Genomic DNA, 57,671 nt, shown 5'->3' with positions numbered 1-57,671 from the left:
GTTCTCTATATCTTCCTGGGAGGAGCGCCGCTCGCGATAGGCGATACGCTCGGCGGCTCGAGCGCCAGGCTCGGCTTTTACATGGGCCTGGTTCCTGCCGGCTTCATTCTCGGCAGCTATCTGGCCGGCCGCTACGCCGCGAAAATCCCACTCGGCATGATCCTTGTCATCGCGCGGCTTCTAACCTGCATCGGCCTGTCGATCGGTCTGGCCCTGTCGCTATCAGGCGCGACGCAGGCTCTGGCGCTGTTCGGCCCCTGCATATTCATCGGCCTCGGCAACGGCCTGACCATGCCGGCGGCCAATAGCGGCGCAATGTCGGTGCGGGCGGATGTGCTCGGGACGGCTGCGGGGCTGGCGGCCGCCATGCGGATCGCGGGCGGCGCGCTCATCGGTTCCATTGGCGGGCTGTTCCTCGCGCAATCGGCAACGATCCACACGCTGTTTGCGCTGATGCTGATATCCGCGCTGCTCGCGCTATTGGCGGCACTTTGGGCGGCTCTCGTGGAGCGGCATGCCCGCAAGCCGGGATAAGGGCACCTCTGCCGCAAAGCCGGTTGCAACAGTCAGGCTTTGCGGCAGAAGACGGTCTGCATTTCAGTCAGCGGCCAGCTTCGAAAGCGGCCCCCTTTGCCAATTACGCACCATAGACGACGAGCAGATCCTTGGCGTCGATCTGGTCGCCGGCGCGCACGAGCACCTCGGAAACCGTGCCGTCCTTTTCGGCGTGCAGCGCCGTCTCCATCTTCATGGCTTCGATCGAAAGCAGCACGTCGCCGGCCTTGATCGCCTGGCCGGGCGCGACGAAGACCGTGGAGATGACGCCCGGCATCGGCGCGCCGACATGGGCGGCGTTGCCGGTCTCGACCTTGCGGCGGATAGCGCTGCCGGAAGCGCCATGGGCACGATCCGGCACCTTGATACGGCGCGGCTGACCGTTGAGTTCGAAAAAGACAGTCACCATGCCCTTCTCGTCGGTCGCCGTCATCGCCTGGTTGACGATGACGAGCGTCTTGCCCTTCTCAATCTCGGCAAACAGCTCGTCGCCTTCCTTCAGGCCGTAGAAATAGGCCGGCGTCGGCAGCACCGAAACCGGGCCGTAGGTGTCGGCCGCCAGCGCGTAATCGGTGAAGACCTTCGGATACATCAGGTAGGAGGCGAATTCGAAATCGTCGACCTTGCGCTCCAGCTTGGTCTCAATCGCCTTGCGCTCCACATCGAGATCGGCTTCGGCCAGCAGCGAGCCGGGGCGGACGGTATAAGGCTTGTCGCCCTTCAGCGCCTTCTTCTGCAAGGCCTCCGGCCATCCGGCCGGCGGCTGACCGAGATCGCCCTTGAGCATGGAGACGACCGAATCCGGAAAGGCGATATCCTTGGCCGGGTTCTCGACATCGGCGACCGTCAGGTCCTGGCTCACCATCATCAGCGCCATGTCGCCGACCACCTTCGAGGACGGCGTCACCTTGACGATGTCGCCGAACATCTGGTTGGCATCGGCATAGGCCTGCGCCACCTGGTGCCAGCGGGTCTCGAGCCCGAGCGAGCGGGCCTGTTCCTTGAGGTTGGTGAACTGACCACCGGGCATTTCGTGCAGATAGACTTCCGACGCCGGTCCCTTGAGATCGCTTTCGAAGGCGGCGTACTGGTGGCGCACGGCTTCCCAATAGAAGGAGATGCGGCGGATCCATTCGGGATCGAGGCCCGGATCGCGCTCGGACCCTTTGAGGGCTTCGACGATCGAGCCGAGGCAGGGCTGAGACGTATTGCCCGACAGCGCATCCATCGCCGCGTCAACGGCATCGACGCCGGCGTCCACGGCAGCCAAGACCGTTGCAGCTGCAATGCCCGAGGTATCATGCGTGTGGAAGTGGATCGGCAGCCCGGTCGCCTCGCGCAGCGCCTTGAACAGCACCTTGGCCGCAGCCGGCTTCAGGAGGCCGGCCATGTCCTTCAGCGCGATGATGTGGGCACCGGCCTTTTCCAGCTCGACGGCAAGATCCGTATAATACTTCAGATCGTATTTCGGGCGGGCGGAATTGAGGATATCGCCCGTGTAGCAGATCGCCGCCTCGCAGAGCTTGTTCTCCTCGGCCACGGCATCCATCGACACACGCATGTTCTCGACCCAGTTCAGGCAGTCGAAGACGCGGAAGAGATCGATGCCGCCCTTGGCCGCCTGGCGGACGAAATATTTGACGACATTATCGGGATAGTTGGTGTAGCCGACGCCGTTGGCGCCGCGCAGCAGCATCTGGAGAAGCAGGTTCGGCGCGCCCTCGCGGATCAGCGACAGGCGCTCCCAGGGGTCTTCGGTCAGGAAGCGCATGGAAACGTCGAAGGTGGCGCCGCCCCAGCACTCCAGCGACAGCAGCTGCGGCAGGGCGCGCGCATAGGTGCCGGCGACGCTGACGATATCATGGGTGCGCATGCGGGTCGCAAGCAGCGATTGATGGCCGTCGCGCATGGTCGTGTCGGTCATCAGCACGCGCTTCTCGCCGCGCATCCATTCGGCGAATTTCTGCGGGCCGAGCCTGTCGAGCAGCTGCTTGGTGCCGTCGGGCACCTTACCGTCGATATAGGGCAATACCGGCTCGGCCGCCTTCGGCGAAGGTGCCGGGCGACCGCGCGTTTCGGGATGGCCGTTGACCGTGACGTCGGCGAGATAGGTCAGGAGCTTGGTGGCGCGGTCCTGGCGCTTGACCTGCTGGAACAGCTCCGGCGTCGTGTCGATGAAGCGCGTCGTATAGCTGTTGTCGCGGAATTTCGGATGGGTGATGATCGCTTCGAGGAAGGTGAGGTTCGTCGCCACGCCGCGAATGCGGAATTCGCGCAGTGCGCGGTCCATGCGGGCGATCGCCTCCTGCGGGTTCGGCGCCCAGGCCGTCACCTTCACCAGTAGGGGATCGTAATAGCGGGTGATGATCGCGCCGGTATAGGAGGTGCCGCCGTCGAGACGGATGCCGAAGCCGGAGGCCGAACGATAGGCGGTGATGCGGCCGTAATCCGGAATGAAATTGTGCTCCGGATCTTCAGTCGTCACACGGCATTGCAGGGCATGGCCGTTGAGGCGAATGTCCGCCTGCTTCGGAACGCCCGATTCCGGCGTGCCGATGGCGAAGCCATCGAGGATATGGATCTGCGCCTTGACGATATCGATGCCGGTGACGACTTCCGTCACCGTATGCTCGACCTGGATGCGCGGATTGACTTCGATGAAGTAGAATTTGCCGGTATCGGCATCCATCAGATATTCGACGGTGCCGGCCCCGACATAATTCGTCGCCTCGGCGATCTTCAGCGAATAGGCGGCCAGTTCCTGGCGCTGCGCATCGCTGAGATAAGGCGCCGGCGCACGCTCGACGACCTTCTGGTTGCGGCGCTGGACCGAACAGTCGCGCTCGAACAGGTGCACGACATTACCATGCGTGTCGCCGAGGATCTGGCTTTCGACGTGACGGGCGCGCTCGACGAGCTTTTCGAGATAGACTTCGTCCTTGCCGAAGGCGGCCTTCGCCTCGCGCTTGGCTTCCGTCACTTCCTTGGCGAGATCGGCCTTGGAGCGGATGACGCGCATGCCGCGGCCACCGCCGCCCCACGAGGCCTTGAGCATGACCGGATAGCCGATCTCTTCGGCCATCTTGGCGACTTCGGCCATATCTTCCGGCAGCGGCTCGGTTGCCGGCACGACGGGCACGCCGACCGAGATCGCCAGATTGCGCGCCGCGACCTTGTTGCCGAGCTGGCGCATCGTATCGGCCCGAGGGCCGATGAAGATGATGCCGGCGGCATCGCAGGCATCCACGAATTCGGGACTTTCCGACAGCAGGCCGTAGCCCGGATGAATGGCATCGGCGCCGGAAAGCTTGGCGACGCGGATGATCTCATCGATCGACAGATAGCTCTCGATCGGCCCGAGATCGCGGGCAAGATGCGGGCCGCGCCCGACCTGATAGCTCTCGTCCGCCTTGAAGCGATGCAGCGCGAGCTTATCTTCCTCGGCCCAGATAGCGACCGTTTTTATGCCAAGCTCGTTAGCGGCGCGGAAGACGCGGATGGCGATTTCGGAACGGTTGGCGACCAGGATCTTGGAAATGGGCAATGCGCTCTCCTCACGGCATCGAAACGGGCAATGCTGCACCCGCGAAGAAAATTCTTAACTTCTTGTCACAGGAAGTTCAATTTCTCCTGCGACATCCGACAGCAAAATAGTTGCCATTACGGAATAAGTCCGCTTCTGAACGCGATGGCAACGATATGCTGCCTGTTCTTGGCATCCAGCTTGTCCTGGATGCTGTTCATGTACCAATCGACGGTGTGGTTGGAGATCGTCAGCAGCCGGCTGATCTCGATCGACGTCATGCCGTCGGCCAGGTGATTCAGCACTTCCATTTCGCGTTTGGTCAGCTTCAGCTCGGTCTTTCCCAGGTCTTCCAGCGATTGCGCTTCGCCATTCAGCTCCAGAAGCCGCCAGAAGGCCTTTTTGGCGACCGCATCGAAGAGCGAAAGCTCCGTCGGAGACAGATCGACCGCCTCACCGCCGACCGTCAGGCATCCAAGCAAGCCGCTCCGCCCGTGGATCGGGAAAACATAGCCGTCGACAAGGCCTTTGGCGCGGGCATCCGCCATCATCTGCTCCATCCGGCGCCGCAGCGGGTCCGCCTTCAGGGCAATGACGGCTTCGCGCCAGCGGAAAGGACGCTGCGCCCGGCCAAGATAGCGCGCGACCGGATCGACGAGCATGTAGCGCTTGCGAACATAGATCAGCGGCCATTGATCGGGCCAGCGCCCTGCGAGCATGAAGTTCGTGACATCGACATTCGGCCGCGTCTGTTTCAGCAGGCCGTAGAATTCGAACTTGTAGGAACGGAGCACGAGTTCGAGCTCGGTCACGACGTCCTTGGCAAGCTTGCACTCTTCGATGACCACAAGCAATTGTAACAGCGAATGGATATTCACATCTACCCCTCGGCTTTGCAGCCTGAATTACCGGCGGACGCAGGCATTGCCACCATGCCCGTCTGGTCCCACGGCGCGCTCAAATCGCCGGCAACATACTCATGCCGGCGCAAAATTGAACGCCCTTAGCGATTTTTTTGCCGTTCAACCCTGAATGGCGATCTTTGCTGTGCTTGAGGATGCGCGACACTGTCGCGTCCAAGTCTCCTCAAATTGTCATATTTCTGCGGCGACCGATAGCACCCTCATTATGCCATCGCGCGCGTTGCGCGAAAATTCCCTGAAAAAACAGCTGCAGATTCCGTTAATCGCCGGTTCAGGTAGCAATTTGTAGCATCCGAGCATTCCAAGTTTTGCTGATGCACAGAGGTGCCGGACCGTGTCACTGTTCAAAGTCTACGCAAGAGCCCTGAAGTATCTTGGCGCGTATCGATACCGCGTATGGATGGTCGTGATCGCAAACATCGCGCTTGCGATGACCACCATCTACGAACCGGTATTGTTCGGCCGCATCTTCGATGCCATTGCCAAGAAGGACGCAGTCGCTCCAACCATGATGTTGTGGGCCGGCTTTGCCGTCTTCAGTGCTGTCGCCTTCATCGTAGTGTCCCGCGAGGCGGATCGTCTCGCGCATGGCCGCCGCGCATCCCTGCTGACCGAAGCGTTCGGCCGCATCATCTCGATGCCGCTCTCCTGGCATAGTCAGCGCGGCACGGCGAGCGCCCTGAACACGCTGCTGCGCGCCTGCGAAGCGCTGTTCGGCCTGTGGCTCGAATTCATGCGTAACCACCTGACGACCGCCGTTGCGCTTGTCGTCATGATCCCGACCGCCATGGCCATGGACCTGCGTCTCTCGGCCGTACTGATCCTGCTCGGCGTCTTCTACTGGATCATCGGCCGTCTGGTGATGAACCGTACGAAGGATGGCCAGACCTCGGTCGAAAGCCACTACAATACCGTCTTCTCGCATGTCAGCGACTCGATCAGCAACGTTTCGGTGCTGCACAGCTACAACCGCATCGAAGCCGAGACCAAGGCGCTGAAGTCGTTCACCGAGCGGCTGCTAGCCGCGCAGTATCCGGTTCTCGACTGGTGGGCCCTTGCCGGTGCCCTGAACCGCACGGCATCGACCGTCGCGATGATGGCGATCCTGATGATCGGCACCGTCCTCGTCCAGGGTGGCAGCTTGAGCCTCGGTGCCCTGATCACCTTCATCGCCTTTGCGAACGTGCTGATCGGCCGCCTGGAGCAGCTGCGCAACTTCGCCAACCAGATTTTCGAGGCCCGCGCCAAGCTCGAAGACTTCTACACGCTGGAAGATTCGGTCCGTGACCGCGAAGAGCCGGCTGGCCTTGCCGAGATCAAGGATGTCAAGGGCGAGGTCGAATTCCGCGACGTCTCCTTCGGCTTCGCCAACTCGTCGCAGGGTCTGCACGACATCTCCTTCAAGGTGAAGGCTGGCCAGACCGTCGCCATCGTCGGCCCGACCGGTGCCGGCAAGACGACGCTTGTCAACCTGCTGCAGCGTGTCTTCGATCCGCATAAGGGCCAGATCCTCGTCGATGGTCACGACATCACCAAGGTGACGCGCAGGTCGCTGCGCCGCTTCATCGCCACCGTCTTCCAGGATGCCGGCCTGCTGAACCGTTCGATCAGCGACAACATCCGCCTCGGCCGCGAAGGTGCGACGGAGGAGGAAATGGTCCGCGCCGCGCAGGCCGCCGCCGCCAACGACTTCATCGAAAACCGCGAAAGCGGTTACGAGACCCGCGTCGGCGAGCGTGGCAACAAGCTTTCCGGTGGCGAACGCCAGCGTATCGCGATTGCCCGCGCCATCCTGAAGGACGCTCCGATCCTCGTGCTCGACGAAGCCACAAGCGCGCTCGACGTCGAAACCGAAAACCGGGTCAAGACGGCGATCGACAACCTGCGTCAGAACCGTACGACCTTCATCATCGCGCACCGCCTGTCGACGGTACGCGAGGCCGACATGGTCCTCTTCCTCGACAATGGCCGCATCATCGAGAACGGCAGCTTCAACGAGCTCAGCCAGAGCAACGGCCGCTTCGCCGCCCTGCTGCGCGCCAGCGGCATCCTGACGGACGAGGAAGTTCGCAAGGCACATACAACAGAAACCGAAGCCGCCTGATCTTCGCAAGGGGCCTCAAGATCGAAGCCGAGAGAGCGATGCTCTCTCGGCTTTTTTGTTGCCGAAGCTTCCGACCTGGCGGCGTTCGTCAGGCAAGCGCAATGCCATTGGCAAACCTGCGCCTGGCCCCTCACCCCAGCCCTCTCCCCGCAGGCGAGGAAGCTTACCGAACAAGATCGGCACCTTTATCCGCAGGTGTGGCATACACGGAACGGGTCCCCTCTCCCCGTTTCAACGGGGAGAGGGTTAGGGTGAGGGGCAATACCCAGAAGGAATGTGCCCGGAACACACACCAACCAAAAACAAGAAAGGCCCGGCGGGAAAACCGGGCCTTTCCGTTTTCTGATCGGAGGTCAATTTGGCCGGGCGCACCAGGAGTCGGCATCGGCGCCCGACCGGTATCAGATCAGAACTTGCGCTCGAAGCGGAGTACGCCGGCCCACTGATCGGCGTTGGCGGCATCCCAGTTCGTGTAGGAGACTTCCGGCTCGACGAGCAGATCCTTGACCGGGCGCCAGGCGACATTGGCGGTGGCGGCGAAGATCTTCGAGTCGGTGTAGGCAACCTGGGCGTTGGCCTGCAGCTTCGGGGTCAGCTGATAGCTGGCGCCCGTCCAGAAGGCCCAATCGCCCCAGCCGCAATCCGCGCCGTCGGTCGGGCAGGCGGAACGGTTGCTATTCAGGTAGGAGCCGGCATACTTGTTCAGCTTGTCGCCGTCAGTGTTCCAGCCGCCCATCAGGAAGGCCTTGAAGTCACCGAAATCGGCATCGATACGAGCCTTGATCGCGCCTTCTTCGACGATCGAGTCATAGCCGCCGATGACGCGAAGGGTCCAGGCACCCGTCTTGTAGCCGGCGCCGAGAACGACGTCCGGAGCATAATGGTTGCCCTTGCCAGTCTGCCATGCGCCGCCGTAGGACGAGGTATCGCTGGAAGAGTTGGAATCTTCGAGCGAGATGACGGCCGTGAAGCCGTTGCCGGCATCATACTTGTAGGTGAGCTGGTTGAGTTCCTTCGGGCCGTCATAGATGACGTCGTCGTTGATGACGTTGCCGGCGTAACCCATGTAGTTGTTGTACTGCGAATCGGCCTTGCCGACGAGGAAGCCGCCGAGGCTGATATTGGCGAACAGCAGCTTGGTGCTGGTCGTGTTGCCGTCATTCCAGTCCCAACGGACGACCGTATTGGTCTTCAGCGGGCCGTATTCGGTATCGGTGGCGGTGTCGACGCTCAGTTCCGCACGGGTGTGCCAGAGCGTACCGTTCTTGCTGCGGGCGTTATAGGCATCATACCATTCGCCTTCGGTGCGGACGCGACCGCCCACCTTCAGGCAGGTCTCGGTGCCCGGAATGAAAAAGTAGCCCGGGCCGTAAGCATCGCAAATGCGAACGTACTGGAGCGGTTCCGGCTCGGCAGCCACGATGGCGTCAGCCGCCTGCGCCCCCGATGCAGCTGCCAGGGCGGAGACCGAACCGAGAAGAAGACTTCTGATATTCATTAGATTACTCCAATTCAGTATCGATTGGACATGAGCTGCCGCGCCGAGAATTCGACGTCCCTACTCATTCCCGATTTTGACAATCCCCACGAAAGCGCGGCCATCCCCTTGGACAATGCCGGCGACGCGATGGCGGCACTCCCGAGCGCCGTCACATCGACCATATAACAATTAAATTTTGCACAACAAGATTTTGGGCACTCGAAATTCTACCGCGACGCAGCGCAATCATGCCGCGTTGCAGAAAAATCACGTCATACTTCCTTCGTGAAAGTGTCACAAACAAAAATATTGAAGAAAATCATGACATTGAGCTGCGCGTCGCTGCGCAGCTCAAGGAAGTCAGCGACGCTTCCCGATATGGGCGGGCACCGTGATCGCCCTTGCAGGCACCATCGCCGTATGCGGGCCTGCGAGTTGCAGCCGCTTGTGTTCCAGATGATAGGCATAGAGGAACTGGAGGGCGATGCCGATGACGACATAGATCGCACCGACGATGGGACCCTGGTTGCTCACATAGAGGATCACCTGACCGGCCATGGCGAGGATCGTGCCCGCCACGAAGATGCTGAGCGAATGCCGGCCGAGAATCGTCAGCGGATGATTGGCGGAGCGGCGCAGCAGCTGCGAGAGGGAGGGTATGCTGACGATCAGATAGGCCAGCGCCAGCACGTGCAGCAAGCGCGGCAGCGACAGGAACGTCTTGTCGAAGCCGGTGATGACGGTGGGCAGGCCGAGCGTGGCGAGATAATCGCCGAGGATCCAGAGCTTGTCGGTCACCCAGATGAAGGACAGGAGCACATAGGCGGAAGCCAGCGCGATCAGCACTGGATGGACGGGGATGCGCCCGCCGCGCTTGACATGCATGGTGGCCATAAAGCCGATGACGAAAAGGAGCTGCCAGGACAGCGGATTGAGGAACCAGAATCCATCGAGCAGCGTCGTATGCGGCGCGATATAATAGATGCCCGACACCAGCCAGACGCCGATCGAAATCAGCAGCAGGAGCAGCGGGTTTTTCGCCTCCAGCAGCATGATCAGCGGCAGCATCAGGAACAGGGCGCCATACATCGGCAGGATATTGTTGTAGCCGATCTGGTGCCCGAGCGTCAGCAGCGCAGGAATGCCCCGCGCCGGATCCATCAGCAAAGCCAGGATGTTCACTTCGCAGAGCAGGCCCTTCTGGTGAAAAATCCATGCCCCCGAGATGAACAGTACCAGTGTCACGAAAGTCGTGATCATATGGGCGGTATAGAGCGTGAATGCCCGCTTGATCGCCTTCCACGCCATTTTCAGCCGATTGCCGGATGAGAACTTCGTTCCATAGGCAAGACCGACGGAGATACCGGAGATCAGCACGAAAGCTTCCGCACCATCGGAGAAGCCGAAATTTTTCGAGGTCAGATCCTCGAAAAACTGCCCTGGCACGTGGTTGATGAAAATCATGATCAGAGCCAGGGCCCTGAGAACATCCAGTCGGGTATCCCTCTGAGAAACCGGCCTCGGCAAGCTTATGCGTTGCACCGCCACGGAGCCGATATTCGCCCTTGGATTCATAAAACTCTCCTGTTCCGACAACCAAATGCAATCGGGGCCAAAGAGTTCCCCCTTTGGCCCCGATCGTCGAAGCGAAACAGTGCAGGAAACGCTACTGTCCGATCGGATGACCCTCTTCGGGATGGGCGATCGCCCTATCATTGATGGTGACCGAGTATCCGGTCGCATCGGGCGCTTTTGAGACGGAAATGCGGTAATTTCCGCCCGGCAGCTCGAGATCCGCCGCAAAGCCGTCCCAGTTCGAAGGCAGCGCCGGCTTGACGAAAAGTCGGCCGTTTTTCACGCGGATACCGAGAATGCCTTCGACAGCGACGCGATACAGCCAGCCGGCGGATCCTGTGTACCAGGTCCAGCCGCCACGGCCGGTCAATTGTCCTTCACCGTAGATATCAGCCGCGACTACATAGGGCTCTACACGATAGGTATCGGCCTGATCACGATCGCGTGCATGATTGACGGGGTTGAGCATATCGAAGCAATGCCAGGCATCGTCGCCGCGGTTCATCTCCGCCAGCGCCATGACGACCCAGGTCGCGGCATGGGTATACTGGCCGCCGTTTTCGCGCACGCCAGGCGGATAGGACTTGATGTAGCCCGGATCGCGCGCCGACTTGGCAAAGGGCGGCGTGAACAGCCGGATGATGCGGTTTTCATCGTCCACCAGCTTGTCGAGGACAGCATTCATCGCCTTCTCGCCGCGCGCCCTGTCGCCTTCACCGGAGAGAATGTTCCAGGACTGCGCGATCGAATCGATCTGGCACTCGAAATTCTCGGCAGAGCCGAGCGGGCTGCCGTCGTCGAAATAGCCGCGGCGGTAATGACCGCCGTCCCAGCCGGCCGTCTCCAGCGCCTTGCGCAGTTCCGGCAGGTGATCGGACCAGCGCTTGACGCGTTCCTTGTCGCCGCGTGCTTCGGCATAGGGCAGGAAGGCGGTGAGCATGCCGGCCAGGAACCAGCCAAGCCACACGCTCTCGCCGCGGCCCTGGATGCCGACGCGGTTCATGCCGTCGTTCCAGTCGCCGCCGAGGATCAGCGGCAGGCCGTTGCCGCCCTTGCGCTTGATCGCGAGGTCGAGAGCGAGAGCCGCATGTTCGTAGACGCTGACTTTGTCCTGCGACACGGTCGGTTGATAGAAGACGTCGTGCGTTCCGGGCATCAGCGCCGCACCTTCGACGAAGGCAAGCTCCTCATCGAGGATCGATTTGTCGCCCGTCACGGTGCAGTACTGGTCGATGGCATAGGCAAGCCAGACGACGTCGTCGGAGATATGCGTGCGCACGCCGGCGCCGCTGCCCGGCAGCCACCAATGCTGCACGTCGCCCTCGCGGAACTGACGCTGGGCCGCATTCAGGATCTGGTTGCGGGCAAGCTCCGGTCTATGAACCAGGAATGCCAGCGTATCCTGCAGCTGGTCGCGGAAGCCGAAGGCGCCCGACGACTGGTAGAAGGCGGTGCGCGACATGATGCGGCAGCCGAGGCTCTGATAGGGTAGCCAGGCGTTGATCATGTTGTTCATCGCCTTGTCCGGCGTCGAGATCTTTACATGGCCGGTGAAGCCATCCCAGAACGCGCGGCCTTCAGAAAGCACGGCCTCGAAATCGGCCTTGCGGATTTCCGAAACCAGCGCGCGGGCCTCTTCGACGGTCGCCGTATCGCCCATATAGAAGCAGATTTCCTTCTGCTCGCCGGCCGCGATCGTCACATCGAAGGCCAGAGCGCCGCAGGGATCGCCATCGAGATCCGTCGAATTCGAGAGGGCGGCAGCCGTCACGACGGCTTCCGGCATCTGGATCGTGCCATGGCGGCCGATGAACTCGCGGCGGCTCGCCGAGAAGCTTGAATGCGTCTCGCTCGCCGCCATGAAGGCGGTCCGCTTGAAGTAATCGATGCTGTAAGGATTGTTGGCAAACAGCGCACCCGTCTCTTCATCCAGCGTCGACAGGATGAAGGGCCTGGTCTTGTTCTGATTGATGCCGAGCACCCATTCGGCATAATTGTAGATCCGCAGCCGCCGGCTGCCGGCGCCATTGTTGCTGAGCCGCAGGCGGAAGAGCTTGACCGGGCGCTCGCGATCGACCGTCTGCGTCAGCTCCAGCGCCACGCCATCCTCCTCGCTCGAGAAGACGGAATAGCCGAGACCATGGCGGGTCTCGTAGCGAACCTTCGCATTGCGCGACAGGCCGGCATAGGGCGTCATGACCTTGTTGCTGTCGAGATCGGCCACGTAGAGTGCCTCGCCCGGACGGTTGACGACCATGTCGTTGGTCCAGGGCGTCAGCTGATAGTCGCGCGAATTGTGGCTCCAGGTGAAACCGCCGCCTTCGGCGGGCACATGGAAGCCGAAGCGCTCGTTCGAGATGACGTTGATCCACGGATGCGGCGTCGACTGCCCGCCGGGCAGACGAACCACATATTCGCGGCCGTCCTTGGAGAAGCCGCCATAGCCGTTCCAGAAATCGAGATCGTCCTGCGCCTCCAGGGCGCCGGCGGTAAAGACCGACTCCTGCAGCGCCGCCGGCACGGTAAGGCGGTTGACCGGCGCCGGCCCGTCGGACTGCGCCGAGGCAAACAGCGTCGCCGCGCGGGCGATCTGGTCGACGAGCTTGCCGTTGCGGGCATGGAAGATCACCCGCGATGCGGCAAGGATCTCCTGGTAGGTCTCGTTTTCGATCTGGTCCTTGCGAACCGAGAAGATGTTCTGCCGGAGGCCGTCGCCCTGATTGTGACGCACATGCTCGACGAGCTTGTCCAGCTCGCGCTGCATGTCCTGGGCCTGCTCGGCAGCGCGTTCGTTGACGATGACCAGATCGGCACTGATGCCGCGTGAGCGCAGATATTCCGCCGCCATCAGCGCTTCCCTGGCGATTTCGAGGTCGATATCGTCATTGATGCGCAGGGTGAAGATCGGGAAATCGCCCGAGATCGTCACCGGCCAGAGCGCGGACTGCGAATGCAGGCCGGCCTGCACGGTGGCGCCGTCGGCGCGCAGGTGCATGTCGGGATAGACCAGATAGCGCGCGAGCTTCTGGAAGGCAGCCGCCTGCTGCGAGGTGACGCCGACATGGCGCATCTGCATCTGCGTGCGCGTCCAGGCCTGCGTGAGTTCGATGCCGAACGTATCGGGATTGCGGTAGCGCTCAACGGCCTTGTCGACCTCTTCGCGGTTCGGCGCGGCAACGGTCCAGAAGATCACGCTCACCTTCTTGCCGGCGGGCACGCGCACGACGCGGCGCAGCGACAGGCAGGCATCCATGGTGAAGCCGACGGTGCCGGAAAGGGTCGTGCCTGGATCGAAAGCAGCGGCCTCCGCAAGCGTGCGGCCACGGCCGAGGAACTTGCGGCGATCCGTTTCGAATTCGGTCGGGCGTTCCGATCCGGCATTGTCGACGACCAGATGGGCGATCGACATGTCCGGCTCGTTGTAGTCGCGCTTGTTGCGCTCGGCGCGGATCACGTCGCCGCTATTGCCGATCTCGGTGCGCACGAACATGCGCGCGAAGACCGGGTGACCGGAATCGACGTCGTCGCTGGCAAGCGCCGGCTCGAGATAGGAGGTCACTTCGATGAAGCGGTCCTCCGTGCCCATGTTGAGCAGCGTCACGCGGCGGCCTTCGGCATCGTGCTCGGTCGCGACGATGCATTCGACGTCGCTGGTGAGATCGCCGACCGTCTTGCTGTATTCCGCCTTTTCATCGCTGAACGAGACCTTGGTCTTCTCGCCCTCGATGCTGCGCGGCTCCGCCGTTGCCGACCACCACTGGCCGGAGGCGGTATCGCGCAGGAAGATGAAGGTGCCCCAACGGTCTTCCGTCGGGTCAGCGCGCCAGCGCGAGACCGTCAAGCCGTTCCAGCGCGAATAGCCGGCGCCGGTCGCCGTCAGCATGACCGAATAGTGGCCATTGGAGAGGAAGGCGAGCTCGCGATCCTGCGTCGCCGGATCGGCGATCTTGCGGATTTCCGGACGCAGCATGTCTTCCTGGATATTCGCCGGCTGGTCGCTCTCGTGCTTGGCGGCCATGACCGGAATATCGCGCGGCGCCTTTTCCTGCAGCAGCAGTTCGGCTGCTTCGATCACCGGATCGGCATGGAAGAGTTCGCGCAGGCGACCGTTGAAGGCGACGTTGGCGATCGCGGCGATCGACATGCCGTGATGGTGCGCATAGTAGTTGTAGACAACAGCGCATTTCTTGCCTTCGGGAACGCGCGTCGGCGTGAAATCGACGGCATCGTGGAAGCCGTAGATGCCGAGCGCGCCGACCTTGCGCAGCTTCTGAAGGTTTTCCAGCGCCGCGGCCGGGCGATACTGGCTGGCGAGGATCGAGGCATAGGGCGCGATGACGGCGTTCTGGCCGAGACCGCGCTTCAGGCCGAGCGAAGGCACGCCGAAATTGGTGTACTGGTAGTGCATATAGTGGTCGCGGGCATTGAAGGCCGCTTCCGAAATGCCCCAGGGGATATCGGAGCCAAGGCGCTTGGCGTAGTTCATCTGCTCCTGCACGACCAGATTGTTCGTCTGGTTGAGGATGCCGCCCTGGCGCTCCTGCATGACGAGCGGCGGCATCAGATATTCGAACATCGAGCCGGACCAGGAGACCAGCGCACCGCGCGAGCCGACGGGCACGACCTGGCGGCCGAGGCGATACCAATGCTCCGTCGGCAGATCGCCCTTGGCAATGGCAAAGAGGCTGGTGAGGCGGGCTTCGGAAGCCAGGAGGTCGTAGCAGGCGGCATCGAGCTCGTTGGTTTCGACGCGGAAACCGATGGAGAGCAGGCGCCGCTCCGGGCGATAGAGGAAGGCGTATTCCATGCCGAAGGCGAGTTCGCGCATCTGATCGCGCAATTTCGCCAGGCGCTGGCGCAGCGAATCCACATTGGCGAGATCGAAGATGCTGTCGGCGATATGGCCTTCGCAAACCTTCACCAGCGATTGCGACCAGGTGAGCACCTCGCCGCTCTGGTTCGACTTGACCTCATGGTCGAGATTTGCCGCAAGCTTCTGGATGTCCTGCGCCAGAACCGACAGGTTGATGACGCGGATGGAGGCGAATTCATGCTCGCGCTTGACCGCGGCGAGCGCGTTCTGGAAGCCGACAATGCGCTCTTCCAGGCGGCGGCGCAGCGGGCGCACCGTCTTGCGGTCATCGGGGAGCTCGGCAAGGGTCTCGGCGAGAATGCCGGCGACGTCGCCGATACCGTCAAGATTGCCCTGCATGTGCGCTGATGGCGCTTCCGCCCAGATGCGGCAGGCGGAGGAAACCGCAATCAGGTGGCCTGCGAAATTGCCGCTGTCGACAGCCGAGATGTAGCGCGCGCCCATCGGCTTCAGCGTGTCGGTATGATACCAGTTGCACAGGTGCCCGCGGAACTTTTCGAGCTTCGCCACGGTCGCCATGGTCTTTTCCATGCGATCGATGGTTTCCTCGAAGGACGTCCAGCCGAAGTGACGCGCGGAAATGACCGACAGCAGGTAGACGCCGATATTGGTCGGCGATGTCCGCGATGCCACGACGGCATTCGGGGTCTGCTGCACGTTGTCGGGCGGCAGATGGTTCTGCTGTTCGACGACGAAGGTTTCGAAATAGCGCCAGGTGCGGCGGGCGATCTTGCGCAGCTCGAAGGAAACGCTTTCCGGCACTTCGAGCCTGTCTTCGGTCTCGGCCGACTGGCTGACATACCAGGCAATCGCCGGCGACAGGACCCAGAGCAGCGCAAAGGGAATGCCGACGAAGAAGGCGTTGTCACCGGAGAGCGAAGCAAAAGCCAAAGCCAGCAGCGCCAGCACGGGCGCATGCCACATGACGCGATAGTGGCCGAAGATCGTCGTCTGCGCCGCGGCTTGGGCGCTTGCGGCGGTTCGCCATTGCAGCATCAGCTTACGGCTGACAAAGGCGCGGTAGAGCGAGCGGCCGATGGCGTCGGCCATGATGCAGGCACCGTCGGCGATGAAGACGATACGCAGCGCGACCTGGGCATTGGCGGCGCGGATATCCGACCAGACCGTATAGAGATGGGCGCGTGCCACGATATCGCTGGTGCGCGGAATGATGCCGTTGATGAGCGACAAGGTCGGCGCGACGAACAAGCAGAAGATCAGAAGGATCTGCCAGATCAGCGCCGCCAGCGGCTCCATGAAGTACCAGCCGAGCACGGAGGCGAAGAACCAGGCGATCGGCGTCAGCGAACGACGCAGATTGTCCATCATCTTCCAGCGGCCGAGGCCGGTGACGCCGCGCTTCGGATTGAAGAGATACGGGAGCAGCTGCCAGTCGCCGCGCGCCCAGCGATGCTGGCGCGAGACTTCCACTTCATAGCGGATCGGGAAATCCTCGACGAGTTCGCAGTCGGTAACCAACGCGCAGCGCGCCATCGAGCCTTCGAGCAGATCGTGGCTGAGAACCGCGTTCTCCTCGATCTTGCCCTTCAGCGACGCCTCGAAGGCATCGACATGATAGAGACCCTTGCCGGTGAACGTGCCTTCCTCGACCAGGTCCTGATAGACGTCGGAGACGGCGAAGACGTAAGGGTCGAGACCGCGATTGACGGAGAAGACGCGCTGGAACACCGACGCATCCTTGCCCGTGGTCAACGACGGCGTGACGCGCGGCTGCAGCACGCCGTAGCCGCGCACGACGCGCTTGCTCTCGGGATCGAAGACCGGGCGGTTGATTGGGTGATGCAGCTTGCCGACGAGCTTCGTGACCGTATCGCGCACCAGGCGCGTATCGGAATCGAGCGTCATGACATACTGCACGTCCTTCGGCACGCTATTGGCGCCGGGCAGGAAGGTGGTGTCGCGGTCGCCGCGCAGCAGCATATTCAGCTCGTGCAGCTTGCCGCGCTTGCGCTCCCAGCCCATCCAGGCGCCTTCGGCCGGATTGTAGAGACGGCGGCGATGCAGCAGGTAGAAGCGCTGGATGCCATCTTCGTCGTAGCGAGCCGCCAGACTGGCCACTTCGCGGCGCGCGTAGTCGAGGATTTCCAGATCGCGCTCGCTCTCTTCCTCCTGGCTGTCGGGCCAGTCGCTGAGCAGCGCGTAGTAAACTTCGCCGCGCGGGTTGGCGAGATAATGGACTTCGAGATTGCGCACGAGTTCGTCGACACTGTCGCGATTGCCGATCAGCGTCGGCACGACGACCAGCGTGCGGGCTTCTTCCGGAATGCCTTCCTTGAATTCGTAGCCGACCAGGCGCGCCGGCGTCAGATACATGGTGACGAAGAAATTGAAGAGGCCGGTAGCGCCTTCCGACGCCGGCAGCGAGAACATCAAGAGCAACAGGATGGTCTCGGCCCAGCCCATGCCGGCATGCAGCATGAAGTAGCCGACGATGGCGAGCGCCACCACGGTCAGGAACAGCACCGGCGCCGCGATCGACAGCCAGTTGAGCTTGCGCCACTGGCGCACGAAGCTCACCGACAACGGCGGACGATAGCCGATCGCCTTCTCCAGCTTCTGCGTCTGCTGGCCCATGATGAAATCGCCGATATTCGGCTCATGCGGCTGGACTTCACCCGATACCTTGGCCGCCTCGGTCATCGCCATGGCGACCTGGGCGATCTCCATTTCGGTCTTGTCGGAGCGGCGGGCGAGCTTTTCGATGCGGCGGCGATAGCTGTTGCGCGAGCCCGGATCGAGCTTGGCGTAGTCGGTCTCGTCCCAGAGCAGCTTGTCGACGGCGCTGACTTCTTCGACCCAGACGGACCAGTCGGTGTCGTCGATCAGGCGCAGGCTCTTGATGATGTTGCCCATCGTCACATTGCCCGACGACAGGCGATTGTGCTCGGCCATCATGACGCTTTCGGCGTCGGTGCCGGCCTCTGTCAGCCGCTTCTCAAGCCAAGTGACGGCGAGGCCCGACGTGTGCGAGCCATCGCGCAGGCGATAGAGGAACTGCGTGGCGAAAGTGTTGTCCGAAGTAAGGGGCTCGAGCGTCTTCAGGAATTCGGCGACCTTGGCGTCGTCGTTGAGGCGGATCAGCTCGTCGACGGCGGCATTGGCCTTCTTGCGCGTCATGCGGCTCTGCTCGACGCGGCTCGAAATGCGGCGCAGGTTTTCGACCAGAATATAGCGCACCAGCGAGGGGACGGCCCAGAGCTCGCCGATCTTCAGCATCTCCACCGACTGGAAGCCTTCCACCAGTGCCAGCAGGCCCTGATTGGAAACCGTGCTGTGGGTGTGGGCGACGTAGAGCCAGGCCAGCGCCATGGTGCGCGGCATCACCATGCCGTCGATGGTGATCGTCTGCAGCTGATCGTAGAACTTCTTCGGAAAATCGCGGCGAACTTCCTGGATGGCCTCTTCGATGATGTAGTGGTTGTCGAGCAACCATTCGGCCGCCGGCGTGATCGATTCTCCGGCATCGACATCGGCATTGGCCGAGCGATAGACGCGCAGGATCTCTTTCTCGTTTTCCTTGTGCCGGGCGAAGAAGTCGAAGGCTGCAAAGCCCGGCAGCTTGGTTTTCGCGCCGTTGCGGGCGAAAGCCGCGCCGCATTCCTTTATCTGCTCATTGGAGAAATAGGTCGCGCGGATCGCATCGTTGTGATCGATCTGCTTGGCTTCAGAATCACGTGGCGTAACGGTGGAGAGATTTTGAGATGTCATGGATTCGGGTTCTGGGTCCAAACAGAGTGAGTGGCATTGTCGCCTTTATCGTTTTTGCCCTGCCCGACGCAAGAATTCACGCATTTGGACCCTTTTGCTTCGCTTCCCGGCGGGCGAAGGGGGTGAATTCGAAGTGACGGCTTAGAACAAACATATACAGGCGAAGATTTTCACGGGGTAGTTCTTAAGGAAAACGGCGACTATTCGCCATCATCCCCAAAAGGGTGTCCGTGAAACTGGATACGCGGCCAAATGGTTCCGGCAGCGATCCGCACGGGTCAACGACAATCGATCAAGGTCATGAGGCATTCTCCCTGGGCTGATTCATCCCATTTCGGAAATTCAGCATGGTTCGGCATGGTGAGCCCTCAATATCCCGCAGAAGATGAACTTAAACTGAACCCCATAAAAAGATTCGCAAATTCCTGTCGGGACGCCTCGTTTCCGAAACGGTTCACGAGCCGATCGATTGGCCACCGCTCACCGACTTACGAACAAGCGGAGATCAAACCCTTCAGCCCCAATCGCCGTCCCATGGAAACGGTCCTGCTCGCGAACAGGGGAAATGCACAATGCACAAGAGCCTTTGGTCCCCTCCGCATCGCCGGGCCATGACCGCGCCGACCGCTTTTTATATTTGCGGGAAGCTTACCGTTTCTGCGCGGCATATTCTATCGGCCGGGCAAATTTTCTTTGCCCGGCGAAGTTCTGCCAACGGGAGGAAGGGGGAGCTGCGGTGAAATGAAACTGAGCTTCGGACGGACCGGCCCGCGCATGGCGGCCGACACTCCAGCCTCGCCTGGCCCTTGACGCCGCTACGGGCGCAACAAACAGGACCACGCTGTGCGGGTGGCATGGGCTGCCGCCCCGCAAGACATCGCGCTTAGACGACGATGCCGCAAACGATGGCCGCAACGAACAGGAATGCGGCGGAGAACAGGACGACATGGATCGCCGTCTGTATCTTGTGCCGCGTCCTGGCGGCGCGCTTGGAATCATCGAACTGATTCACATGCGTATTCGAAATACCCAAATTCGCCATGTGTCGCCTCCGTTCGTTTCTTATATGTCTCTCAGATCGAGCCTGGGACGGATATTCATATATTTTCTATCAACTAGGTAGAGATGAATTTCCGTCCAGAACATCAGCTGAGAAAAATTAAACTACTGGATTTCGAGGACCCGAAAGATCGGCAGTGCCAATTCAGCAAAGAATGCGGCGGGCCCAAATCAAGCTGCGCTCGATGGCGCTGGTATCGGCCGCCTGCTCTTCGGCAGATCCGGCCTGGCGGCGGCTGTTTTCATCGGAAAGAGAGGCGGACCGTGCACCTTCCTGCTTCGCCGGAATCGGCGGATGAAGATAGCCCATGGTCATGCCACCCATGAAAAACATGCCTGCCTCCACTTAACGTCTGATCCTTGATCGGGATCACGAAAGTTAACTGCCATTAACGAGATCATGACAGAATTGCGGCAGGTGTCAATAGTCTATACGATTGGTCGTGTTTAACCGGCCCATTCGTTAATGGGACGAAGGCGCAAGTGTCGCCCGCTCAGGCGCGGACGAACCCCTTGCTGGCGACCATCAGATTGCGCGTGTAGTCTTGCCGGACGTCGCCCGCCGCCAATTCCTTCGCCGTTAATCTTTCGACGACAGCGCCATTGCGCATGACGGCTAGACGCTCGCACATATGGGTGACGACGCCGAGATCGTGGCTGACCATGACGAATGTCAGGTGGCGATCCCTGCGCACCTGCTCGAGCAGATTGAGCACCTCGGCCTGCACGGAGGCGTCGAGCGCCGAGGTCGGCTCGTCGAGCAGCAGAATGGACGGCTCGACGATCAGCGCGCGGGCAATGGCAACGCGCTGACGCTGGCCGCCGGAAAGCTGGTGCGGATAGCGGAAGCGGAAACCGGAGCCGAGGCCGACTTCGTCGAGCGCTCTCGCGATGCGCGTTTCACTGTCGCCGATCCCGTGGATCGCCAGCGGCTCCAGGAGCAGCCGGTCGATCGTCTGGCGCGGATGCAGGGAACCGTAAGGGTCCTGAAACACCATCTGCACCTGGCGATAGAAGGTCTTGCTGCGCTTGGCACCCTTCAGCTGCTCATTGCCGACGCGGATCGTGCCATCCGTGACGGGTGCAAGGCCCGCAACGGCGCGCAGCAGCGTCGACTTGCCGGAACCGGACTCGCCGACCAGACCGAAGGATTCGCCCTTGTTCACTTCGATGCCGACGGCATCGAGCGCATAATAGCCGTCATAGACGACGCTGAGGCCATCAACTGCGAGTGCTGTCGTCATGCCGCCCACTCCGGCTTGCGGTCGAGTACCGGCAGCGGATGCCTGTTTTCGCCGATGACGGGCATGCAGTTCAGCAGGCCGCGCGTATAGGGATGCTGGGCATTGTTCAACTCGGAAGCCTTGAGTTCTTCCACGACCTTGCCTGCATACATGACGATCACCCGGTCGCAGAAGGAAGATACCAGCCGCAGGTCGTGCGAGACGAAAATCAGTCCCATGCCGCGCTCCGAAACAAGCTTGTCCATGATCTTGAGCACGTCGAGCTGGACAGTAACGTCGAGCGCGGAGGTCGGCTCGTCGGCAATCAAAAGTTCCGGCCCGGCGATCAGCATCATGGCGATCATGACTCGCTGGCCCATGCCGCCCGATACTTCGTGCGGATGCAGGTCGTAGACACGGCCGGGATCGCGGATCTGTACCGCTTCCAACATGGCCATGGCACGGTCTCGCGCCTCGGCCTTGCTCACCTTCTCATGCGTGCGCAGCGTCTCGGTGATCTGCCGGCCGATGGTCATGACGGGATCAAGCGAGTATTTCGGATCCTGCAGCACCATGGCGATGCGCTTGCCGCGCAGCGACCGACGCTCTTTAGCCGAAGCCGACAGCAGGTCGATGCCACTGAAGTTCAGCCTGTCGGCGCTGATGAGCGCATGCGGCGGCGTCAGCCCCATGATCGCGCGACCGGTCTGCGACTTGCCGGAACCGCTCTCGCCGACAATGCCGAGCCGCTCGCGGCCGAGCGTGAAGGACACGCCGCGCACGGCTTCGATGACGCCCGTACGCGTCGGATAGCGGACCCTGAGGTTCTCCACGGTCAGAAGTGTCGTCATTGCCCGCTCTCCTTCGGATCGAGCGCGTCACGCAGGCCGTCACCGAGCAGGTTGAAGCCGAGGCTGACGATGAGGATCGCAATGCCAGGCATGGCCGCCACCCACCATTGATCGAGATAGTATTTGAAGCCGCTTGCGATCATCACACCCCACTCCGGCAACGGCGGCTGCGCGCCAAGGCCCAGGAAGCCGAGACCGGCGGCGGTCAGGATCACGCCGGCCATGTCGAGCGTGACGCGGACGATCACCGAGGAGACGCAGAGCGGCATGACATGACGGAAGATGATGCGCAGGGGCGAGGCACCCATGAGCTGCACGGCGGCGATATAGTCCGAATGCCGCACCGTCATCGTCTCGGCGCGTGCCAGGCGCGCATAGGGCGGCCAGGAGGTGATGGCGATGGCGATGATGGCATTCTCGATGCCGGCCCCGAGCGCGCCGGCAAAGGCAAGCGCCAGCACCAGCTTCGGAAAGGCGAGAAAGATGTCCGTGATGCGCATCAGGATCACATCGACCCAGCCGCCCATATAGCCGGACACCATGCCGATGATCAGCCCGATCGGCGCCGAGATGATCGCGACAAGCACGACGATGTAGAGCGTCCAGCGCGACCCGTAGATCAGACGGGACAGGATATCGCGCCCGAGGTCGTCGGTGCCGAGAAGATAGCCCGGCGTGCCGGGCGGCTTCAGATAGGCGTTGGTGAGATCGCCGATAACGGGCGAATGCGGGGCGATGACATCGGCAAGGGCGGCGATCAGCACCAGCGCGAGAATGATCAGCAATCCGATGACGGCCAGGCGATTGGCGGAGAACTGCCGCCAGGTGACGTAGGCACGCCCGAGCCTTGCCTGCCGGCGCGACTGCGGCCGGTCCGACAGCAGCCAGTCACGCCAGCTGATTTGCGTGGTCCCAGCCGTCATTTACGTCGCGTCCTTGGATCGAGGGTCCGATAAAGCAGATCGGATAGCAGGTTGATGCCGATGAAAACCGTGCCGATGACAATGGTGCCGCCGAGCACGGCGTTCATGTCGGCATTGCGCAGCGAACTGGTGATGTAAAAGCCGATGCCCGGCCAGGAGAACACGATCTCCGTCAGCACCGATCCCTCCAGCAGCGATGCGTAGGAAAGCGCGATCACCGTGATCAGCGGCACCATGGCGCTGCGCAGGGCATGCCCCCAGATCACCCGCGTCTCCGAAAGTCCCTTGGCGCGGGCAGCGACGATATATTCCTGCCCCAATTCGTTCAGCATGAAGCTGCGCGTCATGCGGCTGATGTAGGCGAGCGCGAAATAACCGAGCAGCGAAGCCGGCAGGATGATGTGCCGGAACACATCCCAGAACACATCCCATTGCCCCTGCATGGCGCTGTCCAGTAGGAAGAAGCCGGTGACCGGCGTGAAGCTATACTCATAGGCGATATCGATGCGGCCGGGATAGGCGACCCAGCCGAGCTTCGCATAGAAGATGACGAGCGCCACCATCGCCAGCCAGAAGACCGGCAGCGAGTAGCCGACGAGACCGATGACGCGCACGACCTGGTCGATAAGACTGTTGCGGCGCACGGCGGCAAGCACGCCGAAGGGAACGCCGAAAACCGAGCCGATGATCGTGCCGACGGTGGCAAGCTCCATCGTCGCGGGGAAGACCCGCTTGATGTCGTCCATGACCGGATTGGTCGTCAGTACCGAAGTGCCGAAATCGCCGCTCAGCGCGCTCAGTAGGTAATAATAGAATTGCAGATAGAGCGGCTGGTCGAGATGCATCTCGCGCCGCAGACGCTCCAGCACCTGCGTCGGCGCATGGTCGCCGGCGATCGCCAGCGCTGGATCGATCGGGATGACGCGCCCGATGAAGAAGGTGACGGCCAGAAGGCCGAGATAGGTCGTGACGGCCACGACGAGGAATCGCAGCAGACCCATGAAGAAGGGAGCGGCACGGCCCTTCCTGGGCCGCACCTGCATTTTTCGTTCGACAATGCTCAAAGAACTAGTCCCGCCGGATCATCACTTCGAGATCGGCCAGACGAAGTTGGTGTCGAAGCTCGGACCGAGCTTGAAGTCCTTCACATCCTTGCGATAACCGGCGACTTCCGTCTGCTGGTAGAGGAAGACGAAGGGGCTGGCCTCCAGATATTTCTTCTGGATCTCCCGGTACATGGCAGCACGCTTGTCGGTATCGACCTCGAACAGCGCCGCCTTCGTTTCCTTGTCGAGCTCCGGTGTCGTCCAAGCATTGCGCCAGGCAAGCGTCTTGTTGGTGCCCGCGTCGGAATTGTCGGGATTGTTCGTGAACGTATCGGCGTTGGAATGGGGGTCCCAATAGTCGTTGCCCCACTGGCCGTAGTAGATGTCGTGATTGCGGGCGCGGTACTTGGTCAGCTTCTGCTTGCCGTCGCCGGGAATGATTTCGACCTTGATGCCGGCCTGGCCGAGCGTCTGCTGGACCGCGGTGGCGATACCGGTATCCGGCTCGATACTGCGCGCATCCATGGTCACGGAGAAGCCATCCGGCAGGCCGGCCTTGGCCAGGAGCTCCTTCGCCTTGGCGACATCGAGCTTGAACGGATTTTCATCCAGCGCGCCGAGCAGGCCCTTCGGCTCGAAGGTCTGATGGACTTCGCCGACGCCCTTGATCAGCGTCTTGCCGATAGCATCATAGTCGACCAGGTACTTGAACGCCTGCTGCACTTCCGGCTTGGCAAGGTTCGGATTCTTCTGATTGAGGCTGATGTAATAGATCGTGCCCTTCGGCGCATTGGTGGAGGCAAGCTGCGGGTTCTTCTCGACCGCGGCGAGATCGGTCGGCGACAGGTTGCGGGCGACGTCGATATCACCGTTCTCCAGCGCCAGACGCTGCGCCGAGCTTTCCTTCATGAAGCGGTAGATGACGCGGGCAAGCTTCGGCTTCTCGCCGTAATAATTGTCGTTGCGCTCCAGCACGACGGCCTCATTGGCGCGCCATTCGCGCAGCTTGAACGGGCCGGAGCCGGCAAAGCCAGTCTTCAGCCAGCTATTGCCGAAGTCGTTGTCGTACTTGTAGTCGGCCGACGGCGTTGCCGGCTTGACGTGCTGCAGGACCAGCTTCTTGTCGACCACTTCGGCAACCGTCGCCGTCAGGCAGTTCAGCACGAAGCTCGGCGCATAGGGCTTGTCGACGGTGAAGGTGAAGGTGTTCGGATCGGTCGCCTTGGCCTTTTCCGTCACATTGTCGCCGGTGAGGCCGAACTGGGTGAGGATGAAGGCCGGGCTCTTGTCGAGCTTGACGACGCGCTCGAAGGACCAGGCGACATCGTCAGCGGTGATCGGGTTGCCGGAGGCGAATTTCAGGCCGGGCTTCAGCTTGAACGTATAGGTGAGATGATCGTCGGAAACCGACCAGCTCTCAGCCAGGTCGCCCTTGATCTTCGAGGTATCGTTGATATCGAGGCGAACGAGCAGGCTGTAGGTGTTGCCGGTGATTTCGGCAGCCGACAGCTCATAGGCCTCGGCCGGATCCATGCTCAGAATATCGTCGAAAGCAAAGCCCTCGACCAGCGTATCCTTGGGCGTCGCAGCATATGCGTTCGGCGCCGCCATCAGCAGAAGCGAGAGAGCCACGCCTGCGGAAAGCGCGCGGAACCCGCTGTTCATCTTGGTAATCATCATTGTTTTCATTCCCCTTTTTTAAACTCTACACAATATTCCGGACGCACTCTAACGGCTGCCTTCCTTCCAGGCGGATGCCAGGACGCGAAGCCAGTTCTCCCTGCACAGCTTTACGAGATCGGCCTCACCATAACCAACGTTCCGAAGAGCGGCAATCAGGTTTTGGTTGCCGGCCGCATCGCCGATCTCGGCTGGAATCGTCGCTCCGTCGAAGTCCGATCCAAGACCGACGCAGTCGATGCCGACGCGGCTGACCAGATGATCCACATGCCGCACCATCGCCTCGAGCGGCGTATCGGCATCCGAGCGCGCATCCTCACGCAGCATCGCCGTCGCATAATTGAGACCGACGATACCGCGGCTCTCCTTGATGGCGTCCAGCTGCTTGTCGGTGAGGTTGCGCGCAACGGGCGTCAGCGCGTGCGCGTTGGAGTGACTGGCGACCAACGGCTGGTCCGAGGTCTTCGCCACATCCCAGAAGCCCTTTTCGGTGATGTGGGCGAGATCGACGAGGATACCGAGCCGGTTGCATGCGCGCACCAGCGCAAAACCGGCATCCGTCAGGCCAGGTCCGGTATCGGGCGAACTCGGATAGGCGAAAGGCACGCCGTGGGCAAAGACATTGTTGCGGCTCCAGACGGGACCGAGCGAGCGCAAGCCGGCGGCGTAAAAGGTTTCGAGTGCCGCAAGATCGGCATCGATGGCTTCGCAGCCTTCCATATGCATCACGGCGGCAAAAACGCCCTTCTCCATGCAATCGCGGATCTCGGCGGTGGAGCGGCAGAGCTTCCAGGCGCCGGCGCGATCGAGCCGCAGAGCGATCGCCGCCATGTCCAGCGCGATGTCGAGCGAAGGCGCGCGCTCCAGCGGCACAGCCAGCGGCGTGGCATAGTGGCCGTTGCCATCCGGCTCGGCAAAGACGAGATCGCCCGACGGAATGTAGATGGCGCAAAGGCCGCCGGCCAGGCCGCCCGCGCGCGCTCGCGGCGCGTCGATATGGCCGCCCGACGTTCCGTCCCTGAATTCGGCGATCGGATCGGCGCCGTCGCGCGTATGATGCCAGAGTCTCAGGAGAACGTCGTTATGACCATCGAATACGGCTTGCATTTTCTATCCCGGATGAAGCGCTCGGGGGGAGCGAATGGAAAGCGGCCAGAATAGAAAAGCTGACAGGATTCGCCATACCCAAATGAAAAAAATTTGCATTTGCATGGAATGGCATATTCAAACGGAAAAGGCGGGGTAAAAACCCCGCCTAAAGGATCGCTGACGATGTTCAGGCGTTTCAGCGCTTGGCCCGCTTCTTCTGGCGGTAGACGTCGATGGCGACAGCAGCGACGATGATGAAGCCCTTGGCGATTTCCTGGTAATAGGCATCGACGTTGAGGAAGGTGAAGCCGGAGATCATGACACCGAGAATGACGGTGCCGATCACGGTACCGGCGATGCGGCCGACACCGCCGGTCAGCGACGTGCCGCCGATGACTGCGGCAGCGATCGCATCCAGCTCGTAGTTCACGCCCATACCGGCCTGCGCCGTTTGCACGCGGGCGGCGGTGATGATGCCGGCGAGACCGGCGAGAAGCCCGGCAATCGCATAGACCTTGACCAGATGCCCCTCGACATTGATGCCCGAAACGCGCGCCGCCTGCAGATTGGCGCCGATCGCATAGGTGAACTTGCCGTAGCGCGTGTAGCGCAGCACGATATGGAAGACGATGGCGATGATCAGGAACACGACGACGGGCCAGATGCCGGAACCGATGAAATTGAACTGGTCGGTCAGGCCCGAGATCGGCTGGCCCTTGGTATAGAGCTTCGACAGGCCGCGGGCCGAAACCATCATGCCGAGGGTGGCGATGAAGGGAGGGATCTTTGTCCGGGTGATCAGCTGGCCGTTGATATAGCCGGCCAAAAGCCCGAGCAGCAGGCCGACGCCGATCGGGACGAAGAAGGGCATGTCGGTCAATGCCGGATAGACGGCCCTCGCCCATGTCGACGACTGGGCGAAGCTCGCGGCGACCATGGCCGTCAGGCCGACCACCGAACCCGATGACAGATCGATGCCGCCTGTTATGATGACCTGCGTCACGCCGACCGAGATGATGCCGATGACGGAGACCTGCAGGATCATGATCTTCAGGCGCTGCAGGTTCATCAGGAAGCTCTGGCCGACGAAGATCCAGCCGAGAACTTCACACAGAAGAGCGATACCGATCAGCACCAGGAAAATGCCGAGTTCGGGCGGCACGCGCCGGCGTCTTGGCCGTGTGACTGCCGGGGCGGTCGCCTCTGCAACTTTGCTAACCATGGTTCAATCCTCCCTTGCGACGATTGGCGGCGTCACTGCGCGGCCAGTTCCATCACCTTCACTTGAGTTGCGTCCGCGCGATCCAGGAATCCGGTGACCCGTCCCTCATGCATCACCATGATGCGGTCGCTCATCCCGAGCACCTCGGGCATTTCCGACGAGATCATGATGACGGCGACGCCGTTGCGCGCCATTTCGGTGACGAGGCGATGGATTTCCGCCTTGGCGCCGACATCGATGCCGCGCGTCGGCTCGTCCAGGATGAGAATGCGCGGATTGGTGAGCATCCATCGGCCGATCAGCGCCTTCTGCTGATTGCCACCCGAGAGATTTTCGATCCGTTCGTCGAGATTCGGCGTCTTGACGCGCAACTTCCTAGCCATCTCCTCGCAGGCCGCTTCGATCGCGCCCTCCTGCACGAAGCCACCCCGCACGAACTTGTCGTGCAGTACGGCCACCTGCATATTTTCAAGCACGCTGAGGATGAGAAGACAGCCCGTATCCTTGCGGTCTTCGGTCAGGAAGGCCATGCCGTGGCGGATCGCCGCCGCCGGCGAGGAAATCTCGGCCTTCTTGCCGAAGAGCTCGATCGTGCCCGATGAAGCGGGTGTGACGCCGAAGATCGTCTCGGCGACATTGGACCGGCCCGATCCCACAAGCCCGGCAACGCCGAGGATTTCGCCAGCCCTGACATCGAAGGACACATTGGAGAAGACACCGTCGAGGCTGAGATCCCTGACGGAGAGCACGGTCTCGCCGATCGGCACCTCCTCCTTCGGGAACATCTGCGTGATCTCGCGGCCGACCATCATGCGGATGATGTCGTCGCGCGTCACATCGGTGGAGGCGTGCGTGCCGATATATTTGCCGTCGCGGAACACCGAAAACTCGTCGGCGATCTCGAACAACTCGTTCATCTTGTGGGTGATGTAGACGATGCCGATGCCCTGGGTGCGCAGATCGCGGATGATCTGGAAGAGATGCGCCACTTCGCGCTCGGTCAAGGCCGAGGTCGGCTCGTCCATGATCAGCACATCGGAATTATAGGACACCGCCTTGGCGATTTCGACCATCTGGCGGCTCGCGACGGAAAGCTCGCGCACCTGGATTTCAGGATCGATGGAAATGTTCAAGCGCTGAAAGAGTTCCTCGGTCTTGCGGCTCATTTCGGCATGGTCGACCAAACCGAAGCGGTTCTTCGGCTCGCGGCGGATCCAGATATTTTCCGCAACCGTCATGAAGGGCATCAGGTTCAGTTCCTGATGAATCATGGCAATACCGTTTTCCAGCGCATCGAGAGGCGATTTCAGCCGGATTTCGACACCCTTCAGGAGCACTTCGCCCTGGTCGGGGATATAGATGCCGGCAAGGATCTTCATCAGCGTCGACTTGCCCGCGCCGTTTTCGCCCATCAACGCATGCACCGTTCCGCGCTTCAGGCGGAAGGAAACGTCGTCGAGGGCCAGCACGCCGGGAAATTCCTTGCGGATGCCTTCCGCGTTTAGCAGATAGGCAGCATTGGGGACAGCACCGCTGGCGCGCACCGCCGCCATGGTGGATGGGCTCACAACCATTTTTCCCTCCCGGGCAGATCGGATTTCAAAGGATGCGGGCTTTAGAGCCCGCATCCGTCGATCACTCTCGTCATCAGTTCTTCTTGACGAAGTCCTTGACGTTGGTCGGCGTGACGAGTTGGAAGGGAATGTAGACCTTCTTCTCGACCTTTTCGCCCTTGGCGAGCTTCAGTGCGACGTCGACCGCACCCTTGCCCTGACCGGCGGCATCCTGGAATACGGTGACCTTCAGGTCGCCGGCCTGCATGGCCGCCAGTGCATCCTGTGTCGCATCGACGCCCGCGACGATGGCCTTGTCCAGCGGCTTGCCGGCAGCCTTCAGCGCCTGGATGGCGCCGATCGCCATTTCGTCATTGTTGGAAATCACGGCATCGAACTCGATGCCGCTGGAGAGCCAGTTGGTCATCAGGTCGGCGCCCTGGGTGCGCTGCCAGTTGGCAGTCTGCTCCTGAACGATCTGGATGCCCTTGCATTCGTCGGTCGCAACCACGTCATGGACATCCTTGGTGCGCATGCGGGCAGCCTGGTTGGAGAGCTCGCCCATCATGATGACGGCCTTGCCCTTGCCACCCAGCAGCCGGCACACTTCCTTGGCTTCCAGCGTGCCGGATTCCTTCTCGTTGGAGGCGACGAAAGCCTGCTTGTCCGGAAGGCTGTCGACGTTTGCCGGCTCGCGGTTGACGTAGACCAGCGGGATATTGGCATCGGCGGCCAGCTTGGAAATGGCAGCCGTCGCATCGGTATCGACCGGGTTCACGATGATGGCATCGACCTTACTGGCGATGAAGTTCTGGATCTGGCTCTGCTGCTTGGCGATATCGTTCTGAGCGTCTTCGACCTGCAGCGTCACGCCCTTCATGCCCTTTGCGTAATCCTGCATGCCGTTGCGCAGGACGGTCAGGAAGTTGTCGTCGAACAGTGCCATGGAAACGCCGATGGTTTCGGCATGGGCAGCGGTCGACAGCATAAGCGCCATCGCGGAGCCAAGGATAAATTTCTTCATGTTTTCCTCCCAGATACGGTGCCCGGCCACACCCCTCCTAAATACCGGGGCCCTCAGTCTCGACCGCAGGGCCTGTCATCAATTCGGCCGTCACTCCCATGACGGCCACATTGAAAAACGGAACAAACAAACCGTAAAATTCTTTATGCGGAATATTCATTCCATTTTTCAAAGCAAAGGTCAACACCAAATTCTGCCCACGCGGCGGGGACCCGCGAAGGCGGATTTTATCGCCGGCGCCAGCTGTAAGACCCGAAGGCCGAACCTACATACGGGCGCCCGGCGTGATGGAACGGTTATTCCATCGGCACGGGAACGGAATAGAATGCCGATGACCAACCGGCCGCACTGCGGCAAGCAACGGAGAACACGCATGCCCTCGATGTACAGTTTCTCGGTCCCTATCTTTCAACGCGGCCTCCAAAACCTCTCCGTCTACCTGGACAAGATCGAGTCTCACGCCGCGGAAAAAGGTATTGCGCCCGCCGAGCTCGTTTCCGCCCGCCTCATCGACGACATGCTGCCGCTCTCCGGCCAGTACCAGCGCGCTTCCGATACGGCGAAGCTTGCCATTTCCCGTCTTGCCGGCATCGATGCGCCGCGCTTCGAAGACAACGAGACGACCGTCGCCGACCTGCGCGAACGTCTGAAAAAGACACAGGATTTCCTGGCGACGATCACGCCGGCCACCATGGAAGGCAGCGACACGCGGGAGGTGACGATCACGCCCGGAGGCAACAAGATCGTCTTCAAGGGCGAGGATTATCTGGCGAAATTCGCGCTGCCGAACTTCTTCTTCCACGTCACGACGGCGCACGACATCCTGCGCAGCCGTGGACTGGCGGTCGGCAAGATGAACTATCTCGGTGCGCTCGGCTAAAATTATTTAGGGCCGGAGCGACACCGGCCCTTTTTCCGTCAGTTCCGTATAGGCAAGCGTCTGATCCAGATGCCGGGCACGAAGGGAGAGGAGCTTTTCGGCATAGGCAAGCCTGATTGCCAGATAGGCGCCGTCTTCGGCGACATTCGACAGTTCCCCCGGATCCTTCGCGAGATCGAAGAGCAGCGGCGGAAGCCCGGCACAATGGACGTATTTGAAGCGCTCGTCGCGGACGACGGCCAGATTGCACGCATTGGGCCGCAAACCGAAATGCCGCTCGGGAATGCCTGCGGCGATATCGCGGAAATCGAACTCCCAGAAAGTCGCATCGCGCCAGCTCCCCGGTTCGCAACCGGAGAGGAACGGCAAAAGGCTCTCACCATCGACATGGTTTGCCGGCGCTATGCCGAGCCGGTCGCACAAGCTCGGGAAAATATCCGCGGCACTGGTGAAATGCTCCATCTGCCGGCCATGCGTGGCAGGCTGGCCGGGATCGCGAATGACGAGCGGAACATGATAGCTGCCGTCGAAGAAGCCACCTTTGCCGAGCATCCAGTGATCGCCCATCATCTCGGCATGGTCCGAGGTGAAGATGATGACGGTATCGTCCCAGGCGTCGGCATCCTGCAATGCCTGCCAGATCCGGCCGAGCTGCGCGTCGACCTCGGCAATCATGCCGTAATAGATGGCGCGGATCGCCGAAAAATCCTGCGACGTCCACTCGCCGATGGAGCCTTTGCCGCCATGCAAGAATCCGCCCTTGTCAATGAGCGGCAGACCGAAGGCGAGCAGCGGATGCGATGCCATTTCCGCTTCGCGGTCGGCGGCACGCGCGAAAGCCGGGCCATCGGCGGGCGAGAACATGCGGTTATATGGCTCCGGCACAGAAAAGGGTGGATGCGGCCTCAGGAAGGAAACATGCGCGAACCAGGGCTGATCCTGCTCGCCGAGCCAGCGGATGAATTCGCCCGCCAGGAAGGCCGTCTGCGTCTCATCTCTGGAATAGGCCGGTGCATTGCTGGAAATCTCGCCAGGTTCGGCACTGAGCGGAATATGAATATCGCGGCTGATGGCATCGGCATGGCCGCGCGACCGCAGCCAGGATAGCCATTGCTTCTCATGCTCCGGCAGAAGCTGCCGTGCCGTGAAGCCGGGCAGCACACCCTCATAGGTCGTCAGATGCGGATCGTGGGGATCACGGCCGCGCGGATCAGGCGCCGTGTCGGTATAGCCGAACAACGTCGGATCATAGCCGGCCCGACGCGCCGCAAGCGCGACATTGTCGAAACGCGCATCCAGCGGCGAGCCGTTGCGGCAGACCCGGTGGTTCATCTGGTAAAGGCCGGTATAGAGCGTCGCACGCGCCGGCGAGCATGGTGCCGCACCGGCATAGTGCCGCCGAAACAACACACCTTCCTGCGCCAGCGCATCGACATTCGGCGTCCGGACGCAGTCGTGACCGACGGCGGAGAGGCAATCTCCCCGCCATTGATCGGCCGAGATCAACAGGACATTCGGGCGCTTGCCCCCAATAGCGACTAAGGAAGAACGCCCTTCAGTGCTGGTTAGACTTGGCATGCCAATTCCAGGCGGATTGGATGATCTCGCTCAGATCATATTGCGGCGCCCAGCCGAGAATATCGCGGGCCTTGTCGTTGTTGGCGACCAGCGTCGTCGAATCACCCTCGCGGCGGCCGACATATTCGACCGGGAACGGCCGGTTCGACACGGTCTCGATCGTTCCAAGCAGCTCCTTCACCGTTGTCCCCGTGCCGGTGCCCAGATTGAGTGCAACGGAATCGCCACCGCGGAGCAGATATTCCACGGCGCGGACATGGGCGTCGGCGAGATCGAGCACATGGATATAATCGCGCACGCAGGTGCCGTCGCGCGTTTCATAATCGCTGCCGAAGACCTTGAAGCCCTGACGCCTTCCGAGCGCCGCATCGATGGCGAGCGGGATGGCATGGGTTTCCGGCGTATGCCACTCACCGATCCGCCCCTCGAAATCGGCGCCGGCGGCGTTGAAATAGCGCAGCACCACGGAGCGCAGACCCTTGTACTGGTCATAATCGGCAAGCGCCTGCTCGACGATATATTTCGTGCGGCCGTAAGGATTGATCGGAACCTGCCGGTGGCTTTCGTCCAGCGGTACGCTCTGCGGCAGGCCATAGGTCGCGCAGGTGGAGGAAAAGACGAAGGCATTGACGCCAGCCGCCTGGGCCGCCGACAGCAGGGTCAGCGTGCCGATGACATTGTTTTCATAGAAGGCGACCGGATCCTTGACCGACTCGCCGACCTCGATCAACGCGGCGAAATGCAGGATCGCGGCAGGCTTGTGCTTGGCAAGAACCTCGTCGAGACGCGCGCGATCGCGGATATCGCCTTCCTCGGCCGGACCCCATTTAACGAATTCGCGATGACCGTTGGAGAAATTATCATAGACGACGGGCTGAAAGCCCTTGTTCGCCAGATCCAGACATGTATGCGAGCCGATATAGCCGGCTCCGCCTACCACAAGCACTGTTTCTCCTGCCATGACCATCCCTTCTCGACTCATAACGATTTGCCACCCCAAGCGCGGCGGACCGGTTCGATCCGACGCGTACACTTAGAGAGCTGTAACCGACTTGCAAGGCTGGAGAAAGGCGCAAGTTCGGCAGATCAGGAATGGACGGAGGTGCTGAGGTTTTCGCACACCTACGCTTCTACTCGCCGCGCTCGCCCTCGAGATTGGCGATTTCGTCCGAGATTTCCGAAATCCTTTGCCGGAGCTCAGACTCAGTGCCGTCGTCCACCTCGCCATCGCCGAAACAATAGCGCGCAATATGCAGCTCAAGCCTGGCTTCGAGCTGCTCGCGCTGGGTGCGGAGTTGTTTGAGATAGCTGTTTCGCATTGCGAACCGCGCTTTCCAAGAAATTAGGTCTCACCCTAGTAAATGGGGTTGAAGCCTGAAAGTTTCGATGGCCGCCCGTGCCCGTTGCAAAGCCATTGGCTGGTCATCACATTCATGCGACCCGCACCTGAAATGATCCTGAAGGCGAATATTCCCGCTGACATCGGCTTCGGATTTGGGCTAATTCAGGTGGATTGTTCGAGGTATGCTGTGTTGAACGAAAAAATTGCCGTCATCGGCCTGGGTTATGTGGGCCTGCCCGTCGCGATCGCGCTCGCCGAAAAATTCCATGATGTGGTCGGTTTCGATATCAAGGCCTCCCGCGTCACGGCACTGAAGGCTGGGGAGGACGATACGCGCGAGGTTTCGGCCGAGCGGCTGAGGTCGAGCGGGCTGCGCATCAGCAGCGACATTGAAGACCTCAAGGATCGGCATATCTTCATCGTCGCCGTACCGACGCCGATCGACGGTAACCGGCAGCCGGACCTGCGGCCGATGATTTCGGCCTCCCGCACGGTGGCCGAGGTTTTGCGCGAAGGTTCGGTCGTCGTCTACGAATCGACCGTTTACCCCGGCGTCACCGAAGAGGTTTGCGGCCCGGTGCTGGCGGAGGTTTCCGGCCTGCGGCAGGGCGAAGACTTCCATCTCGGCTATTCGCCGGAGCGCATCAACCCCGGCGACAAGGAACACACCTTCGAACGCATTGTGAAGGTCGTTGCCGGCGATGACGAGGAAACGCTTGAACGAATCGCCGCCATCTACGGCGCCGTGGTGAAGGCCGGCATCCATCGCGCCCCCAGCATCAAAGTGGCCGAGGCCGCCAAGGTGATCGAGAATACCCAGCGCGACGTCAATATCGCGCTGATGAACGAGCTTTCGATCATTTTCGAGAAGATGGATATCCGCACGGCCGACGTGCTGAAGGCGGCCCGGACGAAATGGAACTTCCTGCCCTTCACCCCCGGCTTGGTGGGCGGCCACTGCATCGGCGTCGATCCCTATTACCTGACGGCCAAGGCGGAAGAGCTCGGCTATCACCCAGAGGTCATTCTTTCCGGCCGCCGCATCAACGACGGCATGGGCGCCTTCATCGCCCAGAAGCTCATCAAGATGCTGGTTAAGGCGAAAAAGCCGATCAATGATGCCCGGATCGGCATCTTCGGCCTGACCTTCAAGGAAAACGTCCCCGACCTGCGCAACAGCCGCGTGCCCGACATTATAAGCGAACTGCACCAGTTCGGTCTCGAGCCGCTGGTGCACGATCCGATGGCGAGCCATGCGGAAGCGGAAGAGGAATATGGCATACGCCTGAGGGAACTGAAGGACTTCGGCGAGCTCGATGCTCTCGTGCTGGCCGTCCCCCACAAATCCTATTTGGCCGACGGCACCTCCGAGATCCTGAACCTGCTGAGCGAAAACGGCGTGGTAGTCGATGTAAAGGCCGCCCTCGATCGGACCAATCCCCGGCTGGCAGGCCATTCGGTCTGGAGCCTTTAAGGCTCCCAAGCCAAATCAGCGTGCCTTCGCTCCGCCAGCCGCGGCCGTTGCCGCCAGCCCCTCTTCGACGGAATAGGGCGGCGACCAGCCGGTGATCGCTCTCGTCTCGCCGATATCGACCTGCAGCGAACCCAGCAGCCGTTGCGCAGCCGCCCTGCGGCCGAGAAGGGCTGCAAGCCCTTCCAGCACGGCCGGTGGCACCGGCAGCATCAGAGCCTTTCGCCCCGAAGCCTCGGACAATCTCTCGATCAGCTGACCGATCGAAAGATCCTCGCCGTCGCTGATGAGAAATACGCGATTGCCGGCGGACGGATGGCGGGCGCAAAGCAGCATGAAATCGACGAGATTACCGACGAAGACGAGAGACCTGCGATTCCGAACCGCGCCGAATGGCCACGGAAACGGCCGCGCGGCCCATGTCATCAGAGTTGCGAAATTCGCCTTGACGCCGGGACCGTAGACGAGCGGCGGCCGGATGATGACGATCTCCATGCCGGTCTCCGCTGATATCGCAAGCAAGGCCTCCTCCGCCTCCAGCTTGGAGCGGCCATAGGCATCCTCCGGATGCGGCGCGTCCGAGGCCTTGAACGGGCTTCCCTCCGCCGTTCCCTCGCCATTGACCTTGACCGAGCTCAGGAAAATGAAGCGCTTGACGCCGGCGCTTGCGGCCTGCCGCGCCAGATTGACCGTCGCATCGACATTGACGGCACGGAATGCGGCCAGCGGATCGGCGGCATTTTCGTTCATCACGTGAACGCGCGCCGCCAGATGCATGACGATATCGACGCCGGTAAGGGCGGCCGACCAATCCGTCTCCCCGCCGATTGTGCCGATAGCGACAAGCCCCGGCCGGGGAGAACGGCTGACCGGCCGATAGTCCATCTGCCGGCGGGAAAGCTCGGCACACAAGGCCTGCCCGACAAAACCCGTCGCACCTGTCACCAGGATCATGCGTCCACCGCCTCTACTTTTCGCGCCATCATTACCGCCGACATGCTTTGCACGGGATATCCACGTGGAACAAGGGCGGGGAATCTTGGCCGAGGCCAGTTGTGCTTAAATTCGCGATATGAGATGCACAGGACAATGACGACCTTCATCGCCGCCCCAACCGGCGTCGATGCAACAGCAAGAGATGATGTTTTACACGATCGCCAAGCGCCTTTTCGATTTTCTCGCCGCTCTTGCCGCGACCATCGTCTTTTTCATTCCGATCCTCATTGTCGCCGTCGCCGTACGGCTGACGTCGCGAGGCCCGATCCTCTATTGGTCGGATCGGGTCGGCCGGAAGAACAGGATCTTCCGCATGCCGAAATTCCGCAGCATGCGCACCGAAACGCCCGCGGTCGCAACCCACCTCCTGAAGGACGCCAATATCTATCTGACGCCGATCGGCTCCTTCCTGCGCAAATCGAGCCTCGACGAGCTGCCGCAGCTCTGGTGCATCCTCAAAGGGGAGATGAGCGTCGTCGGCCCGCGCCCCGCCCTTTTCAATCAACACGACCTCGTCGCCCTGCGCACCGAACGCGGCGTCGACGCGCTTCTGCCGGGTTTGACCGGCTGGGCGCAGATCAACGGCCGCGACGAACTGCCGATCCCCGAAAAGGTGGCGCTGGACGAAGACTATCTGCGCCGGCGCTCCTTTCTTTTCGATCTCAAGATCATTTTCCTGACAGCGTTGAAAGTAGTTCGACGCGACGGAGTTGCCCATTAACAAGCATCCGGCGAAATCGACATCATTGACGCACCGGCATGGGAAAATTGCCGTATTCCTGCCCCTTTGCGACCATAGTGGCCGTCATGGGAGCGAGAAATGCCGGATGATGAACCAATTCTGGACGAAGGCGGACGACCTTGGACGACTCGCGCATGAACAACCCCCATGCTGATCTTGCAGCAGAGCCGATCGGCATCACTAAAGCTGCCAGCAGCATGGCAAAACCGGTAGCGGTCATTGGCGGCCTTCTCTGGCTTCTCGTCGCCTCCCCGACCGTCGTCGAAAGCGATGCCTACCGCTATGCCACCGCGCTCCTGTCCCTGATCGCTCTCTTTTATTACCTGAGAGCGCCGATACGGCCGCGCACGGACTGGATCGGCTGGCTCTGCATGGGCTGGGCCTTCTATGTCATGGCCCGTTTCGCCATTACCTTTTGGCTGACGCCGCAGCACGATATCGGTGCCTCGGATTGGCTCTATGCCTTCCCCTTCTTCTTTCCCATCATGGGCGTCGCCTTCCTGCTCTATGAAGAGCTGATGGAAAAGATCGTCGCGGCTTATTTCGCCATGGTCCTCATCATGCTTGTGGCAACACAGCATCTGCGCGAGGTCTTCGCCGGCGAAACCGTGCGCCCGCTGATCATGAACAATCAGATCCACGGCGCCGTCGCCTGCGGCATGATCGTGATCTTCACGCTGTTCTGGCTGCTGCATTATCTCACGGAAAAATCCAGCGACCGCCGGATCGCGCGCTTTGCCTATATGGTTTCGCCCTTCATCTTCGCGCTTTGTTTCATCGCCATCTACGGTGCCAAATCGAAAGGCGTCTGGCTCGCGCTCGGCGTAACCCTGCCTATCCTGGCGCTCCTTGCGCTGACCTATCTGCGCTTGAAGAGCGGCGTCGTCATTGTCATCGCCGTGGCGGCGCTGTTGGTCGCCGGCATCTACGGCGTGCGGCACAATCTCGACAAGACGGCTGGACCGACCGTGTCGGCCGCCATTTCCATGGTGGAAAATATGGCCGACGGCCATGAAATGAGCGGCGTGGTTTCGAGTGCGATCAGCTCCACCGATACACCCGTATCGATGGACGAGCGCCTGCAGCTCTGGTCCAACAGCTGGGAAGTCTTCTCCTCCGCGCCGTTCTTCGGCTGGGGCAACCGCTGGCTGGAGCGCTGGGCCGAGACGCGCTACTCGCATATCCAGTACACCTTGCTGCACAATGGCTATCTGGAGATCCTGGTGCGCTACGGCCTCTTCGGCGCCGCCGTGATGGCCTTCATGCTCGGTGTCTTCATCCGCGCCGTCTGGCGCGCCCGCAAGGCCGGCATCATCCCGCGCGCCGCATGGCACGCCTATATCGCCTGCCTCTTCTTCTTCTCGCTGACCCTGCTCAGCAACTCCAACAATCGCCTGGCGATCGGCGAAGGCCTCGCCTTCGCCTCCTCGGCCTTTGCCTGCTGGTGCCACATGCGGCTGAAGGGGGAGTATTTGGCGGCGGGGACGGTGGCGGTGCAGCGGAAAGCAGCCGCAGCCGTTTGACCATTCAGCCTTAACGGACACCATGGCGGCGCTTGGCAATCGCGGTTTCGAAAACCTGCTCTAGCCGGTGCGCACTTTCCGTCCAATCAAATCGGCTGGCGTTAGATTTCGCCTCTCCGGCAAGGCGCTCATAAAGCGCATTGTCGGCCGCGAGGCTCTCTAGGCCCCTGCAAATCGATTGCACATCGTCGGGATCGACGAGTACACCCGCTGCCCCGGCAACCTCGGGCATGGAAGACCTGTTTGATGTCAACACAGGTATGCCCATCGCGTTGGCTTCGATAATGGGAAATCCGAAGCCTTCGTAAAGCGACGGCATAGCCAGGAAACGCGCCTGGCCATAGAGCTGCGCCAAATCGGCATCCGACACATAACCGGTCAGCCGAACGGATGACTGAAGATGAAGGCTTGCGATATGCTCATCAAGATCGCCAAGTCTCCAACCTTGGCCACCCGCGAGCACAAGCAGCAATTCCCGTCGTATCGCCTCCGGCAGCAAGGCATAAGCCTCCAGCAGCCGCAACAGATTTTTGCGCGGCTCGAGCGTTCCGACGAAAAGAATATAGGAGCGATCAATCCCAAATGACGCCAGAGGCTTTGGCTGCACCGCTTCCTGGATGACCGTCAAACCGGGATAAATGACATTCAGTTTTTCAGCCCATCCCGGAAATTGGTCCTTTAACACATTGGCCGTCGCCTCGGAAACGGCAACGACCTCGTCCGCAACGGCGATTCCCGGCTTCATCAACCAGCGATCACCCATGCGCGTCTGCCACCGCATCGTTGCCGCCATGTCTTTCCAGACGAGGTCGTGAATCGTGACTACGCGGGCAATTCGGCGATCAAGAAAGGATGGCAGACGATGCGCCGGCCCCCAGAAAACATCGAGACCATCCTGCGCGGCGCAACGCGGAAGCTCGGTCTGAGCCCAGATCATACGCTTTGCGCCGCCGCCCGGGAACCGAGCGACCCGTAGCTGCGCCGGCGGCAGGTCCTTTACATCCCCGTGAGGGGACTGCGGAAAATAAAGGTAAAGCTGGTGGCCACGAAGCGCGAGATGTCGGCTCATTTCCAGCACATAGCGGCCAATTCCGGTCATGCTCGTCGTCAAATTACGCGCATCGATACCGATCTTCATGCGGAGGCTACCCCTCGATCGACGAATGTTTCGATTATTGTCATCACAGCGGAACCCGCAGTGGATTGCTCCACCAGCCAACCGATTCCTGGAACAGGCCTATCTCGGCGAAGGCAGCACCCTTTCGCTTGAACTCTGATGGAATCTCGATCGCAAGATAAAGGCTGTCCCCCGGCGGTAGGACAAATGGAATGCGGGCGCGGTCATTCTCCGGGTAGGTGATACCGCCGTCGGCTGACAAGACACGATAGCTCGCCGCAATCCCAAACGCGTCACCAGCGGTTCCGGTACTGGCCCATGGCTTCGGCGAGAGGTTTGCAACACGGACGATATATTTGAGCGTCCTGTTGTCCGCAGCGATCGGCCCTTCAATCAACTCGATCTTGTGCCGGGTGTCTCCACGAACAAGCGGACCCACCATTTTGATATCGCCCATATCGGTAATCGGCACATAGGCCTTCTTCCCCCCCGGCACATAGATCCGATACCAGTCATCCGTGAGCACTATTCGCTGCAGTTCCTCGGCGCTTTCCTTCCAGCTTATCCCCTGGTTCATGGCCGGCTCGAACGATGCGGGGTCGACATCAAGAAATGAGCGTATCGCCGTAGCGAGAGACTCCGAGGAGCCGCTTATGAAAAACCGGCAATTCTGGCCGCTCGCAGTCACTTCGCGAAAAACAGGAATATCGCTTGCGATCACGGCCTTTCCGAAGTGTGCCGCTTCCACGATCGGAAGACCGAAACCTTCGGCATAGGAGGCCGCAATCAGGGCGTCACTCTCTGTATAGGTCTGCTGGAGCTTTTCGTCCGAGATACCATTGAGCCAAAAGAGACGCTTGCCGTATTCGCGATGTTGCTTGATGCGACGGATCAGATGCTCAACGCCCCATCCCGGCTTCCCCACGATCGTCAGCCCGACATCTCGCCCCTCGTCCCACAATCTTTCAAGCGCATCCAGGGCAAGCGTATATCCCTTGCGCGGCTCGAGCGTTCCAACCATCAGGAAATTGCGCCGCTTATCCTGCGCCCCCTCCTCGGCAATATTTGCGCGGACGATAGCCTGGCCGAAATCTGCGCCAAGATGCCAATAGCCAATCTTCATTTCACGTGGAAAGCGAATGCCTTCCAATATCGTGATCAGCTCGTCGGCAACGGCTTTCGATATACAGATAAATGCGTTCGAGTATGCAAGCGCCGCCTGAAACCATGCCGAGAATGTCGGGGACATTCCGGGATCGCAGAAGCTGGGAAATCTCAGCGGAACCGTGTCATATAGACAAGAGACAATGGTCACGCCCTCTAATCGTGCGGCATGCAATGTTTTATAGTGATGCTTGAAGAACTCCCAGGAGCTATCGAGCATCAGGATGCGGTCTTCTGCGCGAAATTGCAGGCGGGCATCCTCGCTAAATGCATTTGCATCCTTGGCCTTTTCCAGCGTCTTGGGGATGCCGAACCATCCGTCGAGCGAATCGCTATAGGCGACGACGAGCTCCACGTCTTGACCGTCGACCACGCGCTCTGACGGCAGGTTTGCACATATGTTCTTGACGACCCGCTGAATCCCGGTCTTGTGATCGACGCGATATGTCGAAGTCGCATCCACGATAAGGCGAGGTTTTCCTGAGCTCGGAATCTCCGCGCGAGCCAACACTTCCGAGATAAAATCGCGCGGAAGGCTGATGCTTTCCACTTCTTGCAAAACAGCTTTTTCAATCGCCGCCTGCGAGTTTACTCCACCCGAAGCTGCTGTCTTGCCGACAAGATCCTTTAGAGCGGAGACAGCAATGGCTGCGGTCTTGGCCCAACTGAAGTCGGAGGCACGGCTCCGTTGCCTTGCAGCCGCGATCTTTGTCGCCTCGTGATCGCTCAACGCTCGACGCATAACTCGTGCAATGTCCGCAACATCGGCAGGGTTGAAAAGAAATTCGCGATCTCCAATCACCTCCGGAAGAGCACCGGTATTTGAGGCGATCACCGGTGTGCCACAGGTCATGGCTTCGAGCGCGGTCAGGCCGAAACCTTCCAGTAGAGAAGGTTGAATTGCCAGATCCGCCTCTTTGTAGAGAGCAACGAGTTGGGCGTCCGTGACGTGACCGAGTGCCACGAAGTCCTGTGGTGGAAGTCCCAGCTTGCGCCAGCGCTCCTCCTCTTCTCTCAGAAGCGATTTCGGATGATCGCCAGCAAGGACGAAACTGTATTGCACCCGCAAATCTTCGGGCAGTTGCGCGAATGCTGCAATTGCAGACTCCACATTCTTTCGCCAATCCAACCCGCCGACATAGAGGATAAAGCGTTTCGGCGTCGGGCGCGGCGGCCTCAGCTCCGGGTGATCGATCGCATCTTTGAAATCTTTCGATATCCCGGCAAGCATATTGATTGCATGAGTATTCTTCGAAATCTCGATGCATTCACGCCGCGAATAGTCCGAAATGCACAGATTGAGATCGAATTTTGCATAGAGGCCAAGGCGCCGCGTATAGCAGGCGCGAGTAGCGGGCGTCTGAAGATACTGCTCGGGATAGCGATACGGAATCGCGTCGTAGAAGATGGATGCAACGGGAACTGACGAAATATCATTGGGAACAAGCGGAACCGCCCCATCCCTCATACCTTCGAACGGACTTGCGGAGACCGCTATATCCGGATTGAGGCAGGCAACATGATATGCAAGCGTGGTTTCACTGAGCCGTCGCCTCTCGGAATATCCGTCGACCCCCTCCCCACCTTCGGCAACCCCGTGCCACATGAAAATATTGGCCGGCTTTATCCATTGCTGAAGATGATCGCGCGCCGCAAGCGCGTCCCGCGGCATTCCGGCGTTGAGTGAAACAAGAAGTTCTACATCCGGGTGATTGTCGATAATTCCCAGAAGCCACTCCTGCACATAACGCCCAATTCCACGCCATTTGCTTGCTGTCTGGAAACACTGGCCATCGATCCACAATCGCATCAATGATCGTCTTTCACTTCGATTTTGAGCTGTGTTGAAGCAGGGTATTCCATCGGGTCACTGCCGCCTTCGGTGCATCGATAAACCATCGCCCCTCCTGATGATCGTCCGAAAAATCGAGCGTTGGAACACCATAGCCCTGAGCCCTGGCAATTGCAGCAAGTCTTCCTTTCAGCATCGGGAAACGTTGCGCCCATCGCAGGCAGGCGTCCTTCAACTGCGGCCTGGCGGAAAGCCAGCGCAGGAATCCCGCTAAAAAAATTGCAACGATTCGGCTTGGTAACCCTTTGATTGCGGATAGCTGTCGACTTGCAGCTCGAACTGGACGCGTAAGCCGCCACGAGAAACTATTGTGTATTTGATCAAGCCGCTGACGCAGCACACGCTCTCGACCGTCCGCGTCCCAGACTGCCTCTTCCAGATCGCGTATCTGATCGTCCTTCTGCTCGAGGAGACGAATGAGGTCCTGCTCCGCCGGCTCGTGTTCGATCGAATGCTTATTGCTGTTCACAAATATGAGCCTTCTTAGGGTAGCAGCTCGGCATCATTATTCCGATTGGATCCGCCCAGCCTCGCATCACTCGACGATGTCAGCCCGCGATCCGGATTTTCCAATCCTGGAGCACGTCGGCGAGCGTTTGGCGTAACTCTATGCCCGGCTTCCAGCCGAAAGCATTGAAAGCAGCCCTGTTGTCGCCGGCGGCGATGGGGATTTCCGGCCCGCGCAGCCGCTTCGGGTCGACCTCGATTTCGACAGCCGCTCCGGACAATTCGATCAGCATGTCCAGTATCGACTGGATCTGCACGGAACGACCGGAGGACAGATTGAAGACCTTGCCGAACGCATCGCAAGCCCTGTCCCCCAGAGCGGCCTCCGCATAGGCGCGCACCACATCACGAACGTCCAGAAAGTCCCGGAAAGCAGAGAGATTTCCGACGCTGATGCGAGGCGAGGTCTGGCCCGCGGCAATCTCGGCAAGTTGCCTGGCAAAAGCAGGCACCACATAATCCACCGCCTGGCCGGGCCCGGTATGATTGAACGGACGAAACCGGATCGACTTCAATCCATCATAGGCAAGCTGGCCGACCAGCACGTCGGCCGCAGCCTTCGTCGCGCCATAGACGTTCATCGGCTTCAGGGCAGCGTCTTCTCTTATCGGCTCTCCTGCCGCGTCCAGAAACGATGCTCCGTACGCTTCGGAACTGCCGACGAAGATGAACCTTGCCTCGGGTGCAAATTCCATCGCGGCATAGGCAAGGTTCATCGTGCCTTGGAGGTTCACGTCCCAGGCCCGCTGCGGCAGCTTGCGCGCATCCCCAGGCGCCGCGATCGCAGCCAGATGCACGATGGCCGTGGGCCGGCACTCCCGCACCAGGCTCGCCACCTGCTCCCGATCGGTGATCTCCGTCTTCCAGCCGGATGCATCGCTTTGACCGGCGGTCAGCACGCTCAGCTGCAGACCATGGTCCAGCCCCCGGCTCTCAAGCTCACGCAACAGCCATGAGCCGACGAAGCCGCTGGCACCTGTCACAAGAATACGATGTTCCCTCGGCATGGGCGCCCCGCTACTCGCTCGGGCCTATTTGCGCAACCGCTTCAGATCGGCATCGACCATCTCGACAATCATCTCCTCCAGGCTGATTTTCGGCTCCCAGCCGAATGTCTTGCGGGCCTTTTCCGGATTGCCGAGCAGCACATCCACTTCCGCCGGGCGGAAGAGTTCCGGATCGATGACCAGGTGGTCCTCCATCGTCAGGCCAGCATGCTGGAAGGCGATGGCGCACATGTCGCGGACGGTCGTCGTGCGGCCGGTCGCAATCACATAATCATCGGCAACGTCCTGCTGCAGCATCAGCCACATGGCGCGAACGTAATCCTTCGAATGCCCCCAGTCCCGCTTGGCATCGATATTGCCGAGCCGAAGCTCTTTTGCCAAACCAAGCTTGATGCGGGCAACGGCATCCGTCACCTTGCGCGTGACGAACTCGATACCGCGCAGCGGCGATTCATGATTGAAGAGAATGCCGCTCGAGGCATGAAGGCCGAAGCTCTCGCGATAATTGACCGTGATCCAATGACCGTAAAGCTTGGCGACCGCATAGGGCGAGCGCGGATAGAACGGCGTCTGCTCGGATTGCATCGGCTCCTGGATGAGACCGTACATTTCCGAGGAGGATGCCTGGTAGAAACGCGCCTCCGGCTGCTCGAGGCGAAGCGCCTCCAGAATATTCGTTACGCCCAGAGCCGTAACCTGGCCGGTCAGATAGGGCTGCTGCCACGAAGACTTGACGAAGGACTGCGCCCCGAGATTGTAAACCTCATGCGGCCTCACCTCCTTGAGCGTGCGCACAAGACCGGAAAGATCCATCAGGTCGCCATCGACGATCCGAACCTGGCCTTCGATGCCGAGCCATTGCAGGCGGCTGAGGTTGACGTCCGACGTGCTCGAGCGGCGGGCAAGGCCATAAACCTCATAGCCATTTTGCAGCAGAAGCTCCGCCAGATAGGCGCCATCCTGACCCGTGATCCCCGTTACCAGTGCTTTCTTCGCCACATCAATCTCCGTTCTCATCGCGTTTGATCACCGCGCCCATAGAGGCGCTCATTTATGCGCCATTTAACCTCTATAGCTGCCGATGACAACGAGCCGCAACAACTTCCCTCATGGCGAGCGTCAATAATAACTTGCGCACGCAAGCCAGCAATCGGCCCTTTGTGCTCGATCACATCGTGTTACCTTGATGAATTTGGAGACATGGCATCAAACCGTTTCTCTTATGATCGATCGTCCCGCCGTCAGCTCATCATAAAGACGATGATAACCCTCACACATTCTTGCCGCCGTAAAATGCGCGAGATAGCGGTCACGGGCGGCAGCACCCATGGCGGCGGCTTTTCCCGCATCCCCTGATAGGCGCTGCATGGCATCCGATAGAGCATCGACATCATTGGGTGGGACAACCAGGCCCGTCTCGTTGTTTAAATTGACAAAGCTCGTTCCAGTGCCGATTTCGCATGAAATCATGGGTTTGCCGAACATCGCCGCCTCGACCAACGACAATCCGAAGGCCTCCGAGCGAAGGGGAGATGGGAAGACGAGGGCCTCGCAGAGTTCGAGGAGGGCAATCTTGTCCTGATCCGGTAAGGCTCCTACGAAATGGACATTGTCGGCGCCCTGCGCGGCTTGCTTCAATTCCGCCTCCATCGGCCCGTTGCCGACGACGATGACGCTCAGGCCATTCCTTTGGGCCGCTTCCACCAAAATATGAATGCCTTTGTAATACCTCAAAACACCAACAAACAGGAAAAAGCGGCCGGGAAAACGATTGCGCCACCGCATGCGCACCGCCTCGTCGGGCTTGGGGTAATCAGCCTCATCCAAGCCTAGCGGAATGACCGTGGTCTTCTCTCGGAACCTTCTCAACACATCGCTCGACTGAAGATAGTTGGGCGAGGTCGCAACGATGCGATCAACGCTGCCCAGGAAGCGAGACATCAAGGGCTTATAGAACTGCAGCAAAACCTTCTGCTTCACAATATCGGAGTGATAGGTGACGACCGTCGGCTTGCCGGTGTGCGTGGCAAGATGGACGATATCCATCACCGGCCAGGGAAAATGATAGTGGATGAGATCGGCCTTGCCGCTGAGCTCGCGGAAACGCCCAAATACCTCGCGCGAAAATCCCGTGGACGCAAATTCGAAATCGAGCTTGGCCTTATGCGCCATATGCCCATCAAATTCGCGGCTGTTTTCGGCGGGCTTTTCACTGAGCGAAAGGACATCGGATTCGATGCCGTATTTAGCCACCCCTTTGGCAATCGCATGGATCGTCCGCTCCACGCCACCGAACGTATCAGGCCAATAGGTTTTGAAAAAATGGAGAACGCGCATGTCGCTCCTGTATCGAAAAGCATCGGCTGCGTCACCTGGATAACAGGGGCTTGGAGGGAATGCTGCCCTTTGATCCTTTATCTCCTGATAGATCACCGCTCGCCGAACTCGCTTGCCCATCCCCAACCGGGTCGACCGTGCACTTCGCCAGGTCGTGGGGTAGCCTCGTTGTAGGCCTGCCGGACTCTGCGAGTTCTCAAACCGCTTGATCGAGTGGTCATAATGATATCCATTTTGTTCTTATTATGTTCTTGATCACCATTGTCGCGATGGGCTAGGTTGCTTCTATGCTCGCCCTTACGATAGACCAATCGCATTACGTTTCCTCTCCCTTCGCATTGCACGCAGGGCTGAGTGATTCGAGATCGCGGACAATCGACGAAGTCCTTTCCGAGAAACTATTCGGCGAACTGCATCGTATCCACCGGCTTGGTTCGGTCAAAGGAATGCGGCTGGGGAACGATGGGCAAGTGATCCATCACCGTGGAACGAACGCCGGCGGGTATACGCTCGAAGCCTTGCTGCGCATACGTCCCAATGGGCGACCCGCCCCAGATTTCGAGGGCTGGGAGGTCAAGGCGCATAGAGTCCAGGACTTTTCCAGACCCGGCAATGCGCTCCTTAGTCTTCTGTCCGTCGGGCCGACCGGCGGCTTCTATCGCGAAGAGGGGCTGGAAGCCTTTATCCGGCGCTTTGGTTACGCCGCGCTGGACGGTTATCCGGGCAAACTCAATCTCTATACCGATCATTTCGTCGGACGGCGGAATGCGAAGACCGGGCTGACGTTGCATCTTATTCGGAATTGTCGGTGTAACGCCCGTTCGTTCGATCCGCTGGGCATGTTGGTTTTGTCGGCAGATGACGGTTTTCCGGCAGCAATCTGGCACTTTGCAAAGCTGGCGGAGCACTGGGGCCATAAGCACGCCTTTGCGGCCTATGTGCCCTATGTGAGCGGCGGCTGGCATGATTGCCGCACCTTCCACTATGGTCATCTTGTTCAGATCGGCGAAGGTACCGATTTCCGCCTGTTCCTGAACATGCTCGCAGCCGGCAGAATTTCTTACGATCCCAGTCTCAGTCTTGCGAATACTGATGATCGGAGGTGCCGCGCGAGGCGTCGGGGGCAGTTTCGCATCCACGTGGGCGATCTGCCCAGCCTCTACGAGCATTTCACGACGATTGATGTCAGGCGCGCTCCGATCGCTGTCGATGGGGCGGAAACGGGATTATCGAAACGGCGGGCGCCCTATCGCCGATTGCTACGCCTTAGCTTCTTGAACAGGTGATGACAAAGCTAGGTGAGCATCCGAGCCCTCTCCACGGAAAACCTCTTTTGATTAACACCAAGCCGAGAACTCTTTCAGGAGCCTCCTGTCGGCTCTTTCGAACAAATAAATAGAACCTTTTCCAATCGAAAGGGTGCAAGGAGCGCGCGTTGGCCAAAACCGCAAATCGCTCGAACAGACGCATGGTTTGGGGAGAATATTGATAGTCTCCGCTTTGCCACCGATGCGTCCGATATCAAAACCGTGGGCATCACCTGTGGGCTACAGTTCTGGGCATCAAATCGCCAATGATGCCAAACCGATATCCGGCGCGACTGGAAATCAAGGAATTAAGGGAATTTATAGAGAATTGGCTGGGGAACCTGGACTCGAACCAAGATTAACGGAGTCAGAGTCCGTCGTTCTACCATTGAACTATTCCCCAACGACCGCCGAACATTTTATGTCCCGCGGGGAAAGCATGGCCTCTATAATCGAATTTTCCGCGGATGCAAACACTTTAACGCCGGCGAGTGCAATTTTTTGGAGGATCGGGGCGGCAAGTGATAACGGTCTCGAATCCCGGTGTTGCAGCGGATATTCCGAACCTCACCACCGCTCCGGAAGGCCGATCAGAGAGAGGCCTTCGCTTGTCGTTCAGGTCGACGGGATCGTTTTCACCAGCGCAGGAGCCGTTTGCCGATGATATATCCGACAGCCGTCACCATGGCGATTGCGATCGGGTACCAGAGCAGCACGAAAAGCGGGCTGTCGTCCGTGCAGTTGGAGGCGTAGAAGGTCGCGGCGATGCCGCTGGCGGCGAGCCCGGCGACGGCGCCTGCAGCCCCCGGCTTTTCCGGCGCGCTATAACGTAGGGCAAAAAGGAAACAGCCAAGCGGGCCGATCGATAGCAGTGGAATAAGGGTCAGGCAGAAGCGGGCATTGTGCCCGATCATGCGTGCACTCCAGCTGTCGGCCGGCATGACGGCCATTTCGGCGGCGGCGGCGGCAAGCAACAGGAGCGGTGCCGCCAGCAGCGCCCAGCCCCAGACGCGCAGCGGCACGCCCGGCCGGCCGATGCGGAAGACGACGGCGCAGGCCGTCACGGCGAGCGCAATGGTCACCACGAATTTGAACAGGAAGCGGATGGTCTGCATCGCGCTGTCTATGTCCGCCCGAAAGCCGATCATCGCAAAGAAAATGCCGCCGCTGATCAGAATGCCCGCGACGACCGCCATGGTCAGGGCCTTGCCGATCCGCGTGCGGACCGGCGCGTCCTGCGCCAGAAGATTGATGAGGTCATCGGTTTTCACTGGTTTCACTCCGATAGAGGGCCGCAAGCGCCTTCAGCGCGCGATGCAGCGCCACGCGCACCGCCCCTTCCGTCATTTTCAGCCGGTCCGCCGTTTCCCGCACGCTGGTTCCCTCGACGGAAATCGAGCGCACGATGGTTTTCTGCGGATCCTTCAACTGCTCCAGCATACGATCGACATCGAACCGATCCAAGGCGTCGGCATGCTCTTCCGCCTGCAGAAAATCGATCACATCGTCGATCGGTACGCTCATATGTCGTCCACGCCGCCTCAGGCTGTCGATCAGCTTGTTGCGCACGATCGTCGACAGCCAAGGCCCGATCGGGCGAGACGAATCCCAGGTTCCGCGCTTGAGATGGACAGCCAGCAGCACTTCCTGAACCACATCCTCGGCCTCGCTCGCCGGCGCGCCGAGGTGATCGCAGCGCCTTTTCGCCATGGCCCGCAGATGCGGCGTCACCGAGGACAGGAAACGATGGTAGGCCTGCGCATCGCCGCTGATGGCGGCGCGCATCCAGACTGCCCATTCCTCTTCGCGCGCCGAATGATTCATCCGACATCTCCTCTACGCGGAACCGCAGGCTTTCGTTACCGGCAACGGCACTTATTTTTCAAGCCCTTTTGTTTCCATCAGGAATTGTTGAACTCCCGCGCCTTTCGTCGATGCCCGGCACCAGGCTCACCACTATAGGCCGCACATAAGCCCGGCCCTCGCAGCTAGCCGGCGCAGTATGACGGCCGCCATCTCAAAAAAATTCCGATATGGCTGTAACATCCAGCCCGGATGCTCCGTAGACCTCGATGCAAGCCAATGGCGGCTCGCATCCATCAAGGAGACAGATCCATGAAGAACAGCATCATCACCCTGGCCATCGCCGGCTCGATCGCCTCGGCGCTTGCATCCATCGCTGTCCCGGCATCGGCGGCCGACTCCAAGGAAAAATGCTATGGCGTCGCCCTCAAGGGTCAGAACGATTGCGCCGCCGGCAAGCACGATTGCGCCGGCAAATCGACCATGAGCTACGACAAGATGTCCTTCAAGCTCGTTCCCACGGGCACCTGCACCTCCATGAAAACGCCGAAGGGCCATGGCTCGCTGACCCCGGCCTGATCCGAAGCCGATCACCAGCCAATCCCCTTTTGTAAGGAGCATGTCATGAGCAAGATGTCCGCATTCGCCTTGGCCGCATCGGTTGCCACCGCCGTGACGCTGGCGGCCGGCGCAACCACCGCCTCTGCGGCCGACGCCAAGGAAAAATGCTACGGCGTCGCCCTCAAGGGCCAGAACGATTGCGCCGCCGGCCCCGGCACGACCTGCGCCGGAACATCGAAGGTCGATTACCAGCGCAATTCGTGGAAGCTGGTTCCCGCCGGCACCTGCGAGACGATGAAGACGCCGAACGGTCACGGCACTTTGATGCAGGGTCCGGCGCCCGTCTGACCAAACGCCACGATGCGGGGCGGCGCATATTCTGCGCGCCGCCCTTCCTCCAACATCAGGCAAATGCAAACGGAGGCTGCAATGAAATCGTCAGAACTTCCCCGCCGCGCCGGTGTCGGCTTCAAGCCGGAACATTTCGCCGCGATCGATGCCGAAAGGCAGCCGATCGGCTTCTTCGAGATTCATGCCGAAAACTACATGGGCGCCGGTGGCCCACCGCATGCCCAGCTCGGCCGGCTGCGCCGGGACTATGCCTTGTCCATCCATGGTGTCGGCCTTTCCATCGGCTCGATGCAGCCCTTGGATACCGAACATCTTGCCCGCTTGAAGATCGTCTGCGATCGCTACGAGCCGGAGAGTTTTTCGGAGCACCTCGCCTGGTCGACCCACGACACGACCTTTCTCAACGATCTGCTGCCGCTGCCCTATACCGAGGCGACGCTGGCGCAGGTCTGCGACCATATCGATCAGGTTCAGGCATTGCTCGGCCGGCAGATGCTGCTGGAGAATCCGGCTACCTACCTGCTCTTCGAGGAAAGCACGATCGAGGAAACGGAATTTCTGGCCGACGTCGCCCGCCGCACCGGCTGCGGCCTGCTGCTCGACGTCAACAATGTCTTCGTCGCCGCCACCAACCACCACATGGACGCGCGGGCCTATCTCGAGCGCTTCCCGGTGCAATGGGTGCGCGAGATCCATCTGAGCGGCCATTCGGAGACCACCGACGATTCAGGCGCGCTGCTCCTGATCGACAGCCACGATACGCCGGTGAAGGATCCGGTCTGGGCGCTTTACGAAGAGCTTATCGGCCGTACCGGGCCAATCGCCAGCCTGGTCGAATGGGACAATGACGTCCCGGAATGGTCGGTTCTGCGGGCTGAAGCCGAGGCTGCGGACAGAGTTTTGAAACGCGCCGCCGGGCGCCGGGCAGCCTGAGGAGGGGGTTATGTCTCTCAGCACGCAAAGCGAATTCGCAGCAGCCCTCATCGATCCCGACCTCGCTGTGCCCAAGGGGCTGACGGCCTGGAATGGCCCTAAGCCTGAACGACGCTTCGGCGTCTATCGCAACAATGTCGCGATCAGCCTGATCGGCGCGCTTGCCTCGCGCTTCCCGGCGGCCGAAAAGATCGTCGGCGAAGAATTCTTTGCGGCCATGGCGCATGAATTCATCCGGCTGTATCCGCCGCGATCGCCGCTGCTGCTTGCCTATGGCGATGATTTCCCCGACTTCGTCGAGAGTTTCGAGCCGGCGCGGAAAATCCCCTATCTGCCCGACGTCATGAGACTGGAGGCAGCCCGGGGTCGCGCCTATCACGCCGCCGACGCAACGCCACTCGACGCCGCTTTGTTGGCGACCGTCGAGCCGGCGGGCCTTGCGGATCTGGCCTTCGTGCCGCATCCTTCCGCCTCCATTAGGCGCTCCGCTCATCCCGCCGCCACCATCTGGGCGATGAACACCGGCGAAATCGAGTTCAGAGACATTGCCGATTGGACTGGCGAGGATGCTCTCGTCGTCCGCCCGGAGATGATCGTGGAAGTGCATCGCCTGCCTCCGGGCGGCGCCACCTTCCTGGAGCGGTTGTTTGCCGGCGCCGATCTCGGCAGCGCCTTCGAGGCGGCCCTTGCCGAAGCTGCAGATTTCGATCTTTCCGCCAACCTCGCCGGTGCGTTCACGGCGGGCGCTTTCATGGGCATTCGCTGAACGCCAAGAGGAACTGACATGCAGAACCAGATGATGACGGCCGCCCCGGCCGAACGCGAAACCATGCCCCAAAGGCTCTATAGTGCCCTAAGGCTCCTCGACCGCATCCCGCACGACCTGATAGCGCTCATAGCGCGGCTGTCGATCGCCGCCGTCTTCTGGCAGTCCGGACAGACCAAGGTGGAAGGTTGGCATGTCACCGACAATGCCATCTATCTCTTCCAGACGGAGTATAAATTGCCGCTGGTCGATCCCTGGATCGCCGCCCATATTGCCGCCTTCAGCGAGCATTTCTTTCCCTTTTTGCTCGTCATCGGCTTCGCAAGCCGACTGTCGGCGCTGGCCCTGCTCGGCATGACGCTGGTGATCGAGATTTTCGTCTATCCCGATGCCTGGCCGACGCACGGCACCTGGGCAACCTGCTTTCTGGTGATCATTGCCGGCGGGCCCGGGCGTATCGCGCTCGATCACCTGATCGCCAGGCGGTTTGGCCGCTCGTCCTGAGCCGGGACGGAAGGGAGCGCCTACTGCATAATTCCTTAAATCGGAATCGATTTAAGAATAAAATTATGCAGCAGATTTAAAGTGCTACAGCGACTTTTGCGCGTCATATTTGACGCGCGGCGCTGTAGTGGCGGCGCTCCTTGGCATGATGGTCGAACGAGGCCTATCGCAGGACCGGCTCCCCATGGAAACGGCGCTGCGACGGCTTCGAAACGCCGAAGCCAACCTCCATCATCAGGCGCGGCTTCTGCGTGGGCACCGTGCCCATATGGAAGCCGAAGGGATCCTCGACGAAGCCGGACCCGGCCTTGCCGGTCAGCGTCAGCGCATTCGCCTGCCCATAATAATCGAGCACCTCGTTTGCCGGATGCCCCACAAGTAAAGTCAGCTGATGCCGGACCCGGCGGCGCTTGTGGCTTCCCTTGATGAAGACGTGCGGGCCGGTGCCCTCGTCCACATCGACGAGATTGAAGAAGAACTTGAGCATCCGCCAATCATCGAGATCGAAGTGATACTTGTCGAGCGAGGCGAGGCTCCTGTCGGCTTCGGAAGCCTGCGTGGGAAAGCTCCACCAGATGCGGGTGGTGATCACCTTGGCCTGCCCGCCGAGATATTGGCGGGCGACATCGATCAGCAGCGGATCGCGCTGCACCGCCATGACGGCATCGCAATCAAGCGAGCGTTCGAAGAAGTGCCCGCTCAGAATCGGCCGCCCGAACCGGGCTTCGGCTTGCCCGTGCTCGCTGGCGACGAATTCGAGCTGCCTGTTGAAATTGCCGTAGCAACCGGTATTTCCGGCGAATTCGGCGATCTCTCGATGGATGTGATCCGGCAGCGTCAAGCCCGGATAGATACCATCCGTCCGCAAGGCATTGACGACGGCACTGCGCTCGACACCAGTAAACATCGAGGCACCGGAAACGGGGAGCCTGACGGCCTGCTTGGTTGCAAGCCAATGAATCCGCCGAAACGGTAGGGTTCTGGCCAGCAGGAACATAGGCAACCAGGCCGGGTTTTCTTTGAGATCGGTCAGGTAAGTTGGTATCCTGACAGCCATACGCTTGAAGCGACCGCCCTGTCGGGCGATGGACTCCAAGTCTCTTGCCGGGGGATTGTGCATAGCTATCCTTTCCGCATATTTGCAAAAACCCGTGGCAACAGGCCCAACACCCTGTTGATGCGATATAATTCTTTGAAACTCTAAGTTTATTCGCAGCAGCGAATATCTGCTGCAGCGCGGCAAATAGCGGTCGGCCGGCCTCGGTCAAGGGGCTTGAAAGTCAAAACCTGATTGTATCGGTAGAAATTTCTGCAGAAACACGCGGCGCTTTTGAAAGCATTTACGAGATCGCGCGGCGCGGTTGTTTTCGGGCCTAAAAGCCGGCGTGACGCCAAGAGATCCCGGAACAGCGCATTTCATTTGCCGTTACTTAGGATAATGGCGCTAAACATGCCCAGGAAAATGGATGACGGTTTCATTCGGCTGCGATTCTGGCGGTCTTCCAACAGTCACATTCCTGTTCGCATTATTGGTTAGATGAGCGAGAAAACGTCAAAAGGGCCCCTCATATGGCAGAAACGAAGACCTTTGAACCGGCGGAAGGCATAGTCGATTTCGACGCGGGCGAGGGCGAGACCCCGACCGTGGTGGAGATGGACGACTATACGAAGAGCCTCGCCCAGGCGAAGGCCAAGTCCGTCAAGCTTATCGACGCCATCACCGGTCAGGTGCTGAAGAAAAAAGATGCGGTGCATGTCGACGACCTTCGTCCCTCGCTGGCGGATTTCATGCGGCTGAAGCACCCTGAGCTTCGCGCCGACGACTATATCAGCCGCAAGGTGATGGACGACTATCGTGCCCAATATATCGCCGAGCTTTTGACCGACGAGCGTGGTGAGCTTTCCACCCTCGAGGACGAAGTCGTCGAAAGCCTGAAGACGCATGATACACTGGCTGAAAACATCGAAGAGGACTATGAAGACCACCGCTCCATCGGCGACAGGATGGCCGATGGCGTCGCCTCCTTCGGCGGCAGCTGGGTCTTCATCATCTCCTTCTGTCTGTTTCTGGGCGTGTGGATGGCGGTCAATGTCGTCATGGGCGACAAGCAGGCCTTCGATGCCTATCCGTTCATCCTGCTCAACCTCGTCCTGTCGACGATCGCCGCGCTGCAGGCCCCCGTCATCATGATGAGCCAGCGCCGTCAGGAAGAGAAAGACCGCCTGCGCGCCCTCAACGACTACAAGGTCAACCTGAAGGCCGAACTGGAAATCCGTCACCTGCATGAAAAGGTCGATCATCTCCTCAATCGCCAATGGGAGCGGCTGACCGAAATCCAGCAGATCCAGATCGAGATGATGCTGGAACAGGCCAAGGCCGCCACCCGGGCGATCAAGGCCAACAAGGCGGCGAAGGCGAAGACCAGTGCGCTGAAGAGCCTCTTCACCAAGGCCAAGGACGCCGATCCGGATGAATCCGCCAGCTGATCGCACCCGAACGGCTGCGCCGGTCATCTTAGACCATGGTGCTGCCATATAGCTGCCTAACCGCCCGCTTCCTTTTCATGCCGCCGGTTTCGATCCAGAAAAGGCCCTGGGGCTGCAGATTGCCATCAGCCGATATGTGGTGGGGTGCGCGCTGGAAGAACAGGCGGATGCGGCCGATCCGCCGGACCGCGCAGCGCTCGATGCCGCGGCGAAAAACCGTCCGAACCTTGCCAAAGCTTTGTTGCTTTACCGCGCCAACGGCCATGAAGCCTGTTCGAAGCCGGCCTGGAGCTGCTGATGGGCGGGGCCGAAGCCGGCAAATGAGGATATGATCGCCGAGACGGCCCCGGCCGGAGAATGCATTACCTCTCCGCCTTATTCGCCCTCGATTGTCCGCGAAGCCGGCGGCACCACGATCACCGTATCCTCCGCCATAAGCATGCGCCCGTCCTGCGCCCGCAATTCCAGCCGCCGCACAGGCATATGCGTCGCTCTGTCGACCAGCGTCACATGCGGCTCATCCGGCTCGAAGAAGAAATCCTCGCCCCATTGGCGAAGTGCCACCAGCAGCGGAAACAGACCCTGCCCCTTCTGCGTCAGCACATATTCCTGATAGGGGCTGCCATCGCAGGCCGGCACGGTATCCATGATGCCGTGAGCGACGAGATTGCGCAGCCGGGCCGAGAGGATGTTCTTAGCAAGCCCGAGGCTCTTCTGAAACTCGCCGAACCGGCGGAGGCCATCGAAGGCATCGCGGATGATCAGCAGCGACCACCAGTCGCCGATCGCATCCAGCGGCCGCGCCACCCCGCATATGGAATCCCTGTGGCTTACTCTCTTGGCCATGCCGCCGTGCCCTCGCCTGTTTCCATGTCTACCGTCAGGACCGCAATCAAGCGCCTGTACGCTCAGCTTAATATATCGGTTGCAAACTAAAACCACAAGAGATATTGGAATCATGGTTTCAAATTAAAACCACGTTAGGAGAACAACCGTGATTCCTGCCAATGAAACATTCGCCGGCACATTCCCCTTCGCACCGCATTTCACCGATGCACCTGACTTCCGCATGCATTACGTCGATGAAGGACCGCGCGACGGCGAGGTCGTCCTTTGCCTGCACGGCGAGCCGACCTGGGGCTATCTCTTCCGCCATCTCATCTCGACACTGAGCCGCACGCACCACGTCGTCGTTCCCGATCATATGGGCTTCGGCAAGAGCGAAACGCCTGATGGCCGCAGTTATTGGCTGCAGGACCACATCGCCAATCTCGAAGCCTTCGTCGCAGCCCTCGGCTTCACCGACATCACCCTTGTCATGCATGATTTCGGCGGTCCGGTCGGCATGGGCTTTGCCGCCCGCCACCCTCACAGCATCCGCCGCATCATCTCGGCAAACGGGCCGACACCCTTCGGCCAGCCTGATCTCGTCGATCGGCTCATGGCGAATGCGGCCCAATCACCCTGGTTTCAATGGATCATCAAGGCCGAGGCCGACGGCACGCTAGAGCCCGTGCTTAACAATCTCAGCTTCAACATCCTCAGCACGCTCAAGCTCAACGGCTTCGAAAACAACGCCGTCATCAACGACACCTGGCTCGAAGCTTATGGCGCGCCCTTTGCCAGCGAGGCCGAGTGCCTCGGCGCGCGCGGCTGGGCCAAGGGCTTTGCGACCGGCGCCCACCAATTCGAAACGCCCGATCCCGCGGCCGAGCGTATCATCCGTGGCAAGCCGGCACTCGCCATTTGGGGAGAGGCGGACCGGACACTGCATGCGGAACATTTCCTGCCGCTCTTCTCCGCCCTCTTCCCATCGGCCTGCATCGAGCGCCTCCCAGGCGTCGGCCATTATTGCTTTGAAGATGCCCCGGAGACTATCCCGAGCCTGATCGCGGACTTCCTGCGGCGGACTTGAACAGAACGATTCAGGACCGAATTCGAAGCAAAATGCAGGAGCGAGAAAGCCGTCCCCCTTCTGTCAATCAAGACATGGCTCGGCCCCTGCCCGCCC

47 protein-coding genes and 1 tRNA gene (1 of these 48 running past the window's edge) are annotated in these 57,671 nt (G+C 60.4%); 14 read left to right on the top strand and 34 right to left on the bottom strand.

All coding sequences use genetic code 11. From position 1 onward, the window contains the following. A protein-coding gene (locus ACPYOP_RS16250; RefSeq protein WP_481411394.1) for an MFS transporter crosses the window boundary here: on the top strand, window positions 1-534 show its final stretch. Its footprint begins 723 nt before the window's first position; 534 of the gene's 1,257 nt are visible here — the last part of the coding sequence; its start codon lies beyond the left edge, outside the window; its stop codon occupies window positions 532-534. A gap of 103 nt (window positions 535-637) precedes the next feature. On the opposite strand, the gene pyc is transcribed toward ACPYOP_RS16250, so the two are convergent. Then, the gene (pyc, locus tag ACPYOP_RS16245) at window positions 638-4,099 is read right to left on the bottom strand and encodes a pyruvate carboxylase (protein WP_481411393.1); all 3,462 of its coding nucleotides are present in this window, start codon (window positions 4,097-4,099) and stop codon (window positions 638-640) included. Window positions 4,100-4,215: 116 nt separating this feature from the next. Further along, window positions 4,216-4,956, bottom strand: a complete 741-nt coding sequence (locus tag ACPYOP_RS16240) for a helix-turn-helix transcriptional regulator (protein ID WP_481411392.1) — start codon at window positions 4,954-4,956, stop codon at window positions 4,216-4,218. Between the two features lie 379 nt (window positions 4,957-5,335). Here ACPYOP_RS16240 and ACPYOP_RS16235 point away from each other — a divergent pair, with 379 nt between their 5' ends. Continuing rightward, complete coding sequence (locus ACPYOP_RS16235) at window positions 5,336-7,105, top strand: glucan ABC transporter ATP-binding protein/ permease (RefSeq protein WP_481411391.1); 1,770 nt, start codon at window positions 5,336-5,338, stop codon at window positions 7,103-7,105. A 406-nt stretch (window positions 7,106-7,511) separates the two neighbouring features. On the opposite strand, the gene ACPYOP_RS16230 is transcribed toward ACPYOP_RS16235, so the two are convergent. The 15 genes from ACPYOP_RS16230 to ACPYOP_RS16160 form a co-directional block, all read right to left on the bottom strand. Next, the gene (locus ACPYOP_RS16230) at window positions 7,512-8,603 is read right to left on the bottom strand and encodes a porin (protein WP_481411390.1); all 1,092 of its coding nucleotides are present in this window, start codon (window positions 8,601-8,603) and stop codon (window positions 7,512-7,514) included. Between the two features lie 342 nt (window positions 8,604-8,945). Next, window positions 8,946-10,160: an OpgC family protein gene (locus ACPYOP_RS16225; protein ID WP_481411389.1), complete on the bottom strand. Its 1,215-nt coding sequence runs from the start codon at window positions 10,158-10,160 to the stop codon at window positions 8,946-8,948. Between the two features lie 91 nt (window positions 10,161-10,251). Beyond that, window positions 10,252-18,762 (bottom strand): glycoside hydrolase family 94 protein, encoded by an 8,511-nt coding sequence (locus ACPYOP_RS16220; RefSeq protein ID WP_481411388.1) that lies wholly within the window; start codon window positions 18,760-18,762, stop codon window positions 10,252-10,254. Window positions 18,763-19,645: 883 nt separating this feature from the next. Beyond that, on the bottom strand, window positions 19,646-19,804 hold the full coding sequence (locus ACPYOP_RS16215) for a hypothetical protein (RefSeq protein ID WP_481411387.1): 159 nt from the start codon (window positions 19,802-19,804) through the stop codon (window positions 19,646-19,648). A 162-nt stretch (window positions 19,805-19,966) separates the two neighbouring features. After that, window positions 19,967-20,155, bottom strand: coding sequence for a hypothetical protein (locus ACPYOP_RS16210; RefSeq protein WP_481411386.1), 189 nt, complete (start codon window positions 20,153-20,155; stop codon window positions 19,967-19,969). 160 nt (window positions 20,156-20,315) lie between these two features. Beyond that, window positions 20,316-21,065, bottom strand: a complete 750-nt coding sequence (locus ACPYOP_RS16205) for an ABC transporter ATP-binding protein (protein ID WP_481411385.1) — start codon at window positions 21,063-21,065, stop codon at window positions 20,316-20,318. Next, a complete protein-coding gene (locus tag ACPYOP_RS16200; RefSeq protein WP_481411384.1) occupies window positions 21,062-21,895 on the bottom strand; it encodes an ABC transporter ATP-binding protein in 834 nt (277 codons plus the stop codon). The genes ACPYOP_RS16205 and ACPYOP_RS16200 overlap by 4 nt, the downstream gene beginning before the upstream one ends. Then, window positions 21,892-22,818 (bottom strand): ABC transporter permease, encoded by a 927-nt coding sequence (locus tag ACPYOP_RS16195; protein WP_481411383.1) that lies wholly within the window; start codon window positions 22,816-22,818, stop codon window positions 21,892-21,894. Before ACPYOP_RS16195 ends, ACPYOP_RS16200 begins: the two co-directional genes overlap by 4 nt. Next, entirely contained in the window at window positions 22,815-23,861 is a 1,047-nt protein-coding gene (locus ACPYOP_RS16190) for an ABC transporter permease (protein WP_481411425.1), read from the bottom strand. Before ACPYOP_RS16190 ends, ACPYOP_RS16195 begins: the two co-directional genes overlap by 4 nt. A 42-nt stretch (window positions 23,862-23,903) precedes the next feature. Then, entirely contained in the window at window positions 23,904-25,544 is a 1,641-nt protein-coding gene (locus ACPYOP_RS16185; RefSeq protein WP_481411382.1) for an ABC transporter substrate-binding protein, read from the bottom strand. Between the two features lie 48 nt (window positions 25,545-25,592). Next, window positions 25,593-26,651, bottom strand: a complete 1,059-nt coding sequence (locus tag ACPYOP_RS16180) for a dipeptidase (protein ID WP_481411381.1) — start codon at window positions 26,649-26,651, stop codon at window positions 25,593-25,595. A gap of 178 nt (window positions 26,652-26,829) precedes the next feature. Beyond that, a complete protein-coding gene (locus ACPYOP_RS16175) occupies window positions 26,830-27,855 on the bottom strand; it encodes an ABC transporter permease (RefSeq protein WP_481411380.1) in 1,026 nt (341 codons plus the stop codon). A 32-nt stretch (window positions 27,856-27,887) separates the two neighbouring features. Next, entirely contained in the window at window positions 27,888-29,429 is a 1,542-nt protein-coding gene (locus tag ACPYOP_RS16170; RefSeq protein ID WP_481411379.1) for a sugar ABC transporter ATP-binding protein, read from the bottom strand. A 73-nt stretch (window positions 29,430-29,502) separates the two neighbouring features. Next, entirely contained in the window at window positions 29,503-30,432 is a 930-nt protein-coding gene (locus tag ACPYOP_RS16165; RefSeq protein ID WP_481411378.1) for a sugar ABC transporter substrate-binding protein, read from the bottom strand. Window positions 30,433-30,469: 37 nt separating this feature from the next. After that, a complete protein-coding gene (locus tag ACPYOP_RS16160) occupies window positions 30,470-30,619 on the bottom strand; it encodes a hypothetical protein (protein ID WP_481411377.1) in 150 nt (49 codons plus the stop codon). A gap of 186 nt (window positions 30,620-30,805) precedes the next feature. On the opposite strand from ACPYOP_RS16160, the gene ACPYOP_RS16155 reads away from it, so the two are divergent. After that, on the top strand, window positions 30,806-31,312 hold the full coding sequence (locus ACPYOP_RS16155; protein ID WP_481411376.1) for a DUF1993 domain-containing protein: 507 nt from the start codon (window positions 30,806-30,808) through the stop codon (window positions 31,310-31,312). A gap of 6 nt (window positions 31,313-31,318) precedes the next feature. On the opposite strand, the gene ACPYOP_RS16150 is transcribed toward ACPYOP_RS16155, so the two are convergent. The 3 genes from ACPYOP_RS16150 to ACPYOP_RS16140 all read right to left on the bottom strand — a co-directional run bounded on the left by ACPYOP_RS16150 (window position 31,319) and on the right by ACPYOP_RS16140 (window position 34,209). Further along, window positions 31,319-32,890: an alkaline phosphatase family protein gene (locus ACPYOP_RS16150; protein ID WP_481411375.1), complete on the bottom strand. Its 1,572-nt coding sequence runs from the start codon at window positions 32,888-32,890 to the stop codon at window positions 31,319-31,321. Beyond that, window positions 32,868-33,851 carry a UDP-glucose 4-epimerase GalE gene (gene galE / locus ACPYOP_RS16145; RefSeq protein ID WP_481411374.1) on the bottom strand — a complete coding sequence of 328 codons (984 nt, stop codon included), beginning with the start codon at window positions 33,849-33,851 and terminating at the stop codon, window positions 32,868-32,870. The genes ACPYOP_RS16150 and galE overlap by 23 nt, the downstream gene beginning before the upstream one ends. Before the next feature lie 169 nt (window positions 33,852-34,020). Further along, a complete protein-coding gene (locus ACPYOP_RS16140; RefSeq protein ID WP_481411373.1) occupies window positions 34,021-34,209 on the bottom strand; it encodes a hypothetical protein in 189 nt (62 codons plus the stop codon). A 210-nt stretch (window positions 34,210-34,419) separates the two neighbouring features. Between ACPYOP_RS16140 and ACPYOP_RS16135 the strand changes: the two genes are divergently transcribed. Then, window positions 34,420-35,706: a nucleotide sugar dehydrogenase gene (locus tag ACPYOP_RS16135; protein WP_481411372.1), complete on the top strand. Its 1,287-nt coding sequence runs from the start codon at window positions 34,420-34,422 to the stop codon at window positions 35,704-35,706. 15 nt (window positions 35,707-35,721) lie between these two features. On the opposite strand, the gene ACPYOP_RS16130 is transcribed toward ACPYOP_RS16135, so the two are convergent. Further along, on the bottom strand, window positions 35,722-36,657 hold the full coding sequence (locus ACPYOP_RS16130) for a UDP-glucose 4-epimerase family protein (protein WP_481411371.1): 936 nt from the start codon (window positions 36,655-36,657) through the stop codon (window positions 35,722-35,724). 187 nt (window positions 36,658-36,844) lie between these two features. Here ACPYOP_RS16130 and ACPYOP_RS16125 point away from each other — a divergent pair, with 187 nt between their 5' ends. Next, window positions 36,845-37,420 carry a sugar transferase gene (locus ACPYOP_RS16125; protein WP_481411370.1) on the top strand — a complete coding sequence of 192 codons (576 nt, stop codon included), beginning with the start codon at window positions 36,845-36,847 and terminating at the stop codon, window positions 37,418-37,420. A gap of 22 nt (window positions 37,421-37,442) precedes the next feature. Here ACPYOP_RS16125 and ACPYOP_RS16120 read toward each other — a convergent pair whose 3' ends face one another. Next, entirely contained in the window at window positions 37,443-37,661 is a 219-nt protein-coding gene (locus ACPYOP_RS16120; RefSeq protein WP_481411369.1) for a hypothetical protein, read from the bottom strand. Here ACPYOP_RS16120 and ACPYOP_RS16115 point away from each other — a divergent pair. Then, complete coding sequence (locus ACPYOP_RS16115; protein WP_481411368.1) at window positions 37,639-38,964, top strand: O-antigen ligase family protein; 1,326 nt, start codon at window positions 37,639-37,641, stop codon at window positions 38,962-38,964. The genes ACPYOP_RS16120 and ACPYOP_RS16115 overlap by 23 nt on opposite strands. A gap of 10 nt (window positions 38,965-38,974) precedes the next feature. Here ACPYOP_RS16115 and ACPYOP_RS16110 read toward each other — a convergent pair whose 3' ends face one another. The 6 genes from ACPYOP_RS16110 to ACPYOP_RS16085 all read right to left on the bottom strand — a co-directional run bounded on the left by ACPYOP_RS16110 (window position 38,975) and on the right by ACPYOP_RS16085 (window position 46,948). Then, on the bottom strand, window positions 38,975-40,102 hold the full coding sequence (locus ACPYOP_RS16110) for a glycosyltransferase family 4 protein (protein WP_481411367.1): 1,128 nt from the start codon (window positions 40,100-40,102) through the stop codon (window positions 38,975-38,977). A 43-nt stretch (window positions 40,103-40,145) separates the two neighbouring features. Continuing rightward, window positions 40,146-43,055: a glycosyltransferase family 4 protein gene (locus tag ACPYOP_RS16105; RefSeq protein ID WP_481411366.1), complete on the bottom strand. Its 2,910-nt coding sequence runs from the start codon at window positions 43,053-43,055 to the stop codon at window positions 40,146-40,148. Window positions 43,056-43,068: 13 nt separating this feature from the next. Next, the gene (locus tag ACPYOP_RS16100; protein ID WP_481411365.1) at window positions 43,069-43,566 is read right to left on the bottom strand and encodes a hypothetical protein; all 498 of its coding nucleotides are present in this window, start codon (window positions 43,564-43,566) and stop codon (window positions 43,069-43,071) included. 79 nt (window positions 43,567-43,645) lie between these two features. Continuing rightward, window positions 43,646-44,611, bottom strand: a complete 966-nt coding sequence (locus ACPYOP_RS16095; protein ID WP_481411364.1) for a GDP-mannose 4,6-dehydratase — start codon at window positions 44,609-44,611, stop codon at window positions 43,646-43,648. A 24-nt stretch (window positions 44,612-44,635) separates the two neighbouring features. Next, window positions 44,636-45,628 carry a GDP-mannose 4,6-dehydratase gene (gmd, locus tag ACPYOP_RS16090; protein WP_481411363.1) on the bottom strand — a complete coding sequence of 331 codons (993 nt, stop codon included), beginning with the start codon at window positions 45,626-45,628 and terminating at the stop codon, window positions 44,636-44,638. Between the two features lie 189 nt (window positions 45,629-45,817). Continuing rightward, a complete protein-coding gene (locus ACPYOP_RS16085) occupies window positions 45,818-46,948 on the bottom strand; it encodes a glycosyltransferase family 4 protein (RefSeq protein ID WP_481411362.1) in 1,131 nt (376 codons plus the stop codon). A gap of 338 nt (window positions 46,949-47,286) precedes the next feature. Here ACPYOP_RS16085 and ACPYOP_RS16080 point away from each other — a divergent pair, with 338 nt between their 5' ends. After that, a complete protein-coding gene (locus ACPYOP_RS16080) occupies window positions 47,287-48,234 on the top strand; it encodes an MvaI/BcnI family restriction endonuclease (protein ID WP_481411361.1) in 948 nt (315 codons plus the stop codon). A 350-nt stretch (window positions 48,235-48,584) separates the two neighbouring features. Here ACPYOP_RS16080 and ACPYOP_RS16075 read toward each other — a convergent pair. From ACPYOP_RS16075 to ACPYOP_RS16065, 3 genes are all read right to left on the bottom strand, one after another. Further along, window positions 48,585-48,658, bottom strand: a tRNA-Gln gene (locus ACPYOP_RS16075). A 232-nt stretch (window positions 48,659-48,890) separates the two neighbouring features. Next, window positions 48,891-49,526, bottom strand: coding sequence for an NrsF family protein (locus tag ACPYOP_RS16070; protein ID WP_481411360.1), 636 nt, complete (start codon window positions 49,524-49,526; stop codon window positions 48,891-48,893). Continuing rightward, entirely contained in the window at window positions 49,513-50,079 is a 567-nt protein-coding gene (locus ACPYOP_RS16065) for a sigma-70 family RNA polymerase sigma factor (protein ID WP_481411359.1), read from the bottom strand. Before ACPYOP_RS16065 ends, ACPYOP_RS16070 begins: the two co-directional genes overlap by 14 nt. A gap of 291 nt (window positions 50,080-50,370) precedes the next feature. On the opposite strand from ACPYOP_RS16065, the gene ACPYOP_RS16060 reads away from it, so the two are divergent. The 5 genes from ACPYOP_RS16060 (at window position 50,371) to ACPYOP_RS16040 (ending at window position 53,173) form a co-directional block, all read left to right on the top strand. Next, the gene (locus ACPYOP_RS16060; RefSeq protein ID WP_112341693.1) at window positions 50,371-50,637 is read left to right on the top strand and encodes a BufA1 family periplasmic bufferin-type metallophore; all 267 of its coding nucleotides are present in this window, start codon (window positions 50,371-50,373) and stop codon (window positions 50,635-50,637) included. A 45-nt stretch (window positions 50,638-50,682) separates the two neighbouring features. Then, on the top strand, window positions 50,683-50,967 hold the full coding sequence (locus ACPYOP_RS16055; RefSeq protein ID WP_481411358.1) for a BufA1 family periplasmic bufferin-type metallophore: 285 nt from the start codon (window positions 50,683-50,685) through the stop codon (window positions 50,965-50,967). A gap of 81 nt (window positions 50,968-51,048) precedes the next feature. Beyond that, on the top strand, window positions 51,049-51,903 hold the full coding sequence (gene bufB / locus ACPYOP_RS16050; RefSeq protein WP_481411357.1) for an MNIO family bufferin maturase: 855 nt from the start codon (window positions 51,049-51,051) through the stop codon (window positions 51,901-51,903). 10 nt (window positions 51,904-51,913) lie between these two features. After that, a complete protein-coding gene (locus tag ACPYOP_RS16045) occupies window positions 51,914-52,669 on the top strand; it encodes an HvfC/BufC N-terminal domain-containing protein (protein WP_481411356.1) in 756 nt (251 codons plus the stop codon). Between the two features lie 18 nt (window positions 52,670-52,687). Beyond that, window positions 52,688-53,173 carry a DoxX family protein gene (locus ACPYOP_RS16040; RefSeq protein ID WP_481411355.1) on the top strand — a complete coding sequence of 162 codons (486 nt, stop codon included), beginning with the start codon at window positions 52,688-52,690 and terminating at the stop codon, window positions 53,171-53,173. 163 nt (window positions 53,174-53,336) lie between these two features. Here the strand turns inward: ACPYOP_RS16040 and ACPYOP_RS16035 are convergent, their stop codons facing one another. After that, a complete protein-coding gene (locus tag ACPYOP_RS16035; protein WP_481411354.1) occupies window positions 53,337-54,293 on the bottom strand; it encodes a phytanoyl-CoA dioxygenase family protein in 957 nt (318 codons plus the stop codon). Between the two features lie 449 nt (window positions 54,294-54,742). On the opposite strand from ACPYOP_RS16035, the gene ACPYOP_RS16030 reads away from it, so the two are divergent. Further along, on the top strand, window positions 54,743-55,660 hold the full coding sequence (locus ACPYOP_RS16030) for a DUF1003 domain-containing protein (protein WP_481411353.1): 918 nt from the start codon (window positions 54,743-54,745) through the stop codon (window positions 55,658-55,660). Between the two features lie 28 nt (window positions 55,661-55,688). Here the strand turns inward: ACPYOP_RS16030 and ACPYOP_RS16025 are convergent, their stop codons facing one another. Further along, a complete protein-coding gene (locus ACPYOP_RS16025) occupies window positions 55,689-55,925 on the bottom strand; it encodes a hypothetical protein (protein ID WP_481411352.1) in 237 nt (78 codons plus the stop codon). 110 nt (window positions 55,926-56,035) lie between these two features. Continuing rightward, window positions 56,036-56,506, bottom strand: a complete 471-nt coding sequence (locus tag ACPYOP_RS16020) for a winged helix-turn-helix transcriptional regulator (RefSeq protein ID WP_481411351.1) — start codon at window positions 56,504-56,506, stop codon at window positions 56,036-56,038. Window positions 56,507-56,654: 148 nt separating this feature from the next. On the opposite strand from ACPYOP_RS16020, the gene ACPYOP_RS16015 reads away from it, so the two are divergent. Further along, window positions 56,655-57,575 carry an alpha/beta fold hydrolase gene (locus ACPYOP_RS16015; RefSeq protein ID WP_481411350.1) on the top strand — a complete coding sequence of 307 codons (921 nt, stop codon included), beginning with the start codon at window positions 56,655-56,657 and terminating at the stop codon, window positions 57,573-57,575. Window positions 57,576-57,671: the final 96 nt, after the last annotated feature.

Source organism: Rhizobium sp. KNZ2-6A (genome assembly GCF_056755475.1).
Note: the sequence above shows the minus strand (reverse complement) of the source record. Positions and strands in the feature narration are given on the sequence as shown.

What these genes read in the sequence shown, in the direction of transcription:
- ACPYOP_RS16230 (WP_481411390.1), bottom strand. Translation starts at nt 8,603, where the DNA reads ATGAATATCAGAAGTCTTCTTCTCGGTTCGGTCTCCGCCCTGGCAGCT.
- ACPYOP_RS16225 (WP_481411389.1), bottom strand. Translation starts at nt 10,160, where the DNA reads ATGAATCCAAGGGCGAATATCGGCTCCGTGGCGGTGCAACGCATAAGC.
- ACPYOP_RS16220 (WP_481411388.1), bottom strand. Translation starts at nt 18,762, where the DNA reads ATGACATCTCAAAATCTCTCCACCGTTACGCCACGTGATTCTGAAGCC.
- ACPYOP_RS16215 (WP_481411387.1), bottom strand. Translation starts at nt 19,804, where the DNA reads ATGGCGAATTTGGGTATTTCGAATACGCATGTGAATCAGTTCGATGAT.
- ACPYOP_RS16210 (WP_481411386.1), bottom strand. Translation starts at nt 20,155, where the DNA reads ATGTTTTTCATGGGTGGCATGACCATGGGCTATCTTCATCCGCCGATT.
- ACPYOP_RS16205 (WP_481411385.1), bottom strand. Translation starts at nt 21,065, where the DNA reads ATGACGACAGCACTCGCAGTTGATGGCCTCAGCGTCGTCTATGACGGC.
- ACPYOP_RS16200 (WP_481411384.1), bottom strand. Translation starts at nt 21,895, where the DNA reads ATGACGACACTTCTGACCGTGGAGAACCTCAGGGTCCGCTATCCGACG.
- ACPYOP_RS16195 (WP_481411383.1), bottom strand. Translation starts at nt 22,818, where the DNA reads ATGACGGCTGGGACCACGCAAATCAGCTGGCGTGACTGGCTGCTGTCG.
- ACPYOP_RS16190 (WP_481411425.1), bottom strand. Translation starts at nt 23,861, where the DNA reads ATGCAGGTGCGGCCCAGGAAGGGCCGTGCCGCTCCCTTCTTCATGGGT.
- ACPYOP_RS16185 (WP_481411382.1), bottom strand. Translation starts at nt 25,544, where the DNA reads ATGATGATTACCAAGATGAACAGCGGGTTCCGCGCGCTTTCCGCAGGC.
- ACPYOP_RS16180 (WP_481411381.1), bottom strand. Translation starts at nt 26,651, where the DNA reads ATGCAAGCCGTATTCGATGGTCATAACGACGTTCTCCTGAGACTCTGG.
- ACPYOP_RS16175 (WP_481411380.1), bottom strand. Translation starts at nt 27,855, where the DNA reads ATGGTTAGCAAAGTTGCAGAGGCGACCGCCCCGGCAGTCACACGGCCA.
- ACPYOP_RS16170 (WP_481411379.1), bottom strand. Translation starts at nt 29,429, where the DNA reads ATGGTTGTGAGCCCATCCACCATGGCGGCGGTGCGCGCCAGCGGTGCT.
- ACPYOP_RS16165 (WP_481411378.1), bottom strand. Translation starts at nt 30,432, where the DNA reads ATGAAGAAATTTATCCTTGGCTCCGCGATGGCGCTTATGCTGTCGACC.
- ACPYOP_RS16155 (WP_481411376.1), top strand. Translation starts at nt 30,806, where the DNA reads ATGCCCTCGATGTACAGTTTCTCGGTCCCTATCTTTCAACGCGGCCTC.
- ACPYOP_RS16150 (WP_481411375.1), bottom strand. Translation starts at nt 32,890, where the DNA reads ATGCCAAGTCTAACCAGCACTGAAGGGCGTTCTTCCTTAGTCGCTATT.
- galE (WP_481411374.1), bottom strand. Translation starts at nt 33,851, where the DNA reads ATGGCAGGAGAAACAGTGCTTGTGGTAGGCGGAGCCGGCTATATCGGC.
- ACPYOP_RS16140 (WP_481411373.1), bottom strand. Translation starts at nt 34,209, where the DNA reads ATGCGAAACAGCTATCTCAAACAACTCCGCACCCAGCGCGAGCAGCTC.
- ACPYOP_RS16130 (WP_481411371.1), bottom strand. Translation starts at nt 36,657, where the DNA reads ATGATCCTGGTGACAGGTGCGACGGGTTTTGTCGGGCAGGCCTTGTGT.
- ACPYOP_RS16125 (WP_481411370.1), top strand. Translation starts at nt 36,845, where the DNA reads ATGTTTTACACGATCGCCAAGCGCCTTTTCGATTTTCTCGCCGCTCTT.
- ACPYOP_RS16115 (WP_481411368.1), top strand. Translation starts at nt 37,639, where the DNA reads ATGGCAAAACCGGTAGCGGTCATTGGCGGCCTTCTCTGGCTTCTCGTC.
- ACPYOP_RS16120 (WP_481411369.1), bottom strand. Translation starts at nt 37,661, where the DNA reads ATGACCGCTACCGGTTTTGCCATGCTGCTGGCAGCTTTAGTGATGCCG.
- ACPYOP_RS16110 (WP_481411367.1), bottom strand. Translation starts at nt 40,102, where the DNA reads ATGAAGATCGGTATCGATGCGCGTAATTTGACGACGAGCATGACCGGA.
- ACPYOP_RS16105 (WP_481411366.1), bottom strand. Translation starts at nt 43,055, where the DNA reads ATGCGATTGTGGATCGATGGCCAGTGTTTCCAGACAGCAAGCAAATGG.
- ACPYOP_RS16095 (WP_481411364.1), bottom strand. Translation starts at nt 44,611, where the DNA reads ATGCCGAGGGAACATCGTATTCTTGTGACAGGTGCCAGCGGCTTCGTC.
- gmd (WP_481411363.1), bottom strand. Translation starts at nt 45,628, where the DNA reads ATGAGAACGGAGATTGATGTGGCGAAGAAAGCACTGGTAACGGGGATC.
- ACPYOP_RS16085 (WP_481411362.1), bottom strand. Translation starts at nt 46,948, where the DNA reads ATGCGCGTTCTCCATTTTTTCAAAACCTATTGGCCTGATACGTTCGGT.
- ACPYOP_RS16065 (WP_481411359.1), bottom strand. Translation starts at nt 50,079, where the DNA reads ATGAATCATTCGGCGCGCGAAGAGGAATGGGCAGTCTGGATGCGCGCC.
- ACPYOP_RS16060 (WP_112341693.1), top strand. Translation starts at nt 50,371, where the DNA reads ATGAAGAACAGCATCATCACCCTGGCCATCGCCGGCTCGATCGCCTCG.
- ACPYOP_RS16055 (WP_481411358.1), top strand. Translation starts at nt 50,683, where the DNA reads ATGAGCAAGATGTCCGCATTCGCCTTGGCCGCATCGGTTGCCACCGCC.
- bufB (WP_481411357.1), top strand. Translation starts at nt 51,049, where the DNA reads ATGAAATCGTCAGAACTTCCCCGCCGCGCCGGTGTCGGCTTCAAGCCG.
- ACPYOP_RS16045 (WP_481411356.1), top strand. Translation starts at nt 51,914, where the DNA reads ATGTCTCTCAGCACGCAAAGCGAATTCGCAGCAGCCCTCATCGATCCC.
- ACPYOP_RS16040 (WP_481411355.1), top strand. Translation starts at nt 52,688, where the DNA reads ATGCAGAACCAGATGATGACGGCCGCCCCGGCCGAACGCGAAACCATG.
- ACPYOP_RS16035 (WP_481411354.1), bottom strand. Translation starts at nt 54,293, where the DNA reads ATGCACAATCCCCCGGCAAGAGACTTGGAGTCCATCGCCCGACAGGGC.
- ACPYOP_RS16030 (WP_481411353.1), top strand. Translation starts at nt 54,743, where the DNA reads ATGGCAGAAACGAAGACCTTTGAACCGGCGGAAGGCATAGTCGATTTC.
- ACPYOP_RS16025 (WP_481411352.1), bottom strand. Translation starts at nt 55,925, where the DNA reads ATGGCCGTTGGCGCGGTAAAGCAACAAAGCTTTGGCAAGGTTCGGACG.
- ACPYOP_RS16020 (WP_481411351.1), bottom strand. Translation starts at nt 56,506, where the DNA reads ATGGCCAAGAGAGTAAGCCACAGGGATTCCATATGCGGGGTGGCGCGG.